The organism is Arthrobacter sp. NEB 688 (genome assembly GCF_013201035.1).
Taxonomy (GTDB): domain Bacteria; phylum Actinomycetota; class Actinomycetes; order Actinomycetales; family Dermatophilaceae; genus Phycicoccus.
The window spans coordinates 338,048-393,623 of sequence record NZ_CP053707.1 but is presented as its reverse complement, the minus strand read 5'-3'; the positions used below and the strand labels follow the sequence as shown (position 1 = coordinate 393,623).

The 55,576-nt window shown below is 74.3% G+C and carries 54 protein-coding genes and 3 tRNA genes (2 of these 57 cut by a window edge); 32 read left to right on the top strand and 25 right to left on the bottom strand.

The genetic code is table 11. The features are described 5' to 3' along the window. Window positions 1-316 carry the final stretch of a phosphoribosylformylglycinamidine cyclo-ligase gene (purM, locus tag HL663_RS01915; protein WP_286175863.1) on the top strand. It extends 812 nt beyond the left edge of the window, so 316 of the gene's 1,128 nt are visible here — the last part of the coding sequence; the start codon falls outside the window, past its left edge; its stop codon occupies window positions 314-316. Window positions 317-492: 176 nt separating this feature from the next. On the opposite strand, the gene HL663_RS01910 is transcribed toward purM, so the two are convergent. The 5 genes from HL663_RS01910 to HL663_RS01890 all read right to left on the bottom strand — a co-directional run bounded on the left by HL663_RS01910 (window position 493) and on the right by HL663_RS01890 (window position 5,762). Continuing rightward, complete coding sequence (locus tag HL663_RS01910) at window positions 493-1,683, bottom strand: endonuclease (RefSeq protein WP_173026803.1); 1,191 nt, start codon at window positions 1,681-1,683, stop codon at window positions 493-495. 450 nt (window positions 1,684-2,133) lie between these two features. After that, window positions 2,134-2,661 (bottom strand): cysteine hydrolase family protein, encoded by a 528-nt coding sequence (locus HL663_RS01905; RefSeq protein WP_173026802.1) that lies wholly within the window; start codon window positions 2,659-2,661, stop codon window positions 2,134-2,136. After that, a complete protein-coding gene (locus tag HL663_RS01900; protein WP_173026801.1) occupies window positions 2,658-4,202 on the bottom strand; it encodes a purine-cytosine permease family protein in 1,545 nt (514 codons plus the stop codon). Before HL663_RS01900 ends, HL663_RS01905 begins: the two co-directional genes overlap by 4 nt. A 101-nt stretch (window positions 4,203-4,303) precedes the next feature. After that, window positions 4,304-4,486: a DUF3073 domain-containing protein gene (locus HL663_RS01895; RefSeq protein ID WP_173026800.1), complete on the bottom strand. Its 183-nt coding sequence runs from the start codon at window positions 4,484-4,486 to the stop codon at window positions 4,304-4,306. A 184-nt stretch (window positions 4,487-4,670) separates the two neighbouring features. Then, the gene (locus HL663_RS01890; RefSeq protein ID WP_173026799.1) at window positions 4,671-5,762 is read right to left on the bottom strand and encodes a Glu/Leu/Phe/Val family dehydrogenase; all 1,092 of its coding nucleotides are present in this window, start codon (window positions 5,760-5,762) and stop codon (window positions 4,671-4,673) included. A gap of 161 nt (window positions 5,763-5,923) precedes the next feature. Here HL663_RS01890 and HL663_RS01885 point away from each other — a divergent pair, with 161 nt between their 5' ends. The 3 genes from HL663_RS01885 (at window position 5,924) to HL663_RS01875 (ending at window position 8,810) form a co-directional block, all read left to right on the top strand. Continuing rightward, window positions 5,924-6,322: a VOC family protein gene (locus tag HL663_RS01885; RefSeq protein ID WP_173026798.1), complete on the top strand. Its 399-nt coding sequence runs from the start codon at window positions 5,924-5,926 to the stop codon at window positions 6,320-6,322. Between the two features lie 296 nt (window positions 6,323-6,618). Further along, a complete protein-coding gene (gene fgd, locus HL663_RS01880) occupies window positions 6,619-7,656 on the top strand; it encodes a glucose-6-phosphate dehydrogenase (coenzyme-F420) (RefSeq protein WP_173026797.1) in 1,038 nt (345 codons plus the stop codon). After that, window positions 7,653-8,810 carry a CaiB/BaiF CoA transferase family protein gene (locus HL663_RS01875; protein WP_173026796.1) on the top strand — a complete coding sequence of 386 codons (1,158 nt, stop codon included), beginning with the start codon at window positions 7,653-7,655 and terminating at the stop codon, window positions 8,808-8,810. Before fgd ends, HL663_RS01875 begins: the two co-directional genes overlap by 4 nt. A gap of 155 nt (window positions 8,811-8,965) precedes the next feature. On the opposite strand, the gene HL663_RS01870 is transcribed toward HL663_RS01875, so the two are convergent. Then, complete coding sequence (locus tag HL663_RS01870; protein WP_286175862.1) at window positions 8,966-10,132, bottom strand: SGNH/GDSL hydrolase family protein; 1,167 nt, start codon at window positions 10,130-10,132, stop codon at window positions 8,966-8,968. A 62-nt stretch (window positions 10,133-10,194) separates the two neighbouring features. Between HL663_RS01870 and HL663_RS01865 the strand changes: the two genes are divergently transcribed. The 10 genes from HL663_RS01865 (at window position 10,195) to HL663_RS01820 (ending at window position 23,014) form a co-directional block, all read left to right on the top strand. Further along, the gene (locus tag HL663_RS01865) at window positions 10,195-10,956 is read left to right on the top strand and encodes an enoyl-CoA hydratase-related protein (RefSeq protein WP_173026794.1); all 762 of its coding nucleotides are present in this window, start codon (window positions 10,195-10,197) and stop codon (window positions 10,954-10,956) included. 302 nt (window positions 10,957-11,258) lie between these two features. Further along, the gene (locus HL663_RS01860) at window positions 11,259-11,345 is read left to right on the top strand and encodes a potassium-transporting ATPase subunit F (RefSeq protein WP_084696573.1); all 87 of its coding nucleotides are present in this window, start codon (window positions 11,259-11,261) and stop codon (window positions 11,343-11,345) included. Between the two features lie 13 nt (window positions 11,346-11,358). After that, a complete protein-coding gene (kdpA, locus tag HL663_RS01855) occupies window positions 11,359-13,005 on the top strand; it encodes a potassium-transporting ATPase subunit KdpA (RefSeq protein ID WP_173026792.1) in 1,647 nt (548 codons plus the stop codon). Beyond that, window positions 13,002-15,038 carry a potassium-transporting ATPase subunit KdpB gene (kdpB, locus tag HL663_RS01850; protein WP_173026791.1) on the top strand — a complete coding sequence of 679 codons (2,037 nt, stop codon included), beginning with the start codon at window positions 13,002-13,004 and terminating at the stop codon, window positions 15,036-15,038. Before kdpA ends, kdpB begins: the two co-directional genes overlap by 4 nt. Window positions 15,039-15,048: 10 nt before the next feature. Continuing rightward, window positions 15,049-15,618, top strand: a complete 570-nt coding sequence (gene kdpC, locus HL663_RS01845) for a potassium-transporting ATPase subunit KdpC (protein ID WP_173026790.1) — start codon at window positions 15,049-15,051, stop codon at window positions 15,616-15,618. Between the two features lie 10 nt (window positions 15,619-15,628). Next, window positions 15,629-18,130 (top strand): sensor histidine kinase, encoded by a 2,502-nt coding sequence (locus HL663_RS01840; RefSeq protein ID WP_173026789.1) that lies wholly within the window; start codon window positions 15,629-15,631, stop codon window positions 18,128-18,130. Then, window positions 18,127-18,813 (top strand): response regulator transcription factor, encoded by a 687-nt coding sequence (locus tag HL663_RS01835; RefSeq protein WP_173026788.1) that lies wholly within the window; start codon window positions 18,127-18,129, stop codon window positions 18,811-18,813. Before HL663_RS01840 ends, HL663_RS01835 begins: the two co-directional genes overlap by 4 nt. Before the next feature lie 292 nt (window positions 18,814-19,105). Beyond that, a complete protein-coding gene (locus HL663_RS01830) occupies window positions 19,106-20,899 on the top strand; it encodes a BCCT family transporter (RefSeq protein WP_173026787.1) in 1,794 nt (597 codons plus the stop codon). Between the two features lie 107 nt (window positions 20,900-21,006). Further along, on the top strand, window positions 21,007-21,441 hold the full coding sequence (locus tag HL663_RS01825) for a GNAT family N-acetyltransferase (protein WP_286175861.1): 435 nt from the start codon (window positions 21,007-21,009) through the stop codon (window positions 21,439-21,441). 37 nt (window positions 21,442-21,478) lie between these two features. Beyond that, window positions 21,479-23,014, top strand: coding sequence for an ATP-dependent DNA ligase (locus HL663_RS01820; RefSeq protein WP_173026786.1), 1,536 nt, complete (start codon window positions 21,479-21,481; stop codon window positions 23,012-23,014). Between the two features lie 43 nt (window positions 23,015-23,057). On the opposite strand, the gene HL663_RS01815 is transcribed toward HL663_RS01820, so the two are convergent. Then, complete coding sequence (locus HL663_RS01815; protein WP_173026785.1) at window positions 23,058-23,519, bottom strand: hypothetical protein; 462 nt, start codon at window positions 23,517-23,519, stop codon at window positions 23,058-23,060. A 349-nt stretch (window positions 23,520-23,868) separates the two neighbouring features. On the opposite strand from HL663_RS01815, the gene HL663_RS01810 reads away from it, so the two are divergent. From HL663_RS01810 to HL663_RS01800, 3 genes are all read left to right on the top strand, one after another. Next, window positions 23,869-25,014 (top strand): magnesium and cobalt transport protein CorA, encoded by a 1,146-nt coding sequence (locus HL663_RS01810; protein WP_502709037.1) that lies wholly within the window; start codon window positions 23,869-23,871, stop codon window positions 25,012-25,014. A 37-nt stretch (window positions 25,015-25,051) separates the two neighbouring features. Next, the gene (locus tag HL663_RS01805) at window positions 25,052-25,783 is read left to right on the top strand and encodes an HpcH/HpaI aldolase family protein (RefSeq protein ID WP_173026784.1); all 732 of its coding nucleotides are present in this window, start codon (window positions 25,052-25,054) and stop codon (window positions 25,781-25,783) included. Window positions 25,784-25,866: 83 nt separating this feature from the next. Next, window positions 25,867-26,751, top strand: a complete 885-nt coding sequence (locus HL663_RS01800; protein ID WP_216842648.1) for an alpha/beta hydrolase — start codon at window positions 25,867-25,869, stop codon at window positions 26,749-26,751. A gap of 12 nt (window positions 26,752-26,763) precedes the next feature. On the opposite strand, the gene HL663_RS01795 is transcribed toward HL663_RS01800, so the two are convergent. From HL663_RS01795 to HL663_RS01770, 6 genes are all read right to left on the bottom strand, one after another. Continuing rightward, window positions 26,764-27,732 (bottom strand): aldo/keto reductase, encoded by a 969-nt coding sequence (locus HL663_RS01795; RefSeq protein ID WP_173026783.1) that lies wholly within the window; start codon window positions 27,730-27,732, stop codon window positions 26,764-26,766. Then, window positions 27,684-28,835, bottom strand: a complete 1,152-nt coding sequence (locus HL663_RS01790) for a lysylphosphatidylglycerol synthase domain-containing protein (RefSeq protein WP_173026782.1) — start codon at window positions 28,833-28,835, stop codon at window positions 27,684-27,686. Before HL663_RS01790 ends, HL663_RS01795 begins: the two co-directional genes overlap by 49 nt. 143 nt (window positions 28,836-28,978) lie before the next feature. Beyond that, window positions 28,979-29,797 (bottom strand): ABC transporter permease, encoded by an 819-nt coding sequence (locus HL663_RS01785; RefSeq protein WP_173026781.1) that lies wholly within the window; start codon window positions 29,795-29,797, stop codon window positions 28,979-28,981. After that, complete coding sequence (locus HL663_RS01780) at window positions 29,794-30,753, bottom strand: ATP-binding cassette domain-containing protein (RefSeq protein ID WP_173026780.1); 960 nt, start codon at window positions 30,751-30,753, stop codon at window positions 29,794-29,796. Before HL663_RS01780 ends, HL663_RS01785 begins: the two co-directional genes overlap by 4 nt. Before the next feature lie 43 nt (window positions 30,754-30,796). Further along, window positions 30,797-31,648, bottom strand: coding sequence for a DUF4097 family beta strand repeat-containing protein (locus HL663_RS01775; RefSeq protein ID WP_173026779.1), 852 nt, complete (start codon window positions 31,646-31,648; stop codon window positions 30,797-30,799). A gap of 83 nt (window positions 31,649-31,731) precedes the next feature. Further along, on the bottom strand, window positions 31,732-32,238 hold the full coding sequence (locus HL663_RS01770) for a hypothetical protein (RefSeq protein WP_173026778.1): 507 nt from the start codon (window positions 32,236-32,238) through the stop codon (window positions 31,732-31,734). Between the two features lie 169 nt (window positions 32,239-32,407). On the opposite strand from HL663_RS01770, the gene HL663_RS01765 reads away from it, so the two are divergent. Then, a complete protein-coding gene (locus HL663_RS01765; RefSeq protein WP_173026777.1) occupies window positions 32,408-33,265 on the top strand; it encodes an SDR family oxidoreductase in 858 nt (285 codons plus the stop codon). 72 nt (window positions 33,266-33,337) lie between these two features. Here the strand turns inward: HL663_RS01765 and HL663_RS01760 are convergent. The 7 genes from HL663_RS01760 to HL663_RS01730 form a co-directional block, all read right to left on the bottom strand. Then, window positions 33,338-33,414: transfer RNA gene (locus HL663_RS01760), tRNA-Phe, on the bottom strand. A 49-nt stretch (window positions 33,415-33,463) separates the two neighbouring features. Then, a tRNA-Asp gene (locus HL663_RS01755) sits at window positions 33,464-33,537 on the bottom strand. Window positions 33,538-33,555: 18 nt separating this feature from the next. Next, window positions 33,556-33,628 (bottom strand) — tRNA-Glu (locus HL663_RS01750). 121 nt (window positions 33,629-33,749) lie between these two features. Then, window positions 33,750-34,166, bottom strand: a complete 417-nt coding sequence (locus HL663_RS01745; RefSeq protein ID WP_173026776.1) for a GntR family transcriptional regulator — start codon at window positions 34,164-34,166, stop codon at window positions 33,750-33,752. Continuing rightward, window positions 34,163-35,218 carry a PHP domain-containing protein gene (locus HL663_RS01740; protein WP_173026775.1) on the bottom strand — a complete coding sequence of 352 codons (1,056 nt, stop codon included), beginning with the start codon at window positions 35,216-35,218 and terminating at the stop codon, window positions 34,163-34,165. Before HL663_RS01740 ends, HL663_RS01745 begins: the two co-directional genes overlap by 4 nt. 66 nt (window positions 35,219-35,284) lie before the next feature. Then, window positions 35,285-36,496 (bottom strand): cysteine desulfurase-like protein, encoded by a 1,212-nt coding sequence (locus HL663_RS01735; RefSeq protein ID WP_173026774.1) that lies wholly within the window; start codon window positions 36,494-36,496, stop codon window positions 35,285-35,287. A 95-nt stretch (window positions 36,497-36,591) separates the two neighbouring features. Further along, window positions 36,592-38,028, bottom strand: coding sequence for a GuaB1 family IMP dehydrogenase-related protein (locus HL663_RS01730; protein ID WP_173026773.1), 1,437 nt, complete (start codon window positions 38,026-38,028; stop codon window positions 36,592-36,594). A gap of 51 nt (window positions 38,029-38,079) precedes the next feature. On the opposite strand from HL663_RS01730, the gene HL663_RS01725 reads away from it, so the two are divergent. Further along, a complete protein-coding gene (locus tag HL663_RS01725; protein ID WP_286175860.1) occupies window positions 38,080-39,336 on the top strand; it encodes a DUF445 domain-containing protein in 1,257 nt (418 codons plus the stop codon). A 34-nt stretch (window positions 39,337-39,370) separates the two neighbouring features. Continuing rightward, window positions 39,371-39,799, top strand: a complete 429-nt coding sequence (locus HL663_RS01720; protein ID WP_173026772.1) for a DUF2177 family protein — start codon at window positions 39,371-39,373, stop codon at window positions 39,797-39,799. Between the two features lie 24 nt (window positions 39,800-39,823). On the opposite strand, the gene HL663_RS01715 is transcribed toward HL663_RS01720, so the two are convergent. The 3 genes from HL663_RS01715 to HL663_RS01705 all read right to left on the bottom strand — a co-directional run bounded on the left by HL663_RS01715 (window position 39,824) and on the right by HL663_RS01705 (window position 42,995). Further along, the gene (locus tag HL663_RS01715) at window positions 39,824-40,618 is read right to left on the bottom strand and encodes a DUF1295 domain-containing protein (RefSeq protein ID WP_173026771.1); all 795 of its coding nucleotides are present in this window, start codon (window positions 40,616-40,618) and stop codon (window positions 39,824-39,826) included. Continuing rightward, window positions 40,618-41,916 carry an SAM-dependent methyltransferase gene (locus HL663_RS01710; protein WP_286175859.1) on the bottom strand — a complete coding sequence of 433 codons (1,299 nt, stop codon included), beginning with the start codon at window positions 41,914-41,916 and terminating at the stop codon, window positions 40,618-40,620. The genes HL663_RS01715 and HL663_RS01710 overlap by 1 nt, the downstream gene beginning before the upstream one ends. A 71-nt stretch (window positions 41,917-41,987) precedes the next feature. Next, window positions 41,988-42,995 (bottom strand): B12-binding domain-containing protein, encoded by a 1,008-nt coding sequence (locus HL663_RS01705; protein ID WP_173026770.1) that lies wholly within the window; start codon window positions 42,993-42,995, stop codon window positions 41,988-41,990. A 101-nt stretch (window positions 42,996-43,096) separates the two neighbouring features. On the opposite strand from HL663_RS01705, the gene HL663_RS01700 reads away from it, so the two are divergent. From HL663_RS01700 to HL663_RS01655, 10 genes are all read left to right on the top strand, one after another. Continuing rightward, the gene (locus HL663_RS01700) at window positions 43,097-44,377 is read left to right on the top strand and encodes an NAD(P)/FAD-dependent oxidoreductase (RefSeq protein WP_173026769.1); all 1,281 of its coding nucleotides are present in this window, start codon (window positions 43,097-43,099) and stop codon (window positions 44,375-44,377) included. Between the two features lie 4 nt (window positions 44,378-44,381). After that, entirely contained in the window at window positions 44,382-45,137 is a 756-nt protein-coding gene (locus HL663_RS01695) for a DUF1365 domain-containing protein (RefSeq protein ID WP_173026768.1), read from the top strand. Continuing rightward, window positions 45,134-46,387, top strand: coding sequence for an SAM-dependent methyltransferase (locus HL663_RS01690; RefSeq protein ID WP_173026767.1), 1,254 nt, complete (start codon window positions 45,134-45,136; stop codon window positions 46,385-46,387). Before HL663_RS01695 ends, HL663_RS01690 begins: the two co-directional genes overlap by 4 nt. Then, window positions 46,384-46,815, top strand: a complete 432-nt coding sequence (locus HL663_RS01685; protein ID WP_173026766.1) for an SRPBCC family protein — start codon at window positions 46,384-46,386, stop codon at window positions 46,813-46,815. The genes HL663_RS01690 and HL663_RS01685 overlap by 4 nt, the downstream gene beginning before the upstream one ends. Then, complete coding sequence (locus HL663_RS01680) at window positions 46,812-47,837, top strand: NAD(P)H-binding protein (protein WP_173026765.1); 1,026 nt, start codon at window positions 46,812-46,814, stop codon at window positions 47,835-47,837. Before HL663_RS01685 ends, HL663_RS01680 begins: the two co-directional genes overlap by 4 nt. 5 nt (window positions 47,838-47,842) lie before the next feature. Further along, entirely contained in the window at window positions 47,843-48,577 is a 735-nt protein-coding gene (locus HL663_RS01675; protein WP_173026764.1) for a CPBP family intramembrane glutamic endopeptidase, read from the top strand. A gap of 13 nt (window positions 48,578-48,590) precedes the next feature. Next, on the top strand, window positions 48,591-49,955 hold the full coding sequence (locus HL663_RS01670) for a cryptochrome/photolyase family protein (RefSeq protein ID WP_173026763.1): 1,365 nt from the start codon (window positions 48,591-48,593) through the stop codon (window positions 49,953-49,955). Between the two features lie 218 nt (window positions 49,956-50,173). Next, window positions 50,174-51,247, top strand: coding sequence for a TerC family protein (locus HL663_RS01665; protein ID WP_173026762.1), 1,074 nt, complete (start codon window positions 50,174-50,176; stop codon window positions 51,245-51,247). 123 nt (window positions 51,248-51,370) lie between these two features. Beyond that, window positions 51,371-52,204 carry a D-hexose-6-phosphate mutarotase gene (locus HL663_RS01660; RefSeq protein ID WP_173026761.1) on the top strand — a complete coding sequence of 278 codons (834 nt, stop codon included), beginning with the start codon at window positions 51,371-51,373 and terminating at the stop codon, window positions 52,202-52,204. Continuing rightward, window positions 52,201-53,367, top strand: a complete 1,167-nt coding sequence (locus HL663_RS01655; RefSeq protein ID WP_173026760.1) for an AGE family epimerase/isomerase — start codon at window positions 52,201-52,203, stop codon at window positions 53,365-53,367. Before HL663_RS01660 ends, HL663_RS01655 begins: the two co-directional genes overlap by 4 nt. Before the next feature lie 179 nt (window positions 53,368-53,546). Here HL663_RS01655 and HL663_RS01650 read toward each other — a convergent pair whose 3' ends face one another. Both HL663_RS01650 and HL663_RS01645 read right to left on the bottom strand, forming a co-directional pair. Continuing rightward, entirely contained in the window at window positions 53,547-54,389 is an 843-nt protein-coding gene (locus HL663_RS01650; protein ID WP_173026759.1) for a transglutaminase-like domain-containing protein, read from the bottom strand. Beyond that, window positions 54,380-54,958 carry a TMEM165/GDT1 family protein gene (locus tag HL663_RS01645; protein ID WP_173026758.1) on the bottom strand — a complete coding sequence of 193 codons (579 nt, stop codon included), beginning with the start codon at window positions 54,956-54,958 and terminating at the stop codon, window positions 54,380-54,382. Before HL663_RS01645 ends, HL663_RS01650 begins: the two co-directional genes overlap by 10 nt. 301 nt (window positions 54,959-55,259) lie before the next feature. Here HL663_RS01645 and HL663_RS01640 point away from each other — a divergent pair, with 301 nt between their 5' ends. Both HL663_RS01640 and HL663_RS01635 read left to right on the top strand, forming a co-directional pair. Next, the gene (locus HL663_RS01640) at window positions 55,260-55,433 is read left to right on the top strand and encodes a hypothetical protein (protein ID WP_286175856.1); all 174 of its coding nucleotides are present in this window, start codon (window positions 55,260-55,262) and stop codon (window positions 55,431-55,433) included. A gap of 130 nt (window positions 55,434-55,563) precedes the next feature. Beyond that, window positions 55,564-55,576, top strand: the 5' end (the start) of a protein-coding gene (locus HL663_RS01635; protein ID WP_173026756.1) for an NADP-dependent oxidoreductase. It continues 1,019 nt past the right edge of the window; the window shows 13 of its 1,032 coding nt (coding positions 1-13); its start codon is at window positions 55,564-55,566; the stop codon falls past the right edge of the window.

The following is a 55,576-nucleotide window of genomic DNA, read 5'->3' as shown; positions in this document are numbered from 1 at the left end:
GGACGTGCACGCCCGGCTCGACCGTGCCTCGTGGACGCCGCCGGCCGTGTTCTCCACCGTCGGGTCCCTCGGCAACGTCCCGCGGGCCGACCTCGAGCGCACCCTCAACATGGGCGTCGGCTTCGTCGCGGTGCTCCCGGCCGGCTCGGTCGACGAGGCGACGGCGCACCTGACGGCTCGCGGCATCGACACCTGGGTCATGGGCGAGGTGCACGAGGCGTCGGCCGCGGACGCCGCCACCGGCGAGGTCGTGCGCGGGGCGAAGGGCGTCGACGGCGGCTCGGTCGAGCTCGTCGGCGAGCACCCCGCCGCCTGAGGGTCCGCCCGCCCGACTTCTTGCGCATCCGCCACCCCGGAGGGCCTGCCAAGGGCTCCTCGAGGTGGCGGATGGGCAGTCAGTGGGGCTGAGGGTCAGGTGCCGGCCGCCCGTCGGGACAGTGGACAGGATGTCCGCGACGGACGACCGGCGGTTCTGGTGGGGGAGGTCGGGGGTCAGCCCCAGATCGCCGGGGCCCACTCCGGGTGGTCGATGAACGGGTTCCGGTTGTGCTGCCACGTCGTGTAGATGCGGTCGTTGCGGCGCATCTCGGAGGCGTCGACCGGGTCCTGCGCGTTCCACTGGAGCAGCACCGAGAGCCTGCCGATGGACGGCGCCGCGCCGTTGCCGACGGAGTTGTTCATCTCGAGGTTCGCCCAGCCGTCGTCGCCCTCGTAGCGGACGGCCATGTAGAAGATCATCCGGGCGACGTCGCCCTTGACCGCGTTGCGCGGCTCGAAGGAGTCGCTGTCCGAGAGGCAGCCGGTGCACTGCGCGACCGCGCCGCCGCCGTTGTCGAAGTCGAGGTTGCCGCGGGTGGAGTTGACCGTGACGTCCTCGGGGCGCAGGTGGTGCACGTCGGTGCCGGGGCCGGTCGCGGTGCCGAAGTCGCCGTGGGACTTCGCCCAGACGTGCTCGCGGTTCCACTGGTCGACGCCGCCACCGTTGTCGGACTTGGCGATCGAGCGCCCGGAGTAGATCTCGACGACGTTGTTGGTGTTGTTCGGGTCCTCGTCGGTGTCCTTGAGGGCCGTCCACACCTGGTCGTAGGTGAGCTTCGTCTGGTCGTCGATGATGCCGTGCAGCGCGGTCTTGAGCGCCGACCCGGTCTTGCCGACCGCCGGGGCGTAGTAGGTGCTGTCGTAGGCGCCGGTCCCGCCGGTACCTCCGCCGGTGCCCCCGCCCGTCCCGCCGCCGGTGTCGCCGCCTCCGGTGCCGGCGGACGCGACGGCGGTCGTGCTCGTCATCCCGGGGTGCGAGAAGTAGGCCGCGAGGGTGCCGGTGACGTCGAGCTGCTTGCCCATCAGGCCCGGGTTGGTCTTGAGGCCCCACTGTGAGCGCAGGGCGGTCGGCAGCTGGACGTAGAGCATCTTCGCCGTCGAGGTCTCGGAGGCGGTGTCGGCGAGCGCGAGCGCGTAGTCGCTGGGGAAGGCCGAGCGCACGACGGTGGAGGTCGCGGTCGGCTGGCCCACGACGTAGCCGCGGACCGTGTGGGAGGCGCCGTCCTGGGTCGCCACGGCCTGGGCGACGGTCAGCGGGGTGGCCGCCTGCGACGCGGGGGCGGTCAGGCCGAGGAGGACGACGAGGGCTGAGGCGAGCGCGAGGGCGGTGGGCACCGCGCGCCGTCGGGTCTGGTGTCGGGTCACGGTGGACGACCCTGCCCGTCGACCAGTCGGGCGCGGGTCTGGCCGGGTCAAGGATTCGGTCAGGACTCACCCATGCGCGGGTCAACCGCACCGGTGCCCCACCATCCGACTGGTTGCGAGTTCTGCCGCTCGACACCCCGTGGGTGCGCGCGTCGGGCGGCGGAACTCGCAACCAGTGGAGATGGAAGGGGGGGCACGACGGTGTGACGGGCGTTGGCGCCCGCGGGCCGCGTACGAACGTGGTCGACGCGCCGAGGTGGCGTGCGAGGGGAGGCAACCCGCCGAGGTGGTGGGCTCTGCGCCTGCGTGTTGCCTGCTCTCGCAGGAGCCGGGCTGAGGCTCCCCGGCGCCCAGTGGCGTCCGACTGGTTGCGAGTTCTGCCGCTCGACACCCCGCGGAGGGGCGCGTCGGGCGGCGGAACTCGCAACCAGTGGGGAAGGGGGCGCGGGGTCAGGTGATGGTGACCTGCGGGCCGAAGAGGGCCATCGCCGCGAGGGCCTGGGCGTGGTTCTGGGGGGTCGAGCCGGCGCAGGCGTCCGCGACGACCTCGACCGTGACGCCGGCGTCGGCCATCGGCAGGACCGTCGAGACGACGCAGCAGTCCGTCGCCACCCCGGCCACCGTGACCCGCGCGTCGGCGCCGACGAGCTCGCGCAGCACCGGCCACTTGCCGAAGGTCCCGGCGGTGACGACGCTCCCGGCGAGACCCTCGAGCTCAGGGACCACCGCGTAGAGCGGGTCGGCGTCGGGCACGAGGGCGAACGGCCACTCCGCGTAGTACGGGCCCCACGACCCGCCGAGCGAGGGGTCGGCGACGAACCGGGTGACGATGGTGCGCTCCGGGCCGAAGCGCTCGGCCAGTGCGCGCATCCGGTCGACGGCGCCGGCGAACATCGGCGAGCCCCAGGGCGAGGTGCCCGGGGCGGCGAAGACGACCTGCGGGTCGACGACGACGAGCCAGTGCCCGTCGGCCGTCATCGGGCGACGGGGGACGCGGCCTCGGCGGCGGCGCCCTGCTCCTGGCGACGGACGGCGCTGCGGCGGGCGACGAACGTGACCCCGAAGCCGATGACGAACGCGAGGATGACGCCGATGTTCGCGTAGGGCCAGGTGCCGTCCCAGTACGGGGCGCCATCGCCCTGCGTGACGTACGTGCCGAGGCCGAGCGGCTCGAGGAGGTAGCCCTGCCAGTTGTTCCAGGCGGCGTCCTGCGCGAAGTTGTTGACGACCAGGCCCCAGCCGAGCACCGAGGCGAGCACCATCGTCCCGACCGACACCCAGTCCCACGCGCCGTAGCGGCCACGCGCGTCGAAGAGCGCGTCGGCGCCGTCCGGGCCCCAGTCGTAGTCGCGGCGGCGCATCACGAGGTCGGCGATGAAGATGCCGGCCCACGCCGCGAGCGGGACGCCGAGCGTGATGAGGAAGGACTGGAACGGCCCGAGGAAGTCCTGGGCGACGAAGACGACGAAGAAGGTGCCGAGGGTGAGGATGACGCCGTCGACGAGCGCGGCGGCCGGCCGCGGGATCTTGACGCCGAGGGAGAGCAGGGTCAGGCCCGAGGAGTAGATGCCGAGCACCGCGCCGGAGACGAGCGAGAGGATGACGGCGACGAGGAACGGCACGAGGAACCACGTCGGGAGGATGCCGGCGAGCGCGCCGATGGGGTCGCTGCCGATGCCGTCGGCGACCTTCTGGTCGGACGCGGCGACGAGCAGGCCGAAGCCGACGAGGAGCACCGGCGCGATGGACCCGCCGATCGTGTTCCAGAGGACGACCGCGCGGTCGGAGGCGTCGCGCCGCTGGTAGCGCGACCAGTCGGCGGCGATGTTGATCCAGCCGAGGCCGAAGCCGGTCATCACCATGACGAACGCGCCCACGACCGCTCCGGGGGGCCCGGACGGCACGGCCGAGACCGCGCTCCAGTCGATCGTGCCCTGCGCGAGCACGATGACGACGAACATCACGGTCACGGCGCCGGTCACCCACGTGAGGACCGACTGCAGCCGCATGATGACGTGGTAGCCGGCGACCGAGGCGGCGACGATGAGCAGGGCCACGACGACCGCCGCGACGATCTTCGTCGCGGTGCCGCCGCCCAGCCCGAGGCGCTGGAAGACGGTGGCGGTCGCGAGGACGGCGGTGATCGACAGGAAGGTCTCCCAGCCGATCGAGGTCAGCCACGAGATGACGCCGGGCACCTTCTGGCCGGTGACCCCGAAGGACGCGCGCGACAGGATCATCGTCGGCGCCGAGCCGCGCTTGCCGGCGATCGCGACGACCCCGCAGAGCAGGAACGACACGACGATGCCGAGGACGGCGACGAGGACGCCCTGGCCGACGGAGATCCCGAAGCCGAGGACGAACGCGGCGTAGGAGATGCCGAAGACCGACACGTTGGCCGCGAACCACGGCCAGAAGAGGTCGCGGGGGGAGGCGGTGCGCTCGGCCTCGTCGATGATCTCGATGCCGGTCGTCTCGACGCCGAGGCGCCGGGTCTCGGCTGCGCTGGTCTCGCTCATGGAGCGAGCATGGCAGACCGTCCCGGCGCCGTCGGCGCACGGCACACCGGCGTCAGTGACGCCTCACTCCACCGAGGGAGGAGGAAGCGGGAGGAGCGGCGTCAACGCCGCCCGGAGACCCACTGCCCGTCGTCGTCGTCCCAGTCGCGCTCATCGGCGGTGTCGCCGGTGTGGCTCTGGGTGTGCAGTTCACGCTCAAGCGCCGACAGGTCGGTGTCGGGGCTGAAGTACTTCAGCTCGCGAGCAACCTTGGTCTGCTTGGCTTTGGCCCGGCCGCGCCCCATGGCGTGACCCCCTCGTGAATCTGCCGGGGCGGCACAACGGGTCCGATGGCCCTCGAGGAGGGTCATCCAGCTCCGCGGGGCGGCTCCGGGAATGGTGTGCATATCGTGACGCCAACGATACATGGCCCGGGCCTGCGTCGGTGACCGGACCGACCGGCCGCGACACCCCGGTTCGGGGTCCGGGTCAGTGGGCGTGCGGGCTGTCGCCGCCGCGCAGCCACGGGGTGCGGCCGCCGCCGGCGATGCGCCGCTCGGCGAGCCGGTCCGCGGCCACGGCGGGCGTCACGTGCTCGGCGTCGGCGGTCCGCAGCACCTCGCGGGTGGCCTCGAAGATGGCCTGCGTCCGCGAGCGGGCGCGCTCCATGTCGAAGCCGTGCAGCTCGTCGCTCACCTGGATGACGCCGCCCGCGTTGACGAGGAAGTCCGGCGCGTAGGTGATGCCCCGGGCAGCGAGCCGGTCGGCGGTGTCGTGGGTCGCGAGCTGGTTGTTCGCTCCGCCGCACACGACCCGGGCCTGCAGCGCCTCGACGGTGACGTCGTCGAGGGCCTCCCCGAGCGCGTTGGGGCTGAAGACGTCGAGGTCGGTGCGGGCCAGCTCCTCGGCGTCGGCCACGACCGTCACCTCCGGGTGCCGGCCCCGCAGCCGCGCGACGGCCTCGGCGTCGACGTCGGTGACGACCACCTTGGCGTTGTCCTCGAGCAGGTGCTCGGTCAGCCGCGCCCCGACCTTGCCGATGCCGGCGATGCCCACGCGCCGCCCGGCGAGCGTCGGCTCGCCCCAGACGTGCTCGGCGGCGGCGCGCATCCCCTGGAAGACCCCGAGGGCGGTGAGCAGCGAGGAGTCGCCGGCCCCGCCGCGCTCCGGGGAGCGGCCGGTGGCCCAGCGGGTCTCCTCGGCGACGACGTCCATGTCGGCGACGTAGGTGCCGACGTCGCAGGCCGTGACGTAGCGGCCGTCGAGCGACTCGACGAAGCGGCCGTAGGCGCGCAGCAGCTCGGGGGTCTTGTCGCGGTGGGGGTCGCCGATGATGACCGCCTTGCCGCCCCCGTGGTCGAGGCCGGCGAGCGCGTTCTTGCTCGACATCGCCCGCGAGAGGCGCAGCACGTCGGCGACGGCGGCGTCCATCGACGGGTAGGGGTGGAAGCGGGTGCCGCCGAGCCCCGGGCCGAGGGCCGTGGAGTGCAGCGCGATGACGGCGCGCAGGCCGGTGGCGGGGTCGGAGCAGAAGACGACCTGCTCGTGGCCCGCGAGGTCGACGAGGTCCGTGGGGGGCATGCGGCCACGGTAGCCCCGGCGACGCCGTCCGGGGCGGGGGTCGCTCGGCCCCGACCCCTCCGACCGGAGGGGGCCCGGGCCGAGGTGCCGCTGGTAGACCGGGAGCAGGCCCGTCCGCGCCCCGCGGCGGGCACCCGCACCCCCACGGCACAGGAGCCGAGATGGCCTTCCCCGGTCTGCAGCACGTCGCCATCACCGTCACCGACCTCGAGCGCAGCACCCGGTGGTACACCGCCCTCTTCGGTGCCGAGCCGGTCCTCGACGAGGACGAGCAGGACGGGCGCTTCCACCACACCGTCTTCGTCCTCGAGGGCGGCCAGCTCTTCGGGCTGCACACCCATCAGGGGCGTGAGTCGGGGGACGCCTTCGACGAGCGGCGCACCGGGCTGGACCACGTCGGGTTCGCCGTCGGGTCGGTGGCCGAGCTCGAGCAGTGGCAGGCGCGGCTGGACGAGCTCGGCGTCGAGCACGGCGGGGTCAAGCGGGCCGGCTACGGCGTCGGCCTCTCGTTCCGGGACCCCGACAACATCGCCCTGGAGCTGTTCACCGGCCCGGAGTGAGCCGCGTGGACCCCCGCACGTCGCCTCGCAGCGGATTCGCAGCGCCCTCGTAGCGTTGACGGTCACGCTGGTGTCATCGCTGCACCGGGCGCCGGGGGGACCGGTGCAGCTGGGTCCCGCGTCGGCAGGGGTGGCGGCGCGGGACGAAACGTCAGGGGGGGTGCGGACCGGTCGGAGGGGGTCGGTCCGCACCCGACGTGCGTCCCGGCCCGCTTCGTCGGCCGCCGTCGTCGGGTCCTGTCGACGGCGGGCCGCCGACCGCGCCGCCCGCCCGCGCCGTGTAGCAGGATGGCGGCATGAGCGCAGCGCAGGGCATCAGGGTCGGGTACAAGGCGTCCGCGGAGCAGTTCGCGCCGGGGGAGCTCGCGGGCTACGCGGTGCTGGCCGAGGAGCTGGGGCTGGACTCGGTGACCATCTCCGACCATTTCCAGCCCTGGCGCCTCGAGGGCGGGCACGCGCCGAACTCGCTCGCCTGGATGTCGTGGGTGCTCGCGCGCACCGAGCGGATCATGGTCGGCACCTCGGTCATGACCCCGACGTTCCGGTACAACCCGCCGGTGGTCGCCCAGACCTTCGCGACGATGGCCTGCCTCGCCCCCGGCCGGGTGATGCTCGGCGTCGGCACCGGCGAGGCGCTCAACGAGATCGCCGTCGGGTCGGTCGCCGAGGGCGAGTGGCCCGAGTTCAAGGAGCGCTTCGGGCGGCTGCGCGAGGCCGTCACCCTCATGCGCCAGCTGTGGACCGAGCCCCGCGTCACCTTCGAGGGCGAGTACTACCGCACCGAGGACGCCGCGATCTACGACCGCCCCGACACCCCGGTGCCCGTCTACATCGCCGCCGGCGGCCCGATGGTCGCCCGCTACGCCGGCCGCCACGGCGACGGCTTCATCTGCACCTCCGGCAAGGGCGAGGAGCTCTACCGCGACCAGCTCGTGCCCTCGGTCGACGAGGGGATGGACAAGGCCGGGCGCGACCACGCCGACATCGACCGGATGATCGAGGTCAAGGTCTCCTACGACCCCGACCCGGAGAAGGCCCTGGAGAACTGCCGCTTCTGGGCGCCGCTGTCGCTCTCGGCCGAGCAGAAGCACTCCATCCACTCCCCGCAGGAGATGGAGCGCGCCGCCGACGAGCTGCCGATCGAGCAGGTCGCCAAGCGCTGGATCGTCGCCTCGCGCCCCGAGGAGGTCGTCGAGACGATGCGCTTCTACACCGACCTCGGGTTCGACCACCTCGTCGTGCACGGCCCCGGCCACGACCAGGACCGCTTCCTGCGCACCTTCACCGAGCAGGTCCTGCCCGGGCTGCGCGAGCTCGTCCCCGCCGCCCGGTGAGCGCGGGTCCGTCCCCCGCCCCGTCCGGCCCGCTCGCCGGCGTCCGCGTCGTCGAGCTCGGCGGCATCGGGCCCGCGCCGTTCGCGGCGATGGTCCTCGCCGAGATGGGCGCCGACGTCGTGCGCGTCGACCGGCCGGGCGCCGTGAGCGACGTCGACGCCTCCGGCGGGCTGCGGCGCTCGCGGCCGAGCATCGCCGTCGACCTCAAGCACCCCGACGGCGTGGCCGCGGTCCGGCGCCTGGCCGACGGGGCCGACGTGCTGATCGAGGGGTTCCGGCCGGGGGTGCTGGAGCGCCTGGGGCTCGCGCCCGACGACCTGCTGGCGCGCAACCCGCGGCTGGTCGTCGGCCGGATGACCGGCTGGGGGCAGGAGGGCCCGTGGGCGCCGCGGGCCGGGCACGACATCACGTACGCCGCCCTGTCCGGGACCCTGCACGCGATGGGCGGCGCCGAGCGGCCGGTCGCGCCCGTGCCGGTGCTCGCCGACTTCGCGGGCGGGGCGATGTACCTCGTCTCCGGGGTGCTCGCGGCTCTCGTGTCGCGGGGGACGACGGGGCGCGGGCAGGTCGTCGACGCCGCGATGGTCGACGGCGCCGCGCACCTGCTGACCCTCGTCCACACGATGCTCGGGGCCGGCGCGTGGGAGGACCGCCGGCGCTCGAACGTCCTCGACGGCGGCGCCCCGTTCTACGACGTGTACGAGTGCGCGGACGGCCGGTTCGTCGCGGTCGGGGCGCTGGAGCCGCAGTTCTGGCGGGAGCTGCTGGGGCTGCTCGGGGTCACGGTCGACGGCGAGCAGTACGACACCGCGACGTGGCCGGCGCAGCGCGCGGCCCTCGAGGCGGCCTTCGCGGGGCGGACCCGGGACGAGTGGGCCGCGCACTTCGAGGGCTCGGACGCGTGCGTGGCGCCGGTGCTCTCGCTCGAGGAGGCCCACCGGCACCCGCACCACGCGGCCCGGGGGTCGTTCGTGCCCGGGCCCGACGGTGCGCCCGTGCCCCGGCCGGCGCCGCGTCTGTCGGGGACGCCGCTGGGGGAGCCGGGGCCCGAGCCGGTGCCCGGGCAGCACACCCGCGAGCAGCTGCTGGCCCACGGGTTCGCGGCGGCCGAGGTCGAGGTGCTGATCGCGTCCGGGGCGGTCGTCCAGGCCTGACCGACGCCCGGACGTCTCGCGGTCCAGGCCCGGCCCCGGCCCGCCGTCCGTTCTCTGCGCGACCTGCGCGGGTCCGTGTGCGGTCGCACCCGGACCCGCGCATTTCGCCCGGAGAAGGAGCGGGTGCGTCGGGCGGTCAGGAGGAGGCCGGGCGCTCAGGTGGTCGGGAAGGGGCCGCCGGCGCCGGGGACGATGGCGGCGAACCGCGTTCCCATCAGCCCGTGCGTCTCCTCGTCGGGGTGCAGGGCGTCCGGCAGCGGGTGGGCCTCGACGTCGTCGGGGCCGTACATCGCGAGGCCGTCGACGAGGTGGAGGTGCGGGTCGTCCGCCCTTCGCTGCTCGACGACGCGCGCGAGCTCCTCGCGGACCGTGCGCAGCGTGAGACGGCCCGCCGGGACCTCGGCCGGGTCGCCGGTGGCCGTGAAGACCAGCCGGCCCTCGCGCAGGGCCTCGACGTCGACCGAGCCGGGGCCGGGGGTCTCCTCGTGGATCGGGCAGAGGACGGGCGTCACGACGAGCAGCGGGGTCGTCGGGTGGCCCTCGCGGATCGTGTCGAGGAAGCCGTGCAGCGCCGGCCCGAGGACGCGGCGGCGCATCAGGTCGCCCCCGACGATGTTGATGCCGACCTTGAGGCTGAGCAGGTCGGCGTCGAGGTCGCGCATCGTGCGGGCGACGAAGGGGTCGAGGACCGCCGAGCCGCCGAAGCCGAGGTTGACGAGGTCGAGCCCGGCGGTGCGCGCGGCGACGACGGGCCAGGTGCCGGTGGGGCGGACGGCGTTGCTGCCGTGGCTGATCGAGCTGCCGTGGTGCACCCAGCGGGGACGGTCGGCGCGCGGCACGGCGGTGGCGGGGGCGTCCGCGCGCAGGGCGACGAGCTCGACGCCCTCCTGGTGCGGCAGCCACAGCTCGACGGTCTTCTCGCCGGAGGGCAGCGGGAAGCGCACCGTGCCCGGGCCGCCCTGCTCCAGGGTGGTCTCGCCCGTCATCATGTCGGTCGTCAGCAGGTCGCCGTGCGGGACGACGGCGCCGTCGAGCACCTCGTCGTCGACGACGAGGTCGACCTGGCCCTGCGGCCGGGCCGGGGCGCCGGTCAGCGCGCGGCGGGTGACGACGAGGTCGAGCTCGACCGCCGTGGCGCTCGTGTGCAGGACCACCCGCACCCCGGCGGGCTGGCCCTCGTTGATGCCGAGCATCGGGTCGGCGTTCTGCGCCCGGGCCCACGCCGGCAGGCGGTGCGGGCGCAAGCCGCCGTCGGTGGGCTCGAGCTCGACGGCGCCGTGCACGAGGTCGGGGGTCAGGGGGACGGGCTGGAGTCCGGTCACGGGGCACAAGTCCATCACCGACCACCGCTGCGGGGGCGCGCAGGGTGCGGTTGGATGGCGGGATGAGCAGCGCACGGGTCCGCGTGGAGGCGGACGGGGCCATCGGTCGGATCACCCTCGACGCCCCGGAGCGGCTCAACGCCGTCGACCCGGAGATGTGCGCGGCGGTGACCGAGGCCGTGCTCCGCTTCGACGCCGACCCGGACGTCCGCGTGGTGGCGCTGACGGGTGAGGGGCGCGGGTTCTGCTCCGGCGCACCGCTGACCGCCGAGGGCGCGCAGATGGGGGTGCTCGACGCCGGCGCCGACCTCGTGCGGGCCCTCGTGGCGTCGCGGACGCCGGTCGTCGCGCTCGTGCACGGGGTCGCGGCGGGCATCGGGGTGCCGATGGCTCTGGCGTGCGACTACGTGCTCGCCGCCGACGAGGCACCGTTCGTCCTCGCCTTCAGCCGGATCGGGCTCATGCCGGACGGCGGTTCGACGGCGCTCGTGGCCGCCGCGGTCGGTCGGGCCCGGGCGATGCGGCTCGCGCTGACCGGCGAGGCGCTGCCCGGCCGCACCGCCGCCGAGTGGGGCCTCGTCGCGGAGTCCGTGCCGGCCGACGGGTTCGCCGCCCGGGCGGACGAGCTGCTCGCCGCCTTCGCCGCCGGGGCGACCCTCGCGCTCGGCGAGACCAAGGCCGCCGTCAACGCCGCGACCCTCGACCTCGAGGGGGCGCTGGCCCGCGAGGACGCCGGCCAGCGGGCGCTCGCGAGCACCGCCGACCACCTCGAGGGCGCCGCGGCGTTCGTCGGCAAGCGACGACCGGAGTTCCGCGCCCGCTGACGCCGGCCGTCCCGGACCCCCGGCCCCCGGGGTGTGCAGAAACTGACGCTTTCGTCGATTTGTGCACGGTCGGGCGGGGCGGAGTGTGCAGCAATCGTCGCTTTCGTCGATTGGTGCACGGTCGGGCGTGCACCAATCGTCGCTTTCGTCGATCTCTGCACGGTCGGGCGGGGCGGGGTGTGCATCGATCGTCGCTTTCGTCGATTGGTGCACGGGCGGTGGCGTCAGGATGGCGTCAAGACGTCGTCAGTGCCGCATCACCACGCGGCCCGCGGCGCCGCCCCGCTGGTGTCGTGGGCGGCATGTGGGAAGACCTCCTCGCAGGCGTCATCGGCCTGCTCCTCCTCGGCTACCTCCTCGACGCGCTCGTGCGCCCCGACCGGTACTGAGGGGCGCCGCACCATGTCCATCGCCCTCCAGACGGCCACCGCCGTCCTCCTCGTCGCCGCGATCCTCGCCGCGACCCACGTCCCCCTCGGCGCGTGGATGCACCGCGCCTTCACCGACGAGCGCGACTGGCGCGTCGAGCGCGTCGTCTACCGGCTCGTCGGGGTCGACCCCCGCACCGAGCAGCGCTGGCAGGGCTACGCCGGCTCGGTGCTGGCCTTCGCGGTCGCCTCGGTCGCGCTCCTCTTCGTGCTCATCCTCGGCCAGGGCCTGCTGCCGTGGGACCTCGGCCGCTCGATGAACTGGGACACCGCGCTCAACACGGCCGTCTCCTTCACGACGAACACCAACTGGCAGTCCTACTCCGGCGAGGCCGGCGCCGGGCACGCCGTGCAGATGCTCGGCCTCACCGTCCAGAACTTCGTCTCGGCCGCCACCGGCATCGCGGTCGCGATCGCCCTGCTGCGGGGCCTCGCCCGCACGCACTCCGACCGGCTCGGCAACTTCTGGGTCGACCTGACCCGCGCGACCGTCCGCATCCTCCTGCCGATCGCCGCCGTCGCGGCCGTGCTCCTCCTGCTCGGCGGCGTCATCCAGAACCTCGCCTCGCCGCACACCGTCGAGACGCTGACCGGTGTCCAGCAGACGATCCAGGGCGGCCCGGTCGCCTCGCAGGAGGCCATCAAGGAGCTCGGCACCAACGGCGGCGGGTTCTTCAACGCCAACTCGGCGCACCCGTTCGAGAACCCCGGCCCGTGGACGAACCTCCTCGAGATCGTCCTCATCCTCCTCATCCCGTTCGCGCTGCCCTACACCTACGGCCTCATGGTCGGCGACCGCCGCCAGGGCGCCGTCGCGGTCGGCGTCATGGGCACCCTGCTCGTCGGCAGCATCGCGCTCGCGACCTGGGCCGAGGCGCACGCCGGGGCCGGCCCGCTCGGCTCGATGGAGGGCAAGGAGCAGCGCTTCGGGGTCGTCTGGTCCAGCCTCTTCGCGTCCGTGACCACCGGGACCTCGACGGGCGCCGTCAACTCGATGCACGACAGCTACAGCGCGCTCGGCGGCGGTGTGCCGCTGGTCAACATGCTGCTCGGCGAGCTCTCGCCCGGTGGCGTCGGCACCGGCCTCTACTCCTACCTCGTCGTCGTCGTGCTCGCGGTCTTCATCGCCGGACTCATGGTCGGGCGCACGCCCGAGCTGCTCGGCAAGACCGTCGGCCGCGCCGAGATCACGAGCGCCGCCCTCGTCACCCTGACGATGCCCGCCCTCGTCCTGCTCGGCACCGGCCTCTCGGTCGTGCTGCCCACCGCGCTCGACGCCCGCGCCAACGACGGGCCGCACGGCCTCTCGGAGCTGATGTACGCCGTCGCGTCCGCGTCGAACAACAACGGGTCGGCGTTCGCGGGCCTGTCGGCCGACCAGCCCTACCTCAACCTGCTCCTCGCGTTCTGCATGTTCGCCGGCCGCTTCGTGCCGATCGTCCTCGTCCTGCGCCTGGCCGGCTCGCTCGCGGCCCAGGGCCGCCGGCCGGTCACCGCCGGGACCATGCCGACGCACACCCCCCTGTTCACCACGCTCGTCGTCGGCACGGTCATCGTCGTCGCCGGCCTGACGTTCTTCCCGTCCCTCGCCCTGGGACCCATCGCGGAGGCCCTGTCATGACCACGTCCCTCGCGCGCACCGCCTGGCAGAACCTGCCCGCGGCGTTCGCCAAGCTCGACCCGCGCCACCTCTGGCGCACCCCCGTGATCATGGTGGTCTGGGTCGGGTCGGTCCTCACGACCGTGCTCTCCGTCCTCGACCCGTCGGTCTTCTCGATCGCGGTCACGGTGTGGCTGTGGGCGACCGTGCTGTTCGCCAACCTCGCCGAGGCCGTCGCCGAGGGCCGCGGCAAGGCGCAGGCCGACACCCTGCGCCGCACCCGGACCGAGACCGTCGCCCGCCGGCTGCGCGAGGACGGCACGGTCGAGGAGGTGGCCGGCACGGCGCTGCTCCTCGGTGACCGCGTCGTCGTCGAGGCCGGCCAGGTCATCCCCGGCGACGGCGACGTCGTCGAGGGGGTCGCGACCGTCGACGAGTCGGCGATCACCGGCGAGTCCGCACCGGTCATCCGCGAGTCCGGCGGCGACCGCTGCGCCGTCACCGGCGGCACGACCGTCCTCTCGGACCGCGTGGTGGTGCGGATCACGAGCAAGCCCGGCGAGACCTTCATCGACCGGATGATCGCCCTGGTCGAGGGCGCCTCGCGACAGAAGACGCCCAACGAGATCGCCCTCTCGATCCTCCTGACGACGCTGACGATCATCTTCGTCCTCGCCGTCGCGGCCATCCAGCCGATGGCGGTCTACTCCGGCCAGCGCCTCTCGCTCGTCGTCCTCGTGGCGCTGCTCGTCTGCCTCATCCCGACGACGATCGGCGCGCTGCTCTCGGCCATCGGCATCGCCGGGATGGACCGCCTCGTGCAGCGCAACGTCCTCGCGATGTCGGGGCGCGCCGTCGAGGCCGCCGGCGACGTCAGCACGCTGCTGCTCGACAAGACCGGCACCATCACGTTCGGCAACCGGCGCGCGAGCGAGCTCGTCCCCGTCGGGGGCGCCTCGCGCACCGACCTCGCGCGCTCCGCGTACCTGTCGTCCCTCGCCGACGAGACGCCCGAGGGCCGCTCGATCGTCGAGTACACCGTCGAGGACGGGGTGGACGCCGACGCGCTCGGCGACGTCGTGGCGCTGCGCCGGGCCGGGGCCGAGGTCGTCGAGTTCAGCGCCACGACCCGGATGTCGGGCGTCGACCTGCCCGACGGCCGACGGGTCCGCAAGGGTGCGGGCAGCGCCGTCACCGCGTGGGTGCGCGAGCAGGGCGGCACGGTCGGCGGCGACCTGGAGATGCACGTCGAGGCCATCAGCGCCTCGGGCGGCACGCCGCTCGTCGTCGCCGAGGCCGCCCCGGGGGAGGCCCCCAGCGTCGTCGGCGTCGTCCACCTCAAGGACGTCGTCAAGCCGGGGATGCGCGAGCGCTTCGAGCAGCTGCGGGCGATGGGCATCCGCACGGTGATGATCACCGGCGACAACCCGCTGACCGCCAAGGCGATCGCCGAGGAGGCCGGGGTCGACGACTACCTCGCCGAGGCCACGCCCGAGGACAAGATGGCGCTCATCAAGCAGGAGCAGTCCGGCGGGCGGCTCGTCGCGATGACCGGCGACGGCACCAACGACGCGCCGGCGCTCGCCCAGGCCGACGTCGGCGTCGCGATGAACACCGGGACGTCGGCGGCGAAGGAGGCCGGCAACATGGTCGACCTCGACTCCGACCCGACCAAGCTCATCGACGTCGTCGCCATCGGCAAGCAGCTGCTCATCACCCGCGGCGCCCTGACGACGTTCTCGATCGCCAACGACGTGGCCAAGTACTTCGCGATCATCCCGGCGATGTTCGTCGGCATCTTCCCCGGTCTGCAGACCCTCAACGTCATGGGCCTGTCCAGCCCGGAGTCGGCGATGCTCAGCGCGGTCATCTTCAACGCGCTCGTCATCGTCGCGCTGATCCCGCTGGCGCTCAAGGGAGTCCGCTACCGCGCCCTGTCGGCGCACGCGATGCTCCGGCGCAACCTGCTCGTGTTCGGGCTCGGTGGGGTGGTCGTGCCGTTCGTCGGCATCAAGCTCATCGACCTCGTCGTCTCGCTCGTCCCCGGTCTCTGAGGTGACCACCATGACCCGTCAGCTGTCTGCTGCGCTCAAGGCGCTGCTCGTCCTCACCGTCCTCTGCGGCGTCCTCTACCCGGCGGCGGTCCTCGCCGTGGGGCTCGTGGTCCCCGACCGGGCCGCCGGCCAGCCGGTGCGCGTCGACGGACGGGAGGTCGGCTCCGCCCTCCTCGGCCAGCCGCCGAGCGGCCCCGAGTGGTTCCAGGGCCGCCCGTCGGAGTCCGACGCCTCCGGCGAGACGAGCGGCGGCTCCAACCTCGGCCCGTCCAACCCCGACCTCGCGACGGCCGTCGCCGAGCGCGAGCAGGCCCTGCGCGCCGCCAACCCGGATGCGCCGCAGGACATCCCGGCCGACGCCCTCACCGCGTCCGCCAGCGGGCTCGACCCCGACGTCTCGCCGGCCTACGCCCGCTGGCAGGCGCCGCGCGTGGCCGCCGCCCGGGGGCTGGACCCGGCCGCGGTGCTGCGGCTCGTCGGCGAGCACGTCCGTCCGGCACCCCTCGGCGGGGTCCTCGGGCAGGAGCGCGTCAACGTCCTCGAGCTCAACGTCGCGCTCTCCACCCTCGGCCGCGGGTGAGAATGGCGTCATGGCACGCGGTCGGCTGCGCATCTACCTCGGGGCGGCCCCGGGGGTCGGCAAGACCGTCGCCATGCTCGACGAGGGGCACCGGCGGCTCGACCGCGGCACCGACGTCGTCGTCGGCCTCGTCGAGACCCACGAGCGCGCGCACACCCGCGCGCTGCTCGAGGGGCTCGAGCTGGTGCCCCGCGCCCGGGTCGGCCACCGGGGCGCGACCCTCGACGAGATGGACCTCGACCGGCTGCTGGCCCGCCGGCCCCAGGTCGCGCTCGTCGACGAGCTCGCGCACACCAACGCACCCGGGTCGCGCAACGAGAAGCGCTGGCAGGACATCGAGGAGCTGCTCGAGGCCGGCATCGACGTCGTCTCGACGGTCAACGTCCAGCACCTGGAGTCGCTGAACGACGCCGTCACGGCGATCACCGGCGTCGTGCAGCGCGAGACGGTGCCGGACGCGGTCGTCCGCGCCGCGGACCAGATCGAGCTCGTCGACATGTCGCCCGAGGCGCTGCGCCGCCGGATGGCGCACGGCAACGTCTACGCACCCGAGAAGGTCGACGCGGCCCTCGCGAACTACTTCCGGGTCGGCAACCTCTCGGCCCTGCGCGAGCTGGCGCTGCTCTGGCTCGCCGACCGCGTCGACGAGGGCATCGGCCGGTACCGGGCCGACCACGGCATCGACGCGACGTGGCCGACGCGCGAGCGGGTGGTCGTCGCGATCTCCGGCGGGCCCGAGGGCGAGGTGCTGCTGCGCCGGGCGGCGCGCATCGCCGCCCGCGGCGCCGGGGGAGAGCTGCTGGCCGTGCACGTCGCGCGCTCCGACGGGCTCGCCGGCCCCACGCTGCCCGACCTCGTGACGCAGCGCCGGCTGACCGACGAGCTCGGCGGCAGCTTCCACACCGTGACCGGCGACGACCTGCCCGAGGCGGTGCTCGACTTCGCGCGCGGCGTCAACGCCAGCCAGGTCGTCATCGGGTCCTCGCGGCGGGCGCGCTGGCGGACGCTGGTGTCCCCCAGCACGACCGAGGAGGTCATCACCCGGTCGGGCGACATCGACGTCCACGTCGTCACGCACCGGTTCGCGCACGGCAAGGGTCGACGCGTCTCGCGGGCGGCGCTGCCGAGGCGGCGCGTCCGGTTGGGCTACGCGCTCGGGGTCGTCGGGCCGTTCGTCCTCACCGAGGCGCTCGTCGGCCTGCCGGAGGACCCCGACCTGCCCCTGACCGTCCCGCTCTTCCTCCTGCTCAGCGTCCTCACGGCCCTGCTCGGCGGGATGGGGCCGGCGCTCGTCGGCGCGGTCGCGTCCTCGCTCTTCCTCAACTGGTTCTTCACGCCGCCGACGGGCGGGCTGACGATCTCGCAGCCGCAGAACGCCGTCGCGCTGCTCGTCTTCGTCCTCGTGTCGGCGGCCGTCGCCTGGGTGGTCCACCGCAGCGCCCGCCGCGCCGACCGGGCGCTGCGGGCCCAGGCCGAGGCGTCGGCCCTGGCCGAGCTGAGTCACACCCTCCTCGGGTCGACCGACCAGATGGCGCTGCTGCTGGCCCGGGCGGTCGAGATGTTCGGGGCGGAGGCCGCCGCCCTCGTCCGCCGCGGCCGCTCGGGCGCCGAGGTCGTCGCGGCCACCGACCCCTCGCTCACGCCGGACGACCTGCGCCGCGAGGGGCTGCCGCGCGCCGAGGCCGACGACGAGCACGACCTCGTCCTCGTCGGGGCCGCCGTGCCCGCCGGGCGCCAGCGCCTGCTCGCGGCCTTCGCCGCGCACGCCGGGGCCATCCTCCAGCGGCGTTCGCTCCAGGCGTCGGCCGGCGAGGCGGTGGCCCTGGCCCGCGACAACTCGGCCCGCACCGCGCTGCTCTCGGCCGTCTCCCACGACCTGCGCACCCCGCTCGCCGGCATCAAGGCGGCGATCGGCAGCCTGCGCTCGACCGAGGTGACCTTCAGCCCGGAGGACGAGGCCGAGCTCGAGGCCGCCATCGAGGACTCCGCCGACCGGCTCGACGCCCTCATCGGCAACCTCCTCGACATGTCGCGGCTCCAGGCCGGCGCGCTCGTCGCGCACCCGCGGGCCGTCGACCTCGGCGAGGTCGTGCCCGGGGTCGTGGCGTCGGTCGCCGAGCCGGAGCGCGTCGAGTGGCACCTCGACCCCGCCGCGCGCGTGGTGCGCACCGACGCCGGCCTGCTCGACCGGGTGCTCGGCAACGTCGTCGAGAACGCCCTGCGCCACCAGCCCGCCCCGGGCCGCGTGCGCGTGACGACGAGCGGCCTCGGCGGGCGCGTGCACATCCGCGTCGTCGACACCGGTCCCGGTGTGCCGGAGGGTGACCGCGACCGCATCTTCCTGCCCTTCCAGCGGCACGGCGACGCCCCCGGCGGTGACGGCGTCGGCCTCGGCCTCGCGGTCGCACGCGGCCTCGCCGAGGCCATGGGTGGCAGGGTGAGCGCCGAGGACACCCCGGGTGGCGGCCTGACGATGGTCGTCGACCTGCCGAGCGAGGAGGAGGCCGGATGAGCCAGCGCGTGCTCGTCGTCGACGACGACCCGACGCTGCGCCGGACGCTGCGCATCAACCTGCGGGCCCGCGGCTACGAGGTCGAGGAGGTCGGCACCGGCCACGACGCCCTGACGACGCTCGCCGACGCCCCGCCGGACCTCGTCGTGCTCGACCTCGGGCTGCCGGACCTCGACGGCGTGGAGGTGCTGCGGCGCATCCGGTCCCGCTCGCGCGTCCCCGTCGTCGTCCTCTCGGCCCGCCACCAGTCCGACGACAAGGTCGAGGCCCTCGACGAGGGCGCGGACGACTACGTCACCAAGCCGTTCGGGATGGACGAGCTGATGGCGCGGGTGCGCTCGGCACTGCGGCGCGGCGGCGAGGACGAGGGACTGGCCGCGGTCGGGCCGGTCGTCACCGACGCGTTCACCCTCGACTTCGCGACCCTGTCGGCCACGCGCGACGGCGCGCCGGTGCACCTCACCCCGACCGAGTGGCGGCTGCTCGCCGAGCTCGCCCGGCACCGCGGTCGCGTCGTCACCCAGGCCGACCTGCTGCGGGCGGTGTGGGGGCCGGGGTACGGGCGCGAGTCGAACTACCTGCGCGTCTACGGCAACCAGCTGCGACGCAAGCTCGAGGCCGACCCGTCGGCGCCCCGGTACATCGTCACGGAGCCGGGCATCGGGTACCGGCTCGCCGTCTGAGCCCGTCCGAGCCCGTCCGAGCCCGTCGGGCGGGGCTGCGCGGGAACGGCGTCGACGGCGGTCGGGTTCCGCCGCGGGGCGTGACGGTGCTCTCGTGACCGGATCGGAATACTCGGGTGGTCCGTGCAGGTCAGCGGGGGTGCGCGGGGGTCCCGCGGCCCCTCCGTGGCGGGGTGCGAGCTTGAACGAGACCGTCATCGGTGGTGTGGTTGAAAGGTTGACCTGACCGAGTACCCCCGAGCACAGCGAGAACGGAGGGTCGCGGGGCACCCCCGCGGCACACACCACGAGCGTGAGCACAGACACCCGCACCACACCCGAGTCCACCCCGCCACCCGCCGTCGACGACGACACCCGCACGACGGTCGCCGACGAGGCGCCGCACCCCGTCCTCGGCATCGACGTCGTCGAGCAGACCGCCCGCGGCTCGTCCGTCGACAAGGTCGTCTTCGGCGTCGTCGCGGCCATCGCCGTCGCCTTCGTCGCCTGGGGCTTCCTCAGCACCGACACCCTGTCCGCCGCCTCCGGCGCCGCCCTCGGGTGGTCCGTGACGAACATGGGGTGGATGTTCGTCGTCCTCGCGTCGGCGTTCGTCGCCTTCGTGATCTGGTTGGCGGCCAGCCGTTTCGGTGACATCCCGCTCGGCACGGACGACGAGGAGCCCGAGTTCCGCACCGTCTCGTGGATCGCGATGATGTTCTCGGCGGGCATGGGCATCGGCCTGATGTTCTACGGGGTCAGCGAGCCGCTGTCGCACTTCGTCACGCCGCCGCCCGGCACCGGCGAGGCCGGCAACCCGCAGGCCGTGCAGACCGCGATGGCCACGACGCTCTTCCACTGGACGCTGCACCCGTGGGCGATCTACGCGGTCGTCGGCATCGCCATCGCGTACGGCGTCTTCCGCAAGGGCCGCTCGCAGCTCGTGTCCTCGGCGTTCATCCCGCTCATCGGCGAGCGCCGCGCGTCCGGCGGCGCGGGACGCGTCATCGACATGCTCGCGATCTTCGCGACCCTCTTCGGCTCGGCCGCCTCGCTCGGCCTCGGCGCGCTGCAGATCGGCAGCGGCCTCGAGATCGTCGCGGGCATCGGCGAGGTCGGCAACGGCGTGCTCGTCGGCGTCATCGCGCTGCTCACCGTCGCGTTCATCCTCTCGGCCGTCTCGGGGGTCGCGAAGGGCATCCAGTGGCTCTCGAACATCAACATGGTGCTCGCGATCGCGTTGGCGCTGTTCGTGTTCGTCGTCGGCCCGACCGTCTTCATGCTCGACCTCATCCCCACCGCGGTCGGCTCCTACTTCCAGGACCTCGCGATGATGTCGGCGCGCACCGACGCCGCGGGCGGCGACGGGATGGCCGCGTGGCTCTCGGGCTGGACCGTCTTCTACTGGGCCTGGTGGATGTCGTGGACGCCCTTCGTCGGGATGTTCATCGCGCGCATCTCGCGCGGCCGCACCATCCGCCAGTTCGTCACCGGCGTGCTCCTCGTCCCGAGCCTCGTGAGCCTCGTGTGGTTCGCGATCTTCGGTGGCGCCGGCATCCACGCGCAGCAGAACGGCACCGACCTCGCGGGGCAGTCGACGTCCGAGGGACAGCTGTTCGGCCTCCTCGACACGATGCCGCTGGCCGGCATCACGACCGTCGTCGTCATGGTCCTCGTCGCGATCTTCTTCGTGTCGGGCGCCGACGCGGCGTCCATCGTCATGGGCACGCTGTCGCAGCGCGGCACGATGGAGCCCAGCCGCTGGAACGTCATCTTCTGGGGCGTCGCCACCGGAGCGGTCGCGGCCGTCATGCTGCTCGTCGGCGGTGACTCGGCCCTGACCGGGCTGCAGAACCTGACGATCGTCGCGGCGCTGCCGTTCGCGCTCGTCATGGTCGGGCTGGCGTGGGCCCTCGTCAAGGACCTGCGCGAGGACCCCGTCGTCGTGCGCCGCAGGTACGCCGTGGCCGCGGTCGAGAAGGCCGTCGTCACCGGGGCCACCCGCCACGGCGACGACTTCGCGCTGACCGTCGAGGCCGCCGACGGGTCGGTGCTCGGCGAGGCCGACAGCACCCCGAGCGAGGCCGCGGAGGTCGCGCGCGGCTGACCCCGCCCCCACCCACCCGCCTCACCGCGAACGTGTGTGAAGAACGTCGGCATGGAGACGTTCTTCACACACGTTCGTGCGTCGTGGGGGTGCCTAGGGTGGTCGGCGTGCCCGTCGTCCGCTCCGCCCCGACCCGTGACCTGCCCGCCGAGGTGCTCTACGCGCTGATGCGGCTGCGCCAGGACGTCTTCGTCCTCGAGCAGGAGTGCCTCTACCCCGACCTCGACGGCCGCGACCTCGAGCCCGGCGCCGTCCAGTGGTGGGCCGAGTCGGAGACCGGCGGGGTCGTCGCGACCCTGCGCGTCCTCGACGACGGCGGCGGGGTGCTGCGCGTCGGCCGGGTGGCGACGTCGGCGTCGGCCCGGGGCGCCGGGGTCGCGCGCGAGCTGGTGCTCGCGGTCCTCGCCGCCACGCGCGGGCCGGTGGTCCTCGACGCCCAGAGCCACCTTGAGCACTGGTACGCCGGGCTGGGCTTCGGGCGCGACGGCGCCGAGTTCGTCGAGGACGGCATCCCGCACGTGCCGATGCGCCTCGCCCGCTGACCGCCGCGGTGTCGGTGCCGCCGGGCAGGATGGCCGGATGGACGTCACGCTGGCCGGGCTCGTCACCACCTCGCAGGAGGTCGCGGCCACGCGCTCGCGCACCGCGAAGACCGAGGCCATCGCGGCGCTCGTCGCGCGGGCCGATGCCGCCGAGGTCGGCACCGTCGTCGCGTTCCTGTCCGGGGTGCTGCCCCAACGGCGCCTCGGCGTCGGCCACCGCTCGCTCGCCCGGATGCCCGAGCCGGCCGGCGAGCCGACGCTGACGGTCGCCGAGGTCGACGCCGCCTTCGACCGGTTGGCCGCGACCGCCGGCGCCGGGTCCACCGCGTCCCGGCGGGCCGAGCTCGCCGGGCTGCTCGGCCGCGCCACCGCCGACGAGCAGCAGTTCCTGCGCGACCTGATGACCGGCAACCTGCGCCAGGGCGCGCTCGACGGCGTCGTCCTCGCCGCGCTGGCCCGCGCGTTCGAGGTGCCGGACGCCGTGGTGCGCCGGGCCGTCATGCTCGCCGGGTCCACCCACGAGGTCGCCGGCATCGCCGCCACCGGGGGGCAGCCCGCGCTCGAGGAGGTCGGGCTCGTCGTCGGCCGCCCGCTGCGCCCGATGCTCGCGGGGTCGGCGAAGACGACCGACGAGGCCGTCGAGGGGTTCGCCGGCGCCGAGCTGCTCGTCGACGGCAAGCTCGACGGCATCCGGGTGCAGGTGCACCGGCGCGCGGGCGAGGTCACGGTCTTCACCCGCAGCCTGGACGAGATCACCGAGCGGCTGCCCGAGGTCGTCGAGGCGGTCGCGGCCCTGCCCGGCGGCGACCTCGTCCTCGACGGCGAGGCCATCGTCCTGCACGAGGACGGCCGCCCGGCGCCGTTCCAGGTGACCGGCGCCCGCACCGCGAGCTCGGCCGACGTCGAGCGGCTGCGGGCCGAGGTGCCCCTGACGACGTTCCTCTTCGACGTCCTCCACGCCGACGGGCGCGACCTCGTCGACGCACCCGCCCGCGAGCGGCACGAGGTGCTCACCGCGCTCGCGCCGCACCTGCTCGTGCCCCGGCTGGTCACGGCCGACCCCGACGAGGCCGCGGCCTTCTTCGACCGTCTCGTCGCCGACGGCCACGAGGGGGTCGTCGTCAAGGACGCCGCCGCCCCGTACGCCGCCGGGCGCCGGGGGAGCGGCTGGGTCAAGGTCAAGCCCACGCACACGCTCGACCTCGTCGTGCTCGCGGTCGAGCGAGGCTCCGGCCGGCGGCGCGGCTGGCTCTCCAACATCCACCTCGGGGCGCGCGACGCCGACACCGGCGAGCTCGTCATGGTCGGCAAGACCTTCAAGGGGATGACCGACGAGATGCTGCGCTGGCAGACCGAGCGCTTCACCCAGCTCGCGGTCGGGCCCGCCGACGGGTACGTCGTGACGGTCCGGCCCGAGCAGGTCGTCGAGATCGCGCTCGACGGGGTGCAGCGCTCGACGCGCTACCCGGGCGGCGTGGCCCTGCGGTTCGCGCGCGTCCTGCGCTACCGCGACGACAAGCCGCTCGACGAGGTCGACACCCTCGAGACGGTCCGGGGGCTCGGGGCCCTCTGAGCCGACGGGCCGGCGGTCGACGCCGCCGACCCACGGCCCGGGCTCAGCGCCGGCGGCCACCACCGGTGTCGGTGGGCCGGCCCCCGAGCGGGCCCAGGAGCGAGGACACGACCCCCACCACACCGGAGACGACCGCGACGACGAGGACGGCGCGCAGGCTCGTCCGCCACGGGCTGCCCGCCACGACGGGGAAGACGTCCCACGCGGCGACGGCCGCCGCCAGCCCGACGGCCGAGGTCACGAGCCCGGCGACGGTGCGCCACCACGTCGTCCGGACGACGAGGGCGACCGCCTCGGCGAGGACCCCCGTCCAGAGCGCCGCGACGACGAACGGCACGACCTCGGCGGCCGCCGGGGTGAGCACGGTGAGCGCCCGCCAGCCGGGCCGCACCTGCACGAGGAAGAGCAGGCCGAGGCCGACGGCGACACCCGCGACCGAGACGGCTCTGGGCGGCAGGCGATGGTCCCCGGGACGTCGCGTCGACGACCGGACGACTGCTGACATGGCGCTGCTCCTGCCGGCGGTGGCGTCGGAGAGCCGCGCCGACGGGGCGCGCGCCCCCGCCACCTCGATCCTCCCACCGGGCATGCGCCCGGAGGGATGTTCGGGAGGGAGGTCACGCCGCCGGCGTCGGGCCCGACCGACCGGGCGTCAAGGACTCGTCAAGGAGTGGGCCCGCAGGGGTCGACCGGGTAGCCTCCTGCGCGGACGGGATGGTGCCCGTCGTCGTCGCCACCACGGGTGGCCGAGCAGCGGGAGGTGGTCGCATGAGTCCGAGCGGTCATGCCGATCCCCGCCCACCCCGGGAGCCCGTGGCCTGACGCGGGCGCCCCCGTGCCCTCCGAGGTGCCCCGTGTCCGACCGTACGCTCCAGCCCCTGCGCTCCTTCGCCGGCCGCATCCTGCGCCCGGCCGCGACGTGGCCGCCCGCTCCCCTCGATCCCGAGCGCCCGGTCGAGCGACCCGGCGATGCCGAGCCGACCAGCGTCGTCGACAGCGCGCTCTACGTCGGCGGCGACCGTGTGGCGTCCCCGCGGACCCTCGCCGAGACCTACCGGCAGCTCCACACGACGGACGACGCCCTCGCCTGGATCGGTCTCTACCGGCCGACCCAGGCCGAGATCGGCTCGCTGGCACGTGAGTTCGACCTGCACGAGCTGGCCGTCGAGGACGCCATCGTCGCCCACCAGCGGCCCAAGCTCGAGCGGTACGGCGAGACCCTGTTCGTCGTGCTGCGTGCCGCCCGCTACCTCGACGACGAGGAGGAGGTGGAGTTCGGCGAGCTGCACGTCTTCGTCGCCCCGGACGCCGTCGTCACGGTGCGCCACAGCGAGGCCCCGGACCTCGCCGCCGTGCGGCGCCGGCTCGAGAGCAACCCCGACCTGCTCTCGCTCGGCCCCGAGGCCGTCCTCTACGCCATCCTCGACCGCGTCGTCGACGGGTACGGACCGGTCGTGGCCGGGCTGCGCAACGACATCGACGAGATCGAGGTCGAGGTGTTCCGCGGCGACCCGGGTGTCTCGCGACGCATCTACGAGCTGACCCGGGAGGTCATCGAGTTCGAGCGCGCGACGCGGCCGCTCGGGGCGGTCATCCGCGCCCTCGCCACGGGCTTCGAGAAGTACGGCACGGACGAGGAGCTGCGTCGCTACCTGCGCGACGTCGAGGACCACCTGACCCAGGTCATCGAGCAGGTCGACGGGTTCCGCCACCTCCTGCGCGACATCCTCACCGTCAACGCCACGCTCGTCGCGCAGGCCCAGAACGAGGAGATGCGCGTCCTCGCGGAGGCGAGCAACGCGCAGAACGAGGAGGTCAAGAAGATCTCGGCCTGGGCGGCGATCCTCTTCGCGCCGACCCTCGTCGGCACGGTCTACGGGATGAACTTCGAGGTGATGCCCGAGCTGCACTGGCGCTTCGGTTACCCCTTGGCGGTCGTCGCGATGGGCGTCGTCAGCCTCGTGCTGCACCGGATCTTCCGGCGGCGCGGCTGGATCTGAGCGACGTGACGGCGCGTCGCGGTGACACGATGCCGGGATGGAGGACTCACGCGGCATCTGGACGATGACGGCCGACACCGACCTGCTGCTGCGGCTCGCGGGGAGCGGGTTCGACTGGCTGGCCCTCGACGCGCAGCACGGCGCCCTCGACCGGGCCGCCCTGCACGCCGCCGGCCGGGCCCTCACGGCGGCCCACCGCCCGTTCCTCGTCCGCGTCCCGGCCGTCGACGCCGCGTGGATCGGCGTCGCGCTCGACGCCGGCGCCCACGGGGTCGTCGTCCCCTCGGTCACCGGCGCCGCCGATGCCGAGCGGGCGGCGCTCGCCGCGCGCTACCCGCCGCTGGGCGAGCGCAGCTGGGGCCCGTGGTCCCCGATGTGGGGAGCCGATGCCCCGGACACCGGGACGGCCAACGAGCTGGTGCGCTGCTGGGTCATGGTCGAGACCGTCGGCGCGCTCGACGAGGTCGAGGCGATCGCGGGCACCCCCGGCGTCGACGGCCTGTTCGTCGGCCCGCTCGACCTCGCCCTCGCGCTCGGCACGAGCGTCGACGCCCTCCTCGACGACGACTCCCCGGACGGCCCGCTGGCCCGCGTCGTCGCTGCGGCCGGACGCCAGGGCATCCTCGTCGGCGCCTTCGCCGGCACGCCGGCGGTCGCCGCCCGGCTGCGCGCCCACGGCATCGGGTTCCTCGCCGTGACGACCGACGCCGGCCTGGTGGCCGCCGGCGCGCGGGCGGTCCTCGACGAGCTCGGCGCCGGCGGCACCTGACCTCGCCGCCGTCCCGCGCGGGTGGCGGCTGCCCACTGACGGCGGCGTCCATCCGCCGGCCCGGCGCGCGACGAACCCCGCCCGTGACCCTCCTCGACGACGTCCGCGCGCTCGCGATGCAGGCCTCGGCGCGCTTCACCGTGCGCTACGGCGAGCCGCTGCGGTTCGCGGGCAGCGACCTGCCCGCCCCGCAGCGGCTCCGCGTCCCGACGCGCCACGGGACGGTCCGCGTCGACCTGTACCGCCCGCCGGGCGTCGAGCGGCCCCCGGTCGTCGTCCACTTCCACGGCGGCGCGTTCGTCATGCGCTACCCCGAGATGGACGACTGGTGGTGCCGCTACCTCGCCGCGACCGCCGGGGTGGCCGTGGCGAACGTCGACTGGTCTGTCGGCCCGCAGGCGCGCTACCCCGTCGGCCAGGAGGAGGGGCACGACGTCGTCGCCCGCCTCGCGGCGGCGGGGCGCGAGCACGGGCTCGACGGCACCCGCGTCGTCGTCAGCGGCTTCAGCGCCGGCGGGCAGGTGGCCGCGGCCGTCTGCCTCATGGCGCGCGACTCCGGCTCCTGCGCACCGGTCCTCCAGGTGCTCGGGGTCCCCTCGCTCGACCTCGCCTCCGAGGTCGAGGACCGTCCCGGGATGGTCGACCCGGCCCTGCGCCGCCTCGTCCGGAGGGTCTACTTCCCGGACGCCGAGCGGCGCGGCGAGGCCTACGCCTCACCGTTGTTCGCGCCCGACCTGTCCGGTCTGCCGCCGACGGTCGTCCTCACCGGCGAGCGCGACGCCCTCCGGCCCGAGGGAGACCGGTACGCCGCGCGCCTGCGGGCCGCCGGCGTCGACGTCCTGCACGACGTCACCCCGGGCGCCGACCACTACTTCCTCACCGGCGACCCGGTGCGCGCCCGCCTGACGATGCGGATGGTGGCGGCGCGCATCCGGGAGGCCTGTGCGGCACCGGTCCCCGAGGCCTGACCCCGGCAGCGGTCAGAAGCCCGTCGGGCGCCTCGGGGTGTAGGCGCGCTCGAGCGCGGCCACCTCGTCGTCGGTCAGGTCGAGGTCCAGCGCGGCCACGGCGTCCGGCAGGTGGTGCGGCTTCGTCGCGCCGACGATGGGGGCGGTGACGACCGGGTTGCGCAGCACCCACGCCAGCGCGACGGTCGACATCGCGACGCCTCGGTCGCGCGCCACCGCCTCGACGGCGCCGACGATCTCGCCGTCGCCGTCCTGGTAGAGGCGCTTGCCGAACTCGTCGGTGTCGGAGCGGCCGGTCTGCTCGCCCCACGGCCGGGCGAGCCGCCCACGGGCGAGCGGGCTCCACGGCAGCGCGCCGAGGCCCTGGTGCTCGAGCAGGGGGAACATCTCCTGCTCCTCCTCGCGCATGAGGAGGCTGTACTGGTCCTGCATCGTCACGAAGCGGGTCCAGCCGCCGAGGTCGGCCGCGTGCTGCATCGTCGCGAGCTGCCAGGCCCACATCGAGGAGGCGCCGATGTAGCGCGCCTTGCCGGCACGCACGACGTCGTGCAGGGCCTCCATCGTCTCCTCGACGGGGACCTCGGGGTCGAAGCGGTGGATCTGGTAGAGGTCGACGTGGTCGGTCTGCAGGCGACGCAACGAGGCGTCGACCTGCTCGAGGATCGCCGTGCGCGACAGCCCGCTCCCGCCCGGCCCGTCGTGCATCCGCCCGTGGACCTTCGTCGCGAGCACGACGTCCTCGCGCCGGCTGTAGGTCCTGATGGCCCGCCCGACGAACTCCTCGGACGTCCCGCCGCTGTAGACGTTCGCGGTGTCCCAGAAGGTGATGCCGAGCTCGACGGCCTGCCGGAAGTACGCCCCGGACGCCTCCTCGTCGAGGGCCCACGGGTGGTAGCCGCGCGAGCCGTCGGCGTAGCTCATGCAGCCGAGCGCTAGCCGGCTGACGGTGAGCCCGGTGCTGCCGAGGCGGGTGTACTCCATCGAGGTGCTCCTTCGGTCGGGATGCTCCCCGCATCATGCGCCCCGAGCACCTCCGGGACCGGCGCGGGGTGCAGGGCGACCGCACCGCGGACGCGTCGAACCGCGCGCCGGTGGGCGAGCCACCAGCCGCCGAGGGCCAGCCCGCCGACCGGCACCTCCATCCCGACGACGAACGCCCGGTAGAGCAGGACGCCGGCGGCGGCCGGTGCCGCGGGGGTGCCGAGCGCCGTGAGGGCACCGGCCATCCCGACCTCGACGACCCCGGTCGCGCCCGGCGTGAGGACGAGCATCGAGAGCAGGCGCTCGACGACGAAGGCCGAGGCGACGAGCAGCGGGGCCGAGGGGGCGCCGACGACGACGAGACAGGCCCACAGGAGGAGGGCCTGGAAGAGCGCGTAGAGGATCTTGGCGCCGAGCATCCGGTGCCAGCCGCGCCGGACGAGGTCGGCGCTCTCGGCGCGGAAGCGGGCGCCGCGCTCCCCCCAGCCCTCGGGGGCCGAGGGCACGCGGCGGTGCCGGGCGGCGAGCCGGTCGAGGGCGCCGCCGGCCCGGCGCACGGCGCGGTCGTCGCGCCCGAGGAGCACGACCCCGGTGAGGAGCACGAGCAGCAGCGCGAGGCCGAGCGCGCCGGGCACCGCCAGCCGCGCCGTCCCCCGGTCGCCGGCGAGCGCGAACCAGCAGAGGACGACCCCCGGCAGGAGCAGCTTGACGGCGGTGTCGACGAGGTTGGTCACGAGGGCCCAGCGGCCGAACGCGGCCGAGCCGAAGCCCCAGCCGCGGGCCATCCGCCAGTTGACGACCGTGCCGGCCGCCCCGCCGAGCGGCAGGAGGTTCGAGACGCACGAGCCGGACAGGTTGAGCAGGAGCGCCCGGCGGTGGCTCAGCCCGGGGAGCGCGGCCGTCAGGGCCGGCGTGTGCACCCAGAGGCCCAGGAGCCAGAGGGCCGCGAGCAGCCCGAGCTGGACGGCGCTCGGGTGGGTCAGCGCCTCGGCGATGGGCCGCCACGAGGTGCCGACGACCCGCGGCAGCGCGACGGCGAGCACGGTGGCGGCGGCCGCCGCACCGAGGGCCAGCCGCAGCCCCGGACCCCACATCCTCGTCATGGTGACCACCGTGGCGTGCCTCCCCCTGCCCGCACATCAGGGGTGACCCGGACATCGACCCCGGCCCACCGTAGCGAGCCACGGGCCGGCCGGTCTCGGGTTTCTGCTCGTGTCGCGGCGGCCGGCCGGCCCCGCCAGGTGCGTCAGGCCCGGCGCGGTCGGGCGTAGAGGCGGCGGGCGAGCCACCAGCCGACGACGGCCATGACGACGCACCAGCCGGCGGCGAGCCACGCGGTCCCGGTCGCCACCCCCGTCCCGAGGAGGAGCCCGCGCAGGGTGTCCATGACCGGGGTGAAGGGCTGGTGCTCGGCGAACCAGGCGAGGCCGGCGGGCATCGACCCGGTCGGGACGAACCCGCTGCCGAGGAAGGGCAGGAGCACGAGCGGCATCGGGTAGTTGCTCGCGCTCTCGACGGTGCGCGAGGCGAGCCCGAGAGCGACCGAGAGCCACGACACCGCGAGGGAGAGCGCGGCGAGGAGAGCGAGCACGAGCAGCCAGTCGGTGACCGAGGCGCGCGGCCGGAAGCCGACGGCGAGCCCCACGCCGGTCACGACGGCCATCGACCCCACCGACTGGATCGTGGCGGCCAGCACGTGCCCGGAGAGCACGGCCCCCGGGGAGATGGACAGCGTCCGGAACCGGTCGATGATGCCCTGGGTGGTGTCCATGGCCATCGTCGTCGACGTGCCCTGCGCGATGGACGCGACCGTCATGACGAGGATGCCCGGCAGGACGTAGTCGGCGTAGGCGCCCCGCCCACCGGCGACGGCCGGCCCGAGCCCCGCGCCGAGGGTGCCGCCGAAGACCAGGACGAACAGGACGAGCAGGACGACCGGCACGAGCAGGACGATGACCGTCAGCTCGGGGTAGCGGCGGGCGTGCCGCAGCTGGCGACCCAGCATGGTCATCGCGTCGGCGAACGGGCGCGAGCGGGTGGGGGCGGTGGGGACAGCGGTGGTCATCGCAGGGCCTCCTCGGCCGCGTCGTCGGGGGTGGGGCGGCCGGTGAGGGCCAGGAAGACGTCGTCGAGGTCGGGGGTGCGGATGGCGAGGTCGTCGACCCGGACGCCGGCCTCGTCGAGCCGGTCGAGGAGGGCGCGCAGGGCCGGGACGTCGCCCGAGCCGGGCACGTCGAGGGCCAGGGCGTCCGGGTCGGGCTCGCCCCCGACCGCCCGGCGGGCGGCGTCGAGCGCGTCGAGGTCGGCCACGCCCAGGCGCACGTGGCCGCCGGGGACGCGGCGCTTGAGCTCGGCCGGGGTGCCGGCCGCGACGACCCGCCCGCCGTCGAGCAGCGACACGTGGTCGGCCAGGCGGTCGGCCTCCTCGAGGTACTGCGTGGTCAGGACGACCGTCACGCGCTCGGTCACGAGCTCGCGCACGACGTCCCAGGTCGCCCGCCGGCTGCGGGGGTCCAGGCCCGTCGTCGGCTCGTCGAGGACGAGGACGCTCGGTCGCCCGACGAGCCCCATCGCGAGGTCGAGCCGGCGGCGCATCCCACCCGAGAAGGTCGAGGGCCGCTGGTCGGCGACGTCCTCGAGCCCGAAGCGCTCGAGGAGCTCGGCGCAGCGCCGGCGCACCTCCCCGGCGGGCAGGTGGTGCAGCCGCCCGACGAGGACGAGGTTCTCCCGGGCCGTCAGGAGGTCGTCGAGCGCGGCGAACTGCCCGGTGAGGCCGATGCAGGCGCGGACGAGCCGGGGCTCGCGCTCGACGTCGTGGCCGAGGACCGCCACGGTGCCGCCGTCCGGGGCGAGGAGGGTCGTGAGGATGTTGACCGTCGTCGTCTTGCCGGCGCCGTTGGGGCCGAGCAGGGCGTGGACGGTCCCGGGCGCGACGGTGAGGTCGACGCCGGCGAGGACGACGTGGTCCTCGAAGGACTTGCGCAGGCCGCGGATCTCGACGGCCGGGGTGCTGGTGCTCATCGTGGGTCCCTTCGCGGGGTCGGTCGGGTCGGGGGGAGGGGGGTCAGACGCGGCGCAGGACGACGTCGCCGTAGCCGGCGCGCACGCGCACCTCCACGCTCGGCTCGCCGTCGGCCGGCGGGGCGCTCGCCTCGAGGTCGCTGCGGACCGTGCCGTGCCGGGCCTCGACGTCGAGCCAGGCGGCGACGCCGTCGGCGACGCCGACCTCGACCCGCCCGTAGGCGCTGTCGATGCTCACGGCGCCGCCGTCCACCGCCGCGACCCGGACGTCGCCGGCCGATGCCTTGGCGGTGACGCCCCGCTGGGCCCGCTCGACGCGGACGTCGCCGGCGGTCGTCGAGAGGTGCAGTGGCCCGCGCCCCGTGCCGACGGTGACGTCACCGGCGGCCGTGCGTGCGCTCGTCTCGTCGCCGGCGTCGTCGATGCGGATGCTGCCCGCGGACGTCCGCAGCTCGAGCCGTCCCCGGGCGGTGCCCACGCGGACGTCGCCCATCGAGGTGCGGCCGCGGACGCCGGCGGCCCGCTCGATGGCGATGTCGCCCATCGAGGTGTCGACGTCGACCGCGCCGAGCATCCCGGTGGCACGGGTCTCGCCCCAGCCGCGCACCTCGAGAGCGGAGCCCTCGGGCAGCTCGACGACGACGTCGGCGCGGTCGCCCGTGCCGACCATCGCCCGCAGGCGGCCGGTCACGGAGCGGGGCGAGCGGACGACGACGCGGCCGTCCGTGTGCTCGACGACCACGGCCGCCGCGTGGTCGACGTCGCCCCGACGGTGCGGGTCGTGCGGGCGGACGTCGACCACGGTCTCGTCCGTGGCGGTGGCCCGGACGGTCAGGTCGAGGCCGGCGACGTCGACGTGCAGCGTGACGGGTCGTGGGGTGCTGAAGGTGGGCATGGCGGATCCTCCCGTGGCGGGTCGGGTTGCGGCGGTGGGGTTCTGGTGGGGCCGGGCGTGATGCCGCGGCTCGTGGGCGGGGGCTAGCGCACCCAGCCGGTGTGGCGCTGGCCGGTCGTGACCGACGGCGCCCGGTGGCTCGCCGACGGCGAGGAGGACGGGTCGGTGACCGCGGCGGCCACCGTGCGGACGAGCCAGGCGTTGACCGACATCCCGGCGGCGTCGGCGGCCTCCTCGACGCGGGGCTTCAGGCGCTCGGGCAGCCGGAGGCTGAGGCGGGCCGTGCCGCCGGCCTCGTCGTCCTCCGGCTCGGCGGCCGGCGGCGCGGGGGCCGGCACCGCGTCCGGGGTGGCCGGGGTGACGACGAGGTCGACGTCCCGTCCGCGCAGCCGCACGTCGACCGATCCGGGGGCCATCCGCTCGGTCACCTCGGCTGCCGCCTCGACGACGGCGTCGAGCAGGAGCATCCGGGCCGAGGGCTCGAGGCCACCGGCCAGCAGCTCGGCGAGCCCGGTCGCCTCGGGGCCGCCGGTGCGAGCCGTCGTGACGAGGTCCCGCTGGAGGCGGGCGACGTAGGGCGTGAGGTCCATGACGCCACTATGACACCATCGTGACGTCACTGGCAAGAGCATTGGCGCCGCAGTGACGTCACGAACGGGGTGCCGGACGTGTCCGGCCCGCTCGGTCAGCCGACGGCGACCGGGGGGGGGGTATCGGCGGGCCTCGCCGCCGGAGGTCCGGCGGGTCTACGCTCCGGCCATGTCGCGTCGTGAGGTCGCCCTGGTCACCGGTACGTCGAGCGGGATGGGGCTGGCGACCGCGGTCGGGCTGGCTCGCGCCGGCCGCACCGTCGTCGCGACCATGCGCGACACCGGGCGCGCGGACCGGCTGCGGGCGGCCGCCGACGAGGCGGGGGTCGAGCTCGACGTCCGGGCCCTCGACGTCACCGACGCCGGCGGTGCCCGCGCCGCCGTCGAGGGGGTGCTCGCCGACCACGGGGGCGTCGACGTCCTCGTCAACAACGCCGGACGCGGCGCCGTCGCGACCCTCGAGCAGCTGACCGACGCCCAGCTCCAGGAGCAGCTCGACGTCAACTACCTCGGCGTGGCCCGGATGACCCGCCTCGTGCTGCCCTCGATGCGCGCCGCCGGGCGCGGGCGCGTCGTCACGGTCACGAGCGTCGGCGGCGCGGTCGGCCAGCCGTTCGCCGACGCCTACTGCGCGGCGAAGTTCGCCGTCGAGGGGCTGATGCAGTCCCTCGCGCCCGTCGTCGCGCCGTTCGGCGTCACGGTGAGCATCGTCGAGCCCGGCGCGGTCGCGAGCGACTTCACGGGCAACGTCCACCGGGCCGACGGCGAGGGCGGCGGTGCGGCAGGGACCGGCGGCGAGGACCCCTACGCCGAGCTGCTGGCCGCCTACCTGCGCCGCACGGCGGGGGCCTTCGACGACGCGCAGACCTCCGCGTCGGCCGCGGAGGTCATCGTCGAGGCGGCGACGACGGACGCACCGCGCTTCCGCTGGCAGACGACCGAGCAGGCGTCGGCCTTCGTCGGCCTCTCGCTCGCCGACCTCGACGGCAGCCGGGTGCTCGGCGCGACGTCGACCTGGCTGGCCTGAGGCGGTCGGCCGGGACGGCCAAGGCCGGGGACGACAAGAGCCGCAGCCCGGCATGCGGACTGCGGCTCGTGGTGGTGGCCAGGGGCGGGGTCGAACCGCCGACCTTCCGATTTTCAGTCGGACGCTCGTACCAACTGAGCTACCTGGCCTGGACCTGCACGGAAGGGCCGGACGTATCCGGCCCCTCTCGTGAAGGAGCGACCCCGACGGGACTCGAACCCGCGACCTCCGCCGTGACAGGGCGGCGCGCTAACCAACTGCGCTACGGGGCCTTGGCTGGTGCAAGACCGTATCCCCAACGGGATTCGAACCCGTGCTACCGCCGTGAAAGGGCGGGGTCCTGGGCCGCTAGACGATGGGGACCCGACCTTCGTCGGACCCTCTCCGTCGCACAACCCGGGATCGGATCCGTCGAGGACTCCGAAAGCATAGGGGAGATTCTCGGGACCACCAAAACGGGGTCCGGGGACACGATCGGGGGGCCTCAGCGGCGGTGTCCGAGGGCGTCCCGCACGAGCGCCAGAGCCGCCTCGTCGGTGAGTCCTGCTGTCCTCGCCGCGCGGGCGAAGTCGGCTGCGGCGAGCCGCATCCCGGGGTCCCCGCCGACGACTCCGGTGCTCGGGGCGCCGCCGGCACCGGGGGCCACGACGGTGCCGAGCCGGCCGCGCGTGACGACGAGCCCCGCGGCCTCGAGCTCCTTGTAGGCGCGGGCGACGGTGTTGGCGGCGAGGCCGAGCTCCTCGGCGAGGCCGCGGACGGTGGGCAGTCGGGTGCCCTCGGCCAGCCGCCCGTCACCGACCGCCTCGGCCAGCTGGGTCCGCACCTGGTCGAACGGCGGTCGCGCGCCCTCGTGCTCGACGCGCAGGACGCCGCCGAGCGCGGTGGTGACGCGCCCGCTCACCGCCCGGCCCCCGTCCACTCCAGGACCCGCTCGACGTCCCACGTCGTGACGACGCGGTCGGCCGGCACCCCGAGGCGCTCGGCCCGCTCGCACCCGTACGCCTTCATGTCGAGCTGCCCCGGCGCGTGCGCGTCGGAGTCGATGCTGAACAGGCAGCCGATCTCGAGCGCGAGGGTCACGAGCTCGTCCGGCGGGTCGCAGCGCTCCGGCCGGCTGTTGATCTCGACGGCGGTGCCGTGCTCGGCGCAGGCCTCGAAGACCGCCCGCGCGTCGAACTCGGACTGCGGCCGGGTGCCGCGCGAGCCGGTGACGAGCCGCCCCGTGCAGTGCCCCAGCACGTTGACCCGGGGGTTCGACACCGCCGCCACCATCCGCCGCGTCATCGGGTCGTGGTTCATCCGCAGCTTGCTGTGGACCGACGCGGTGACGAGGTCGAGGCGGCCGAGCATCTCGTCGGTCTGGTCGAGCGAGCCGTCGTCGAGGATGTCGACCTCGATGCCCTTGAGCAGCGTGAACTGCCCTGCGAGCGAACGGTTCACGCCGTCGACGATCTTCAGCTGCTGGCGCAGCCGCTCGACGGTGAGCCCGTTGGCGACACGCAGCTGCGGGCTGTGGTCGGTCAGCACCATCCACTCGTGGCCGAGCTCGACGCCGGTCAGCACCATCTCGTCGATGGGGGAGCCCCCGTCGCTCCAGTCGGAGTGCAGGTGGCAGTCGCCGCGGAGCAGCCCGTAGAGCTCGTCGCCGCCCTCGACGAGCGGGCCGCCGGACTTCTCCTGGAGCGACGCCAGGTACGACGGCACCTCGCCCGCGACGGCCTCCGCGATGACGCCCGCCGTCGACTTCCCGATTCCGTCGAGCTCCTGCAGCGTTCCGGCGGAGGCGCGTTCGCGCAGCTCGTCGTCGTCCAGCGTGCGCACCCGCTTCACCGCGTTGCGGAACGCCTCGACCCGGTAGGTGCCGGCGCGGGTGCGCTCGAGCAGGAAGGCGATGCGGCGCAGCGCGTCGACGGGGTCGACGGGAGCCTCCAGCGGCTCGAGCAGGGCGACCATGCCGTCGATGCTGTCACAGCCGCCGGAGCGGCGGACGGGACGCGACGGCCCCGTCCGCCCGTGGCGTCAGCAGACGTCGTCGAGCGCGCCGAGCAGCCGCTCGACGTCCTCGCGGTTCGTGTACGGCGCGAGGCCGACCCGCACGCCGCCCGCGTCGCCGAGCCCGAGGTGCCGGCTGCACTCCAGCGCGTAGAAGCTGCCCGCGGGGGCGTTGACGCCGTGGCTGGCCAGGGTGCGGCGGACGTCCTGGGGGTCGCGGCCGGTGACCGTGAAGAGCAGGGTCGGGGTGCGCCGGGCGGCGTTCGAGCGCACCTGCACACCGCGACGGCCGCGCAGCGCCGGCTCCAGCCGGCCGAGCAGCCCCTCCTCGTGCTTCTCGAGGGCGGCCATCGACGTGAGCAGCCGGGCCCGACGGTTCTCCGGGGTCACGGGGGTGTCGAGGTCGTCCAGCCCCGCGAGGAAGTCGACGGCCGCCGTCGCGCCGGCGAGCAGCTCGTAGGGGAGGGTGCCGAGCTCGAAGCGCTCGGGCACCTCGTCGCTCGAGGGCAGCAGCTTGTCCGGGTGCAGCGTCTCGAGGAGCGCCGGGTCGGCCGCGAGGACGCCGCAGTGGGGGCCGAGGAACTTGTACGGCGAGCAGGTCCAGACGTCGGCGCCGAGGGCGGCGACGTCGACCGGGACGTGGGCCGTGGCGTGCACGCCGTCGACCCAGTGCAAGGCGCCGACCGCGTGCGCGGCCGCCGAGATCGCGGCGGTGTCGGGGCGGGTGCCGATGAGGTTGCCGGCCGCGGTGGTCGCGACGAGGCGGGTGCGCTCGCTGAGCACGGCCTCGACGGCGGACGTCGGCAGCTCGCCGGACTCCGGGTCGAAGTCGGCCCAGCGCACGGTCGCGCCGACCGACTCGGCGACCTGGACCCACGGGCGGATGTTGGAGTCGTGGTCCAGGCGCGTCACGACGACCTCGTCGCCGGGCCCCCAGGTCTTGGCCATCGCCCGGGCCAGGTCGTAGGTCAGCGTCGTCGCGCTGCGGCCGTGGACGATGCCGCGCGGGTCGGCGCCGAGGAGGTCGGCCATCGCCTGCCGGTAGGCGAGGACGACGGCGTCGGCCCGGCGTTCGGACGAGGTGATGGTGCCGCGGTTGGAGATCGCCGAGGTGAGCGTGTCGGCGACGGCCCGGCCGACCACGTCCGGCACCTGGCTGCCGCCGGGGCCGTCGAAGTGGGCCGCTCCCTCGGTGAGGGAGGGGAAGTGGGACCGGATCCGCTCGACGTCGTAGGCCATGCCGTCATTTTCGCCCATGGGCGAGGCCGCGTGGTGCGCACCCTCCCGACCGGTGGCCGGGTGTCCGAGGGATGGGCGCGCGCCACCGCGCCGGCTCACCAGGACGTGTGCAGCGGCCGTCCCTCGGCGAAACCGGCGGTGCTCTGGATGCCGACCGTCGCCCGCTCGTGGAACTCCTCGAGCGAGCGCGCGCCGGCGTACGTGCACGAGCTGCGCAGCCCCGCGACGATCTGGTCGATGACGTCCTCGACGCTCGGGCGCGCGGGGTCGACGTACATCCGCGCGCTGCTGATGCCCTCCTCGAAGAGGGCCTTGCGGGCACGGTCGTAGGCGCTGTCGGTCGCCGTGCGGTTGCGCACGGCGCGGGCGGAGGCCATCCCGAAGGACTCCTTGTACTGGCGGCCCTGCTCGTCGGTGTAGAGGTCGCCGGGGGACTCCAGCGTCCCGGCGAACCACGAGCCGACCATGACGTTGGAGGCGCCGGCGGCCAGCGCGAGCGCGACGTCGCGGGGGTGGCGGACGCCGCCGTCGGCCCAGACGTGCCTCCCGAGCTCGCGGGCGGCCGCGGCGCACTCGAGCACCGCGGAGAACTGGGGTCGGCCGACGGCGGTCATCATCCGCGTCGTGCACATCGCGCCGGGGCCGACGCCGACCTTGACGATGTCGGCGCCCGCCTCGATGAGGTCGCGGGTGCCCTGCGCCGAGACGACGTTGCCCGCGACGATCGGCACCCCGAGGTCGAGGGCGCGCACCTGTCGCAGCACCTCGACCATCTTCTCCTGGTGGCCGTGCGCGGTGTCGATGACGAGGACGTCGGCGCCGGAAGCCGCCAGGGCCCGGGCCCGCTCGGCGACGTCGCCGTTGATGCCGACCGCCGCGGCGATGCGCAGGCGGCCCGAGGCGTCGACGGCGGGGGAGTACAGGTGCGCGCGCAGCGCCCCGGCGCGGGTCAGCAGGCCGACGAGGGTGCCGTCGGGGGCGATGACCGGCGCGAGACGGCGGCGGGCGTGCGAGAGGACGTCGAAGGCCTTCTCGACGTCGACCCCGTCGTCGAGGGTCACCATCTCGCGGACCATGACGTCGGCGAGCTGCGTGAAGCGGTCGACGCCGGTCAGGTCGGTCTCGCTGACGATGCCGACCGGCCGGTCGCCCTCGACGACGACGGCCGCGCCGTGGGCGCGCTTGTGCAGGAGGACGAGCGCCTCGCCGGCGGTCGTCGTCGGCGCGAGGCTGATCGGGGTGTCGTAGACGAGGTGGCGCGACTTCTGCCACGCGATGACCTCGTCGACGACCTCGACCGGGATGTCCTGCGGGATGACGGTCAGCGCGCCGCGGCGGGCGGTCGTCTCGGCCATCCGCCGGCCGGCGATCGCGGTCATGTTGGCGACGACGAGCGGGATCGTCGTGCCGGTGCCGTCGGTGCTGCTCAGGTCGACGTCGAGCCGGCTGGTGACCGCCGAGCGGTTGGGCACCATGAAGACGTCGTCGTAGGTGAGGTCGAGCTGGGGCTGGAGGCCGTTGAGGAACTGCACGGGTCCAGCGTAGGTGCGTCGGCGGCCCGGCCATGGGGCAGGATCGGGCGGGTGAGCCTCATGGCGGACACCCCGGCCGACGCCCGGCGACGCACGGCCCTGCGCCGGATGCGGCTGCTGGCGCTCTCGCTGCTGCTCCTGGCGGCGGTCGTCTTCCTCGCGACCCTGCGGCTGGACCACTCGGGCGCCTGGGGCTACGTCAACACCGCGGCCGAGGCGGCGATGGTCGGCGCGCTCGCCGACTGGTTCGCGGTGACGGCCCTGTTCCGGCACCCGCTCGGGCTGCCGGTGCCGCACACGGCGATCATCCCGCGGCGCAAGAACGAGATCGGGCGCAACCTCCAGGAGTTCGTCACCGAGAACTTCCTCACCGTCGAGATCGCCCGCGAGCGCCTCGCCGCGGCCGACGTCACCGGCCGGGTCGGACGCTGGCTCGGGGTGGGGCGCAACCGCCGTCGGGTCCTCACCGAGGTCGTCCGGGTGGCCCGCGCCGGTCTCGGGCGCCTCACCGACGACGAGGTGCGCTCGCTCGTGGCCGACGTCCTCGTCCCGCGCCTGGTCCGCGAGCCGGTCAGCCCCATCGCCGGGGCGCTGCTCGAGGGCGTCGTCGAGGAGAGCACCCACCACGGCCTCGTCGACCTCGCGCTCGAGCAGCTGCACGACTGGCTGCGCGAGAACCCCGGCACCTACGCCGACGTCCTCGGCACCAAGGCGCCGTGGTGGACCCCGCCGTGGCTCGACGACCGCGTCATCACGTGGACCTACGACCAGGTGCTCGCGTGGCTGCGCGAGATCCGCCGCGACCCGCGCCACCCGGCCCGGCTCGCGCTCGACGACCTCCTGCGCCGGCTCGCCCACGACCTCCAGCACGACGCCGAGGTGATGGCCCGCGCCGAGTCGCTCAAGGAGCGCCTCCTGACCCACCCGCAGGCCGCCGAGACCGCCGTCGGGCTGTGGCGCTCGTTCCGCACCTCGCTCGAGACGGCCATGGACGACGAGGCCTCGTACTTCCACACCCGCGGCGACGAGCTGCTCGAGCACCTCGGGGCCCGGCTCGAGCACGACCCGGAGTGGAAGGCCGTCGCCGACGCCCGTCTCGGCGAGGCCGTCTCGTTCGTCGTCTCCACCTACGGCCAGGAGCTCGCCGAGGTCATCTCGGTCACCGTCGAGCGCTGGGACGCCCGCGAGGCCTCCGAGCGCATCGAGCTGCACGTCGGCCGCGACCTGCAGTTCATCCGGATCAACGGCACCGTCGTCGGCGCCCTCGCCGGCCTCGTCATCCACGCGGTCGCGCAGCTGCTCGGATGACCCCGGCCGCCGCCCGGCTGGGATGCTGGGGGGCATGACCGCCGAGGCCACCACCCCGCCGACCCGCCTGCTGCTCACCGCCGCCGCGCTCAGCGCGCTCGTCTTCGCGGTGCTCGACGCCGTGTGGCTGACGACCGGCTCGGGGACGCTCTACGACGACCGGATCGGCCACCTGCTCGCCGAGCGGCCGAACATGGCCGCGGCGGTCGCCTTCTACGTCGTCTACCTGCTCGGGTTCGTCCACTTCGTCGTCCGGCCGGCGCTCGCCGCGGGCTCGGTGCGGCGGGGCGTGCGGGACGCGGCGGCGTTCGGCGCGGTCACCTACGCGACCTTCGACCTCACCTCGATGGCCGTCTTCCGCGACTTCCCCCTCGTCGTCGTCCTCGTCGACATCGCGTGGGGGACCCTCCTGTGCACCGTGACGGCCGCGGTCGCGCTCGCCGTCACCCTGCGCCGCCGCTGAGCCGCGGCGGCGCAGGGCCGGGGCTCAGCGCTTCTTCGGCGGCAGCGGGAAGAACATGCTCGTGCGCTGCTGGTACTCGGGGTAGCCGGGCCGCTTGGCCATCTCGGACTCCAGCAGGCGAGCGCCCGTCGCGAAGGCGAGGAAGTACGTCATGACCACCGGCGAGAGCACGGTGAGGACGCCCGGCCAGGCCTCGGCGGCGACGACCCACATGCCCCACCACACGGCGGAGTCGCCGAAGTAGTTCGGGTGGCGGGTCCAGCCCCACAGGCCCCGGTCCATGACCTTGCCCTTGTTCGCGGGGTCGGCCTTGAACGCCTTGAGCTGGGCGTCGCCGACCGACTCGAAGGTCACCCCGACGAGCCACACGACCACGCCGAGGGCCGCGACCCAGCCGAGGGCCGAGTCCGTCGCCGCGGCGACCTGCAGCGGCAGCGACACGAACCACGCGGCGGCGCCCTGGGTGCCGAAGACCTTGACCAGGGCGGTGCGGAACCGCTTCTCCTCGGGCACGCCCGACAGCATCTTCGCGTAGCGCGGGTCCTCGCCCTGGCCGAGCGCCCGACCGCGGATGTGCCACGCGAGCCGGCCGCCCCAGAGGGTGACGAGCACGGCGAGCAGCAGCGAGCGGGTCGAGTGCTGGCCGGCCAGGTACGCGACCCAGCCGATGGCGACGAAGACCAGGCCCCACGTGACGTCGACGACCGAGTACCGGCCCACCCGCCTGGACCACACCGCGGTCACGGTCATGGCGAGGAGCGAGGTGAGGGCGGACGCGACGAGGACGACGCCGAGCGTGCCTCCGGAGAAGCCGTCCATCAGCGGGCCGGGTCCGAGACGACGGCCGGGCCGCCGGTGCGACGGAGCAGCAGCTGGTCGACGCCCATCCGGTTGTCGCGGAACGCCTGCGCGCCCCCGACGAGGTAGAGGCGCCAGACCCGCGCGCCCTCCTCGCCGATGAGCTCGACGGCGCGGTCCCAGTTCTCCTCGAGGGTGCGGTGCCAGGCCTCGACGGTCCACACGTAGTGCTCGCGCAGCGCGTGCACGCCGCGGACCTCGAAGCCGGCGTCCTGGAGGAAGGTCAGGGTGTCGCCGACCGGGCGCATCGTCATGTCCGGGGCGATGAACTGCTCGATGAACGGGCCGCCGCCGGGGTGGTGCCCGCGGAAGCGCGACATCTGCTGCACGAGGACGTAGCCGCCGGGTCGGACGTTGCGGTGGAGCACCTCGGCGTAGGTGTCGTAGTTCTTCTCGCCGACGTGCTCGCCCATCTCGAGGGAGGCGACGGCGTCGTACGGGCCGTCGTGGACCTCGCGGTAGTCCTGGAGCCGGATCTGCACCCGGTCCTGCAGGCCGCGCTCGCGGATGCGGGCGTCGATGAACGCCTTCTGCTCGGCGGCGATGGTGACGCCGGTGACGTGCGCCCCGAAGTGCTCGGCCGCGTAGAGCGAGAGCGAGCCCCAGCCGCAGCCGACGTCCAGGAAGCGCATGCCCTCCTGGAGGCCGACCTTGCGGCAGACGAGGTCGAGCTTGGCGGCCTGCGCGTCCTCGAGGCGCATCTGCGGGCCGTCGGCGTAGAACGCGGACGAGTACGCCATGTGCGGGTCGAGGAGGAACTCGTAGAACTCGTTGGAGAGGTCGTAGTGGTGGCTGATCGAGGCGCGGTCGCGGGCCAGCGAGTGCAGCCGCCCCTTGATGACGGCCTGCGTCGCCGGCGGGGCCGGCGGGCGGGCGAGGGCGCCGGTGTCACGGGCCAGGCGCACGAGGTCGGGGAGCATCCGCGCGACCCGGGCCGGGGTGAGCGGCGGGATGTTGCGCGCGGCCACGGTCTCGCGGACGAGGTCGAGGGCGTCACCGATGTCGCCGTGGACCTCGATCTCGCCCGTGACGTAGGCCTGGGCGGCGCCGAGCTCGCCCGGGTGCCAGAGGAGGCGGGTCAGGGCCTGCGGCGAGCGCAGCTCGACGAGCATCGCGCCCTCGGGGCCGGCCTCCGAGCCGTCCCAGGCCCGCAGGCGGACCGGCAGCGGCCCGGCGAGGAGGGGGCGCAGGGCGGCCTCGATGCGCGGGGCGAGGCCCTGCGTCGGGGTGCTCGTCGTGCTCCGGTCGGTCAGCGTCACGGGGGCTCCTGGGGTGAGGGGGGTAGGGGAAGGCCGGGCGCTGGTGGCAGCGCCCGGCCTGTCGGAAGTGGTCACGACCGGCGTTCGGAGTCCGTCCGCGCGGCGGATGCCTCGTGCCGCGCACCCTGCTCCTGCGACTGCTCCTGCGCCAGGGCCCGGCGGCGCTCGCGCGCCGCGGCGGTCAGCTCGGTGACGTCACCGACGAGGTCGGGGCCGAGGTGGTGGGCCTTGATCTCGTCGAGGACGCGCGGCGTCGTGCCGCGGCCGGCGAGCCACACGGGGTGGCGCTCGGCGAGCCGGCGCAGCGCCGGGGCGTGCGCCCGGAAGCCGGAGGGCCGGCGGCTGGCCAGGACGACGGCGTCGGGCTGGGTGAGGTCGGCGGCCGAGGCCAGCGACGCGATGGGGGTGTCGGGGCCGAGGTAGCGGATGCGCCACCCGGCCCGGCCGAGGAGCACCCCGAAGCTGAGGAGGATGATGTCGTGGAACTCGCCCGGGGGGCACGCGAGCACGGCCACCGGGCCGGTGCCGATGCCCCAGGTGAGCGACAGGGCGCCCAGGCGCCGCCGCACGAGGCTGGAGGCGAAGTGCTCCTGGGCGATGCCGATGCGCCCGAGCTCCCACATCTCGCCCACGCGGACGAAGAAGGGGACGAGGACGTCGACGATCGCGCTCTCGACGGAGCGGTCGAGGAAGGCGGTGTCGAGGACGGCGTGCGCCCGGTCCTCGTCGAGCGCGGTGACCGCGTCGAGCAGCTGGGTCACCAGCAGCGGCGGGTCGGTGCGCATCGGGTCCAGGCCCTGGCCCTCAGGCGCGAGCTCTCCATGCTCGTCGGCGGAGGCGACGCCCGTCGCCGCGTTGCCCGCGCGCTCGGCGGCCAGCACCTGCCGGCACGCCTCCATCGCGCTGACGCCCTGTTCACGCAGGGCCAGGACGTCGCGGACACGCCGCTCGTCGTCGGCCCCGTAGAGGCGGTAACCGCCACTGCTCCGCACCGGGGTCAACAACCCGTAGCGGGACTCCCACGCACGCAGCACGTGGGTGCTGACCCCCACCTTGGTGGCCAGCTCTCCAATCCGCATCGATGGCGGAACCGAACGCCTCACGTCACCCACGGTAGGTGCTCGGCAGAGATTTGACAAACCTTTGACGACATTCGACGAAAGGTTCTACGGTCGTGCCCATGCCCACCCATCCCACGGCGAGCCCCGACGCTCGCCGGCGCATCGCCGTGGTCGGCGCCGGAGTCTCCGGCCTGACGGCGGCACACGTCCTCTCGACCACCCACGACGTCACGCTGTACGAGGGCGAGGACCGCCTCGGCGGCCACGCGCACACCCACACCGTGCCCACCGACGGCGGCGACGTCCGGGTCGACAGCGGCTTCATCGTCCACAACGACCGCACCTACCCGCACCTGCGCCGCCTCTTCCGCGAGCTCGGCGTCGAGGCTCGTGACACCGAGATGTCGATGAGCATCCGCGACGCCTCGAGCGGCCTCGAGTACGCCGGCGGCCGCGGGGTCAAGGGCTTCGTCGCCCGCCCGCGCCAGCTCCTCGACCGCGAGTACGTCGGGATGCTCCGCTCCGTCAAGCGCTTCCACGCCGTCGCCTCCCGCTTCCTGGACGAGACCGACGACGAGGACACGACGACCTACGGCGAGTTCATCCGCGACCACGGCTTCCCCGAGCCCTTCGTCCGGCTCTACGCCATCCCGGTCGTCGCGTGCGTCTGGTCCAGCGGCGGCGGCGACGCCCTCGACTACCCCGCGCGCTACCTCTTCCGGTTCCTCCAGCACCACGGGATGCTCTCCGTCGGCGACTCCCCGCAGTGGATGACCGTCGTCGGCGGCTCGCGCACCTACGTCGACCTCCTCGCGGCGCGGCTGCCCGCCGTCCACGTGGGCGACCCGGTGACGTCCGTGTCCCGCACCCCCGACGGCGTCGAGATCCGCACGGCCGGTGGGCGGCTGGACCGTCACGACCAGGTCGTCGTCGCGACCCACGCCGACGACGCGCTGCGGCTGCTCGCCGACGCGACGCCCACGGAGAAGGAGGTTCTCGGGGCATTCCGTTACTCCCGCAACAAGACCGTCCTGCACCGCGACGGCTCGCTCATGCCGCGCGCCCGCCTGGCCCGCTCGTCGTGGAACTACCTCGTCGGCGACCCGGCCCAGGGCGCCGTCGTCACCTACTGGATGAACAAGCTCATGGGCATCCCGGACAGCGAGCCCTTCTACGTCACGCTGAACGCCACCGAGCGCATCGACCCCGGTAGCGTCGTCGCCACCATGGAGTACACCCACCCCCTCTACGACGTGGCGGCCGTCCGCGCGCAGCGACGCCTGCCCGAGATCACCACGGCCCGCACGGCGTTCGCCGGCGCGTACCAGGGCTGGGGCTTCCACGAGGACGGCTGCCGGTCGGGGGTGGAGGCGGCGCGCGCCTTCGGGGTCGAGTGGTGACCCGGTGACCTCGACCGCCGACCTCCCCGTCCTCCCCGCGCTCGTCGTGGGTCGGGTGCACCACACCCGGCACCGGCCGGTGCGGCACTCCTTCACGCACCGGCACACCCAGTGGCTCGTCGACCTCGACGCCATGCCGCGGGTCCCGCGCCCGCTGCGGCCGTTCGCGACCTTCCGTGCCGAGGACCACCTCGCGGGCAACCCCGGCATCCCCGCCCTCAAGGCCAACGTCCTGCGCGTCCTCGAGCGCGACGGGGTCACGACCTCGTCCCGCGACCGGGTCGTCATGCTGTCGCACGCCCGCGTGCTCGGGCACGTCTTCGACCCGATGTCGGCCTTCTGGGTCTTCGCGCCGGACGGCTCGCTGCGGGCGGTGCTCGTCGAGGTGCACAACACCTACGGCGGCCGGCACGCGTACGTCCTGCGCCCGGACGACGGTGGCCGTGCGGCGATGGACAAGGACTTCTACGTCTCGCCCTTCAACGACGTCGAGGGCGAGTACGCCATCCGCCTCACCCTGACCCCCGACACGGTGGGCGTCGCCATCCGGCTGCGCACCCGCGACGAACCACTCGTCACCGCGACCGTCACCGGACGCCCCCGCGCGGCCACCACCGCGCAGGTCGCCCGCACGGCCCTGCGGTACCCGCTCATGCCCCAACGGGTCACGGCGCTCATCCGCGTCCACGGCATCTGGCTGTGGCTGCGGCGGCTGCCCGTCCGACCCCGCCCCGAGAACTCTTTGGAGACCGTCCGATGACCGCAGAGACCCCCCGCCTCGAGCTCGCCGCCCCCGCGCTGCGCTTCCCCCACGTCCTGACCCGGGGCGCGGTCGCCAAGGCCATCACCGAGATCGCCGTCAAGCCGATGCCGGTGCGGATGCGCTACCCCGACGGCACCGTCGTCGGCGCAGGCGGCCCCGACTCGCCGGTGCTCGAGGTCGTCCGCCCGCGGGCGATGTTCCGCCGGCTCGAGGCGCACCCGAAGATCGGTCTCGGCGAGGCCTACATGGCCGGCGACTGGCGCGTCGCCGACGGCACGGACCTCGCGCGGGCGCTCGCCCCGTTCGCGGCCCGGATGGGCGAGCTCGTGCCCAAGCCGCTGCTCTCCCTGCGCGGCCTCGTCGACCGCGCCATCCCCCGGGCGCAGCGCAACACGCTCGAGGGCTCGCGCAGCAACATCAGCGCGCACTACGACCTCTCGAACGACCTCTTCGCGGCCTTCCTCGACCCGTCGATGTCCTACAGCTCGGCGCTGTTCGACCCCACCCGCCCGGTCGCCGAGCAGGACCTCCATGAGGCGCAGGTGCGCAAGGTCGAGGCCATCCTCGACGCCGCCGACGTCCGCGAGGGCTCGCGCGTGCTCGAGATCGGCACCGGCTGGGGCGAGCTGTCCATCCGGGCCGCGGCGCGCGGCGCCACCGTCACCTCCGTCACCCTCTCGGCCGAGCAGCGCGACCTCGCGATGCGCCGCATCGCCGACGCCGGGTACTCCGACCGGGTGCAGGTGCTCCTCCAGGACTACCGCGAGACGACCGGCGAGTACGACGCGATCGTCAGCGTCGAGATGATCGAGGCCGTGGGGGAGGAGTACTGGGAGACCTACTTCCGCCAGATCGACGCGCTCCTCGCGCCCGGCGGCGTCGTCGCCGTCCAGGCCATCCTCATGGAGCACCACCGGCTGCTCGCCACGAAGGGCTCCTTCGGCTGGATCCAGAAGTACATCTTCCCGGGCGGCCTCATCCCCTCCCTGCAGGCGATCCGCGACGTGACGCGTGAGTCGACCACCCTGCGGGTAGAGAGGGTGCACGGCTTCGGCGCCGACTACGCCGAGACGCTGCGTCGCTGGCGCGAGAGCTTCAACGCGCAGTGGCCGGACATCCAGCGCAACGGCTTCGACGAGACCTTCCGCCGGATGTGGGAGTTCTACCTCGCGTACTGCGAGGCGGGCTTCGCCACCGGCTACCTCGACGTGGCCCAGATCCGTTTCTCGAGAAGGGACACCGCATGACCACGACGGTGGAACGCACCATCACGACGACCGCCCCGGCAGCCGACGTGCTCCCCTACCTGGCCGACTTCCGCAACGCGACCGAGTGGGACGCGGGCACCGTCTCGTGCGAGCGGGTCAGCGGCGACGGCGGCGTCGGCACGAAGTACAAGAACGTGTCGAAGTTCGCCGGCAACACCGTCGAGCTCGAGTACACGACCGAGGAGCTCGGTGAGGACCACGTCGTCATCGTCGGGCGCAACGACGCCGCGACGAGCCACGACACGATCACCGTGCGCCCGCACGGCACGGGGTCCGAGGTCACCTACAAGGCCGAGTTCGACTTCAGCGGGATCGTCGCGCTGGTCGGCCCGCTCATGACCCCGCTCCTCGAGCGGCTGGGCGACAAGACGGCCGCCCAGCTCAAGGACGTGCTGGACCGCCGGTGAGCCCCTCCAGCGGCACCGGCCGCCGAGCCCTCGTCACGGGCGTCACCGGCTACATCGGCTCCCGCCTCGTCCCGGCCCTGCTCGAGCAGGGCTGGACGGTGCGGGTGCTGACCCGTGACGCGTCCAAGCTCGACCAGCGCCTCTGGCGCGAGCGGGCCGAGGTCGTCGAGGGCGACGCGACCTCGCGCGCGACGCTCGCGGAGGCGCTGGCCGACGTCGACGTCGCCTACTACCTCCTGCACTCGATGGACGGCGCCGGCAACTTCGTCGAGCGCGACCGCGAGATGGCCCGCGCCTTCGGGCTCGCCGCCTACGAGGCCGAGGTCGGGCGCCTGGTCTACCTCTCCGGGCTGCACCCGGACCACGGGCCGCTCAGCGACCACCTCGCCTCCCGCGTCGAGGTCGGCGACCTCCTCATGGCGAGCGGGGTGCCGACCGCCGTCCTCCAGGCCGCGATCATCCTCGGCTCCGGGTCGGCGTCCTTCGAGATGCTGCGCCACCTCACCTCGCGGCTGCCCGTGATGGTCGCCCCGAAGTGGCTCGACAACAAGATCCAGCCGATCGCCGTGCGCGACGTCCTGCACTACCTCGTCGGCGCCGCCGACCTGCCGCCCGAGGTCAACCGCACGTTCGACATCGGCGGCCCCGAGGTGCTGACCTACCGCGAGATGATCACCCGCTTCGCGAGGCTGGGGGGCATGCTGCCGCGCACCGTCCTCACCGTGCCGGTGCTGACGCCGCGGCTGGCCAGCCAGTGGGTCGGCTTCGTCACCCCGGTGCCCACCGGGGTCGCCAAGCCGCTCGTCGAGAGCCTCCTGCACGAGGTCGTCTGCGGGGAGCACGACGTCGACGACCTCGTCGGCCCGCCCCCGCACGGCGCGCTGGGGTTCGACCGCGCCGTCACCGACGCCATCGCCGGCGACGACGCGAACCCGCGCCCAGAGCCCGGCACCGTCGACCCCGCCCGGGTCACCGCGGCCGACCCCTCGTGGGCCGGGGGTGGCAGCGGGTCGTCGGGCTGAGTCCGGTGGCCACCTCCGTCAAGCCGGTCGCCGAGCTGCGCGCCTTCGTCCGCGCCGCGCTCGTCGACCCCGTCCCGCGCGACCACACCGAGACCGACCGGGCCTTCCGGCGGCGCCGGGTCGTCGCGGTCGTCACCCTGCTCGTCGGGGCGGCGATCCTCGCCTACGCGCTGCGCATCGAGCCCGGCGACCCGACGTTCTACGTCGCGACGCTGGCCCTCGCGCTCGTGTGGGCCGTCGGCGCGTTCGTGTCCGGGCCGCTGCACCTGGGCCGGGCCCACTCCCGCACCGGGCGCACCGACAGCCGGCCGGTCGTCCAGTCGCTCGCGCTCGGGGGGCTGCTGCTTGCCGTGTTCCTCCTCGGGTCGGTCGTCGTCGCGCAGATCCCGTTCCTGCGCGACCCGGTCCAGCAGCTGCTCGACCACGCGCGCTACGGGTCCCTGTGGGTCGTCGCGGTCATCACCGTCGTCAACGGCGTCGCCGAGGAGCTCTACTTCCGCGGCGCCCTCTACGCCGGGGTCGGCCGCAAGCACGCGGTGGCGGTGACCACGGTCGTCTACGCCCTCGTCACGGCGACCTCGGCCATCCCGCTGCTCGTCTTCGCGGCGGCGGTCGTCGGTGTCGTGGTCGGGCTCCAGCGCCGCGTCACCGGGGGCATCCTCGGCCCGATCGTCACGCACCTCACCTGGTCCCTCGGGATGCTCTTCCTCCTGCCCCCCGTCCTCGACCGCCTCTCCTGAACAGGGCCCCACGATGACCTCCGTCCTCTGGCTGCGCCGCGACCTGCGCCGCCGCGACCACCCGGCGCTGCTCGCGGCCCGTGACGCGGCGGGGGAGGGCGACCTCGTCGTCGCGTTCGTCGTCGACCCGCGCTTCTGGGACCGCGGCGGGCCGGTCCGCCGGGCCTGGCTGGCCGCGACCCTGCGCGACCTCGACGAGACGCTCGACGGGTCGCTGACGCTGCTGCACGGCGACCCGCGGCAGGTCGTCCCCGCCCTCGCGCAGCGCGTCGGGGCATCCAGCGTGCACGTCTCGCGCGAGACCAACCCCGGTGGTGTCCGGCGCGACGACGCCGTCCGCGACGCCCTCGGCGAGGGGGTCGAGTGGGTCGAGACCGGCACCCCGTACGCGGTCGGGCCGGGGCTGGTGACGAACGGCTCCGGCGACCCCTACAAGGTCTTCACGCCCTTCTCGAAGGCGTGGCGCGCCCACGGCTGGCCGGAGCCCGCCCCGACGCCGCGCACGCTGTCGCTGCGCCACGCCCGCAACGACGCCGACGCCACCGCGGCCCTCGACGCCGCCCTCTCCGCGCCCGACCTGCCCGAGCTGCCGCCGGTGGGCGAGGAGGCCGCGCTGCGCCGCTTCCGCACCTTCCGCGACGACGCGCTGGCGGACTACGACGACGACCGCGACCGCCCGGCGCTTGACGGCACCTCCCGGATGTCGCCCTACCTCAAGCTCGGTGTCGTGCACCCGCGCACGCTGCTCGCCGAGCTGGCCGACCGCACCGGGACGGGGGTCGAGACCTACCGCGACGAGCTCGCGTGGCGCGAGTTCTACGCGGACGTGCTCTTCCAGAACCCCGCGAGCGCGTGGTCCGACCTGCGCCCCGCCCTCTCGGGGATGCGCTACGACGACGCCGAGGACGCCGTCGAGGCCTGGCGCCGCGGCGAGACCGGCTACCCCGTCGTCGACGCCGGGATGCGCCAGCTGCTCGCCGAGGGCTGGATGCACAACCGGGTCCGGATGATCACCGCCAGCTTCCTCACCAAGGACCTCCACGTGTGGTGGCCGGTCGGGGCGCGCCACTTCCTCGACCACCTCTGCGACGGCGACCTCGCGTCGAACAACCACGGCTGGCAGTGGGTCGCCGGCACCGGCACCGACGCCTCGCCCTACTTCCGCGTCTTCAACCCGGTGACCCAGGGCGAGAAGTTCGACCCGTCCGGCGACTACGTCCGGCGCTGGGTGCCCGAGCTGCGCCACCTGACCGGCAAGGCCGCGCACCAGCCGTGGAACCACGACGACGGGTACGCGCACGGCTACCCCGAGCGCATCGTCGACCACGCCGAGGAGCGCCGCGAGGCGCTCGAGCGGTACTCGGCCGTCCGCGGCTGACCTGCGCCGATGCGGGGCCGCGTGTCGAACGTTCACCGATTTCCGCACACGGACTTGGGGAAAAGATCGGCCCGCCGGTAGCCTTGGGCGTGACGAGGGGAGTACTTCCCAAGTCCGTCACCGGTCAGTACGAGCACCCCATGGTGCTCCCGGGACGGCGCCACACCCCGGTGTGGTGAAGGAGACCTCGGGACAACGATTCTGCCCCGAGGAGCGTCATGCCATCCCTCCACACCCTCGTCGCAGCGGCCGAGCCCGCCGCTGCCACCGAGCAGTCCGTCGGCACCCCCCTGCTGTGGGGCGTCACCATCGCCGCCGTGCTCGGCCTCTTCGCCCTCGACTTCGTGCTGACGCGCAAGCCGCACGAGGTGTCGATGAAGGAGGCCGTCGGCTGGTCGAGCTTCTACATCGCCCTGCCCCTGGCCTTCGGTGTCTTCATCTGGTCGCAGTACGGCGGTGACCGCGGCATCGAGTACTACACCGGCTACCTCGTCGAGAAGTCGCTGTCGGTCGACAACCTCTTCGTCTTCATGCTCCTGCTGGCCGCCTTCGCCGTGCCGGACGAGCTCAAGCAGCGCGTGCTGCTCATCGGCGTCGCCGGCGCCCTCATCCTGCGCGGCATCTTCATCGCCGTCGGCGCCCAGATGATCTCGATGTTCTCCTGGACCTTCCTGCTCTTCGGCGCCATCCTCCTGCTCACCGCGGTCAAGGTGCTCAAGGACGCGATGTCCGACGAGGAGGCCGCCGTCGACATCGGCTCGCTGCGCAGCGTCAAGGTCCTGCGCCGCTTCTTCCCCGTCGTCGAGGACTACCGCGGCCCGCACCTCACGGTCAAGGAGAAGGGCAAGCGCGCCCTCACCCCCCTCGGCCTCGTCGCCGTCGCCATCCTCGGCACCGACATCGTCTTCGCCGTCGACTCCGTGCCCGCCGTCTTCGGCATCACCGGCGACGCCTACCTCGTCTTCGCGACCAACGCCTTCGCGCTGCTCGGCCTGCGCGCCCTCTACTTCGTCCTCGAGGGCCTGCTCGGTGCGCTGCGCCACCTCGGCTTCGGCCTCGCGGCGATCCTCGCCTTCATCGGCGTCAAGCTCGTCCTGCACTGGGCGCACGGCGTCTGGCCGGCCACCCCGGAGGTCCCGACCCTTGCCTCGCTCGCCGTCATCGTCGGCATCCTGGCGCTCGTCACGACGACGAGCATCATCGCCAACAAGCGCGACGAGGCCCGCGGGGTCGGCGGGGACGACGACCCGGACTCCACCCGCCGCCCGGAGCTGGAGCCCGAGCGCTCCTGACCCGGCGCCAGCACCACTACGACCAGCACCACCACACCGGACGGCCCGGCGGGACACCTCCCGCCGGGCCGTCCCGTGGGCGCAAAGTGCGGTCGCCCGCCGCGGCTCACTACCGTGGGGGCCGTGACCGACGACGCCCCCTCCTCGCACCCGGTCTCGGGTGCGGGCTGCACCGGCGAGGTGCTCGACGAGGGAGCGCTGGTCCTGCGCTGGCACCCTCGCGGCGCCGAGCCCGTGCTCTTCTCGCACCCGACCCTGCCGGTGCGCTCCGGCACCCCGCCGCACGCCGGCATCCCCGTGTGCTGGCCGTGGTTCGGCCCCGGCCGCGCGCAGGACAAGGCGCCGTCGCACGGCTGGGTCCGCTGGGCCCGCTGGCGCCTCCTCGAGCAGAGCGCGGACGCCGACGGCGGCACCGTCCGGATGGGGCTGACGTCGAAGGACTCCGGCAGCCTCCAGTGGCCGCACGCCTACCGGCTCGAGCTCGTCGCCCGGATGGGCCGTGAGCTCGAGGTGTCGCTGTCGACGACCAACCCCGGGCGTGAGCCCTTCGTCGTCGAGGAGGCGCTGCACGCCTACCTCGCCGTCGGCGACGTGCGCCGGGTGAGCGTCGGGGGCCTCGACGGGGTGCGCTTCCACGACAAGGTGGCCGGGGTCGACCGCGTGCAGGAGGGCGACCTCGTCCTCGACGGCGAGACCGACCGCGTCTACCGCTCGGACGCCCCCGTCACCGTCACCGACCCGGTGCTCGGGCGGCGCCTGCGCATCGAGACGACGGGCGCCGCCGACCGCGTCGTCTGGAACCCCGGCCCCGACAAGGGCCCCGGCATCCCCGACATCGGGGACGAGTGGCCGCACTTCGTGTGCGTCGAGGCCGCCAACGTCCTCGCCGACGTCGTGACCGTCGGCCCCGGTGAGACCCGCACGATGACCTACCGCCTGTCCGTGGAGGACCTGTGACCAGCTGGCTCGACGACCCGACCCACCGCGAGTGGCTCGGCCGAGGACTGTCGGACGTCCTCGGCTTCGCCCTGCGCTCGATCCGGCCCGAGGGCGGCTTCCACCACCTCGACGCCGACGGCACACCGCTGCCCGACCACCCCCCGATGCTCTTCCTCACCGCCCGGATGGCCTACTCCGCGTCCGCCGGGGTGCGGCACGGCGTCCCCGGCTCCGGCGAGCTGCTCGACCACGCGCTGGCCTCGCTCACCGGGCTGCACGCCGACCGCGAGCACGGTGGCTGGCTGACCCAGCCCGGCACGGTGACGCGCAAGGCGACCTACGACCACGTCCACGTCGGGCTCGCCGCCTCCGCGGCGCTCGGGGTCGGGCACCCGGCCGCGCAGGCCCTGCTCGACCAGGTGGTCGAGGTCGTCGACGCCCACCTCTGGGACGAGGGCTCGCGCTCGCTCCTGGAGTCCTTCGCCCCCGACTGGAGCGACTCCGAGGACTACCGCGGGGCCAACGCCAACATGCACGGGCTCGAGGCCTTCCTCGCGATGGGCCACGCGACCGGTGACGCGGTCTGGCACGAGCGCGGCCTCGACATCGCCGACCGGCTGATCAACCGGGCGGCGCGCGAGAACGACTGGCTGCTGCCGGAGCACTTCTCGGCGGACTGGGAGGTCCTGCCCGAGTACAACCGGGACGAGCCGAACCACCCGTTCCGCCCGTACGGCGCGACCTTCGGTCACTCCCTGGAGTGGGCGCGCTTCCTCCTCCAGCTCGACGCCTCGCCGCTCGTCGCGTCACCCGCCTGGCTCGTCGAGTCGGCCGACGCGCTGGCGCGCCGGGCCCTCGACGGCGGCTGGGCCCTCGACGGCCGCCCGGGCCTGGTCTACACCGTCGACTGGGAGGGCGCTCCCGTCGCCGACGTGCGCCTGCACTGGCCGGTCTGCGAGGGCATCCAGCTCTCGGCGTCGATGGTCCGGCTCACCGGCGACCCGCACTGGGAGGGCTGGTACCGCCGGCTCTGGGACCACGCCGCGCGCTACTGGGTCGACGAGCGCGGCACCTGGCGCAACGAGCTCGACGACGCGATGCACGAGGCGGGCACCATCTGGCCCGGGCGCCCCGACGTCTACCACTGCGGTGGGGCGCTCTCCGGCCCCCTCGAGGCCTGACCCCACCCACCCCGCGCCTCCACATGTCGGGGTCCCGACGCCGGCCGGTCGTGATGTCGGTGGCGTCGCCGGGTCGATGGGTTGTGGCGTCGGTGACGGTGCGCCCGGTGGCGTGGGAACCGGGGTGATGACCCCCACTCCTGCGCCACGAGCGGCACCACGGCGCCGGCGGGCGGACGTCAGCCGAGGAGGACGACCACGTCGGGGTCCTCGACCGGCAGGTCCGGGTCGGCCGTCGCGGTGACCTCCATCGAGAACGGCCCGGTCTCGGCGCCGAGCGTCGTCATGAGGGCGACGTCGGCCGCGTCGCGCCCGGTGCCGGTGCGCACCATCGACGCGCGGGGCGCGAGCCGGGTCGCGTCGAGCAGGCGCCACTCGTCGCCGACGGCCGCCTCGACGACCGCGTGGGCGTCCATCGGGTCCAGGCCGGGGGCGTAGACCGAGACGTAGCGGGCCGGCACCTCGAGCGCGCGCAGCAGCGTGACCGTGAGGTGCGCGTAGTCGCGGCAGACGCCCTGCCCGGTGTGCAGCGGGACGAGGGCGTCGTCGCCGGGGCCGGTCGACCCGGGGGTGTAGGCCGTCCGGGCGTGGACCCACGCGGCGACCCGGCGGGCGAGGTCCCAGGGGTCGTCGGTGCCCGCGAACTGGGCTGCCGCCCATCCCTGCACGCGGTCGCTCGGGCAGTAGCGGCTGGGGAGCACGTAGGTGAACCGGTCGGCGTCGGTGACCGGGGCGGGTGCGGGGGAGTCCCGTCGCACGGTCGCCCGGTAGCGCACGGACAGCTCGCCGAGCGGGGCGTCGACCAGGTGCAGCCGGGTGTGGTGGTGCATCCCGACCTCGCGGACGTCGAGCGCGTGGCCGTCGGCGCCGGTCACCACGAGCGACTCGTCGCGCTCGAGGTGACCCGCGGCGGTGAGACAGAACGCGACCTCGCCGGCGGTGACGACCTCGGTGCGCAGGTCGAGCGCCACCGAGGTGCTCGGGCCGGCGGTCGCCCCGCCGGGGACCGGGGTCAGAGCCATCCGGCGCCCTGGGCGATGAGCAGGAGGCCGAAGACGAGGAAGGCCCCGGCCGCGCCGTACTTGATGACCTTCTCGGGGAGCTTGCGGCCGAGGACGGCGCCGACGCCGATGGCCAGCGCGTCGGCGGCGACCATCCCGACCGTGCTGCCGACCCACGTGCCGAACCAGCCCTCCTGGGTGGCGAGCGTGATGGTGGCGAGCATCGTCTTGTCGCCGAGCTCGGCGAGGAAGAAGGCGACACCGACGGCGAGGAGCGCCGCACCGGTGCTGCGGCGGGCCTTGTCGGCCTCGTCCTCGGTCAGCTCGTCACCGCGCAGGGTCCACGCGGCGAAGACGAGGAAGGCGACACCGGCGACGACGGAGATCGTCCCCTGGTACTGCTCGAAGGCGGTCCCGACGGCGGCGCCGATGCCGACGGAGACGAGGTGGACGATCGCGGTGGCGGCGGTGATGCCGATGAGGACGTCGCGGACGCGGTAGCGCGTCGCGAAGGTCATCGCCATGAGCTGGCTCTTGTCGCCGAGCTCGGCGACGAAGATGACGGCGGTGCTGAGCAGGAACGCGTACATGTGGTGGGGGCTCTTCCTCGTGCCGGACGAGGAGTGCCGCGGGACGGACCTCTCGGCCGGCACGCGTGATCGACGGGCGTGCTTCTGGCCGAAAGTCTCGTCCGCCACCACAGGTGGCCCGCCGTACCGGACCCGGGGGTCAGTGTGTCGACACGGCGATTGGGGACTACTCCCTTTCGTCGCCCACGGTAGCCGCCCGCGGGGTGGCGAGGGAAATCGCGGGCGGCCCGCATCCCGTAGGTTGGACGTGTCGTCGCCAGGACGCGGGCCGCCCGCCCGCGCACGAGGAGAGGTGGTCGCCGTGGCGGGCTCCGAAGGACTGTCGCTGGGCTACCGCATCGGGTGGCGGGTGCGCTACCTCCTGACCAGCGTGTTCGGCCCGGCGCAGCTCGGCACCGAGGACGACCCGCAGAACCGGCTGCGGCGCGAGCGGGCCCGGCGCGTCGAGGAGGCCCGTCGCTCCCGCGAGGGCTGACGGACTCCGTCGTGGGCGCCCGCCCGTCGGGTGACGGTGCGGCGGGTGAACGAGGTCACGGCATAGACCGCGGCCCCGTCGGCGTTGGACATCCTCGGTCCACGTCCCCGACACCCCTGGAGGTCCACCCATGACCGACACCA

What these genes read in the sequence shown, in the direction of transcription:
- HL663_RS01905 (WP_173026802.1), bottom strand. Translation starts at nt 2,661, where the DNA reads ATGACGGCCGACGGGCACTGGCTCGTCGTCGTCGACCCGCAGGTCGTC.
- HL663_RS01900 (WP_173026801.1), bottom strand. Translation starts at nt 4,202, where the DNA reads ATGAGCGAGACCAGCGCAGCCGAGACCCGGCGCCTCGGCGTCGAGACG.
- HL663_RS01895 (WP_173026800.1), bottom strand. Translation starts at nt 4,486, where the DNA reads ATGGGGCGCGGCCGGGCCAAAGCCAAGCAGACCAAGGTTGCTCGCGAG.
- HL663_RS01890 (WP_173026799.1), bottom strand. Translation starts at nt 5,762, where the DNA reads ATGCCCCCCACGGACCTCGTCGACCTCGCGGGCCACGAGCAGGTCGTC.
- HL663_RS01885 (WP_173026798.1), top strand. Translation starts at nt 5,924, where the DNA reads ATGGCCTTCCCCGGTCTGCAGCACGTCGCCATCACCGTCACCGACCTC.
- fgd (WP_173026797.1), top strand. Translation starts at nt 6,619, where the DNA reads ATGAGCGCAGCGCAGGGCATCAGGGTCGGGTACAAGGCGTCCGCGGAG.
- HL663_RS01865 (WP_173026794.1), top strand. Translation starts at nt 10,195, where the DNA reads ATGAGCAGCGCACGGGTCCGCGTGGAGGCGGACGGGGCCATCGGTCGG.
- HL663_RS01860 (WP_084696573.1), top strand. Translation starts at nt 11,259, where the DNA reads ATGTGGGAAGACCTCCTCGCAGGCGTCATCGGCCTGCTCCTCCTCGGC.
- kdpA (WP_173026792.1), top strand. Translation starts at nt 11,359, where the DNA reads ATGTCCATCGCCCTCCAGACGGCCACCGCCGTCCTCCTCGTCGCCGCG.
- kdpB (WP_173026791.1), top strand. Translation starts at nt 13,002, where the DNA reads ATGACCACGTCCCTCGCGCGCACCGCCTGGCAGAACCTGCCCGCGGCG.
- kdpC (WP_173026790.1), top strand. Translation starts at nt 15,049, where the DNA reads ATGACCCGTCAGCTGTCTGCTGCGCTCAAGGCGCTGCTCGTCCTCACC.
- HL663_RS01840 (WP_173026789.1), top strand. Translation starts at nt 15,629, where the DNA reads ATGGCACGCGGTCGGCTGCGCATCTACCTCGGGGCGGCCCCGGGGGTC.
- HL663_RS01835 (WP_173026788.1), top strand. Translation starts at nt 18,127, where the DNA reads ATGAGCCAGCGCGTGCTCGTCGTCGACGACGACCCGACGCTGCGCCGG.
- HL663_RS01820 (WP_173026786.1), top strand. Translation starts at nt 21,479, where the DNA reads ATGGACGTCACGCTGGCCGGGCTCGTCACCACCTCGCAGGAGGTCGCG.
- HL663_RS01815 (WP_173026785.1), bottom strand. Translation starts at nt 23,519, where the DNA reads ATGTCAGCAGTCGTCCGGTCGTCGACGCGACGTCCCGGGGACCATCGC.
- HL663_RS01805 (WP_173026784.1), top strand. Translation starts at nt 25,052, where the DNA reads ATGGAGGACTCACGCGGCATCTGGACGATGACGGCCGACACCGACCTG.
- HL663_RS01795 (WP_173026783.1), bottom strand. Translation starts at nt 27,732, where the DNA reads ATGGAGTACACCCGCCTCGGCAGCACCGGGCTCACCGTCAGCCGGCTA.
- HL663_RS01790 (WP_173026782.1), bottom strand. Translation starts at nt 28,835, where the DNA reads ATGACGAGGATGTGGGGTCCGGGGCTGCGGCTGGCCCTCGGTGCGGCG.
- HL663_RS01785 (WP_173026781.1), bottom strand. Translation starts at nt 29,797, where the DNA reads ATGACCACCGCTGTCCCCACCGCCCCCACCCGCTCGCGCCCGTTCGCC.
- HL663_RS01780 (WP_173026780.1), bottom strand. Translation starts at nt 30,753, where the DNA reads ATGAGCACCAGCACCCCGGCCGTCGAGATCCGCGGCCTGCGCAAGTCC.
- HL663_RS01775 (WP_173026779.1), bottom strand. Translation starts at nt 31,648, where the DNA reads ATGCCCACCTTCAGCACCCCACGACCCGTCACGCTGCACGTCGACGTC.
- HL663_RS01770 (WP_173026778.1), bottom strand. Translation starts at nt 32,238, where the DNA reads ATGGACCTCACGCCCTACGTCGCCCGCCTCCAGCGGGACCTCGTCACG.
- HL663_RS01765 (WP_173026777.1), top strand. Translation starts at nt 32,408, where the DNA reads ATGTCGCGTCGTGAGGTCGCCCTGGTCACCGGTACGTCGAGCGGGATG.
- HL663_RS01740 (WP_173026775.1), bottom strand. Translation starts at nt 35,218, where the DNA reads ATGGTCGCCCTGCTCGAGCCGCTGGAGGCTCCCGTCGACCCCGTCGAC.
- HL663_RS01735 (WP_173026774.1), bottom strand. Translation starts at nt 36,496, where the DNA reads ATGGCCTACGACGTCGAGCGGATCCGGTCCCACTTCCCCTCCCTCACC.
- HL663_RS01720 (WP_173026772.1), top strand. Translation starts at nt 39,371, where the DNA reads ATGACCGCCGAGGCCACCACCCCGCCGACCCGCCTGCTGCTCACCGCC.
- HL663_RS01715 (WP_173026771.1), bottom strand. Translation starts at nt 40,618, where the DNA reads ATGGACGGCTTCTCCGGAGGCACGCTCGGCGTCGTCCTCGTCGCGTCC.
- HL663_RS01705 (WP_173026770.1), bottom strand. Translation starts at nt 42,995, where the DNA reads ATGCGGATTGGAGAGCTGGCCACCAAGGTGGGGGTCAGCACCCACGTG.
- HL663_RS01700 (WP_173026769.1), top strand. Translation starts at nt 43,097, where the DNA reads ATGCCCACCCATCCCACGGCGAGCCCCGACGCTCGCCGGCGCATCGCC.
- HL663_RS01690 (WP_173026767.1), top strand. Translation starts at nt 45,134, where the DNA reads ATGACCGCAGAGACCCCCCGCCTCGAGCTCGCCGCCCCCGCGCTGCGC.
- HL663_RS01685 (WP_173026766.1), top strand. Translation starts at nt 46,384, where the DNA reads ATGACCACGACGGTGGAACGCACCATCACGACGACCGCCCCGGCAGCC.
- HL663_RS01670 (WP_173026763.1), top strand. Translation starts at nt 48,591, where the DNA reads ATGACCTCCGTCCTCTGGCTGCGCCGCGACCTGCGCCGCCGCGACCAC.
- HL663_RS01665 (WP_173026762.1), top strand. Translation starts at nt 50,174, where the DNA reads ATGCCATCCCTCCACACCCTCGTCGCAGCGGCCGAGCCCGCCGCTGCC.
- HL663_RS01650 (WP_173026759.1), bottom strand. Translation starts at nt 54,389, where the DNA reads ATGGCTCTGACCCCGGTCCCCGGCGGGGCGACCGCCGGCCCGAGCACC.
- HL663_RS01645 (WP_173026758.1), bottom strand. Translation starts at nt 54,958, where the DNA reads ATGTACGCGTTCCTGCTCAGCACCGCCGTCATCTTCGTCGCCGAGCTC.